Raw genomic sequence first — 57671 nt, forward strand, 5'->3', positions numbered from 1 at the left:
AATCTGGCTATTCATGCTCACGACGTTATCCGGAATCAGCTCCGGGTCAATCACTTCGCCACGCATCAGCTCTTCTTCGAGCAGTTCGGCTACGGCCAGCTCTTTGTCCGTCGCGTTATCGATCAAACGCTGCAGGCGTTCGGCATCGAGACGGTTAATAATGATCGGAGGACGCTGCTCCATTTTTACTCTCCTTAGAAAGCAATAAAATCAAACATATACTTTGATTAAATGATAAATAAACGGTTTTTGTACCTACCAATAAAAACAGCCCTCCCCAGAAGGGAGGACTGTTCGCCAAGGCCAGTGTAAGCGATCTGTCATTGGAAGGCGATTACATTACTCCTTGCTCGATCATGGCATCCGCCACTTTTCGGAAACCGGCAATATTAGCCCCCAATACCAAATTGGTCGGATCGCCAAACTCTTCAGCCGTGGTGGCGCACTGCTGGTAAATGTTGGCCATAATCTCCTTGAGCTTGTCATCCACCTTTTCAAGCGGCCACTGCTCCATGCTGCTGTTCTGAGCCATTTCCAGCTGGCTGGTTGCTACCCCGCCTGCGTTGGCGGCCTTGCCCGGGCCATAGGCAATCTGCGCTTCCAAGAAGAGATCAACCGCTTCTGTGGTGGAGGGCATGTTGGCGCCTTCACTTATACAGCGCACGCCATTAGCCAGTAACGTTTCAGCGTCAGATTTCGTGAGCTCATTTTGCGTTGCACAAGGGAAAGCCGCATCGGCTTTGATACGCCAAACCGCATGGCCATTTTCAGGATAATCCTGGGTAGAGATGTAGTGTGCGCCAGGGCGCTCGTTTATATACTCTTCAAGCGAGACACGCTTCACTTCCTTGAGTTGTTTAAGAAGCTCAAGGTCGATGCCGCTTGGGTCATGGATCGTGCCGCGAGAGTCGCTGCAGGTAACGGGAATAGCGCCTAGCTCATAAAGCTTTTCAATGGTGTAAATGGCTACGTTACCCGCCCCGGATACCAAGCACGTCTTACCTGTAAGGTCTTCGTTACGAGCAGCCAGCATGTTTTGAGCGAAGTAAACGGCGCCGTAGCCAGTGGCTTCTTTACGGCCGAGTGATCCGCCCCAATTTAAGCCTTTACCGGTCAGCACACCTTCATAGCGGCCGGTAAGACGCTTGTATTGGCCGAACAGGTAACCGATTTCACGGCCGCCAACGCCAATATCACCTGCCGGCACATCGCAAGTAGGGCCAATATGCCGATGCAACTCGGTCATGAATGCCTGGCAGAAGCGCATTATCTCGTTGTCTGATTTACCTTTGGGATCGAAGTCAGCACCGCCTTTGCCGCCGCCGATGGACAGGCCGGTAAGTGCGTTCTTGAAGATCTGCTCAAAGCCCAAAAACTTGATCGTGCCCGCCGTGACGCTGGGGTGAAAGCGCAGCCCGCCTTTGTAAGGGCCAAGCGCGGAATTAAATTGAACACGATAGCCCTTGTTGACATGTACGCGCCCGGCATCATCTATCCAGCTGACGCGAAAGAAAATCTGACGTTCAGGCTCAACAATGCGTTCGATGATGCTGTGGTCATGATAATGCGGGTAGCGCTCAAAGAGTGGGCGCAGGCATTCGAGCACTTCTTCAGCGGCTTGGTAGAATTCGGCTTGCGCCGGGCTGCTGCGCTGTAAGCGGGTCAGGGTATCGTGAACGTAGGGCATTGGGGTAACTACCGGTTAGATGACAGATTAAGTTCTTGGCTGGCCAGCCTTTGGCATTATTTAACTGCCGAAGCGTTTTCTTGCATACCCTATGCCGGTTTGTAATAGCGTAAAAAAACAATTGAACTAGACGAAAGTAGTAAACGTTTTTGTAAAAGCGAAAAAAATACGAAAATTCATTTAACGATATTTAAACGAAAACGTGGTGGGTAAGTCACCGCACCATTCACGTCTAGATCGAATATGGCGTGGTGCTACGTAGCGCGTGGTAAGCGCCAGCGCACCCGCGGGAGCAGCGCGGTTAGCGCTGCCGGAGTTGGGTGGTGGGATGCAATCATAGATAGGTGGCGCGGCCGGGGCGGCTTGGCAACCGCCTCCCGCGGGTGCCTCATGCGCTCGTGCCTCGCGATTCGTTACCACGCGCTACAGGTTCGAATCAGGTGCTATACCCGTAGCGCGTGGTAAGCGCCAGCGCACCCGCGGGAGCAGCGCGGCTAGCGCTGCTGGGGTTGGGTAGTGGGGCGCAAAAACACGGTTTCAGTGGCACGGCCGGGGCGGCTTGGCAGCCGCCTCCCGCAGGTGCCTCATGCGCTCGTGCCTCGCGATTCGTTACCACGCGCTACAGGTTCGAATCAGGTGCCATACCCGTAGCGCGTGGTAAGCGCCAGCGCACCCGCGGGAGCAGCGCGGCTAGCGCTGCTGGGGTTGGGTAGTGGGGCGCAAAAACACGGTTTCAGTGGCACGGCCGGGGCGGCTTGGCAGCCGCCTCCCGCAGGTGCCTCATGCGCTCGTGCCTCGCGATTCGTTACCACGCGCTACGTGTGTTCGAACCAAGTGCCATACCCGTAGCGCGTGGTAAGCGACAGCGCACCCGCGGATGCAGCGCGGCTAGCGCTGCCGGGGTTGGGTGGTGGGGCGCAAAAGCACGGTTTTGGTGGCACGGCCGGGCGGCTTGGCAACCGCCTCCCGCGGGTGCCTCATGCATTCGTGCCTCGCGATTCGTTACCACGCGCTACAGGGAATCAGGTGCCATACCCGTAGCGCGTGGTAAGCGACAGCGCACCCGCGGAAGCAGCGCGGTTAGCGCTGCCGGGGTTAAGTGGTGGGGCGCAAAAGCACGGTTTCGGTGGCACGGCCGGGCGGCTTGGCAGCCGCCTCCCCGGGTGCCTCATGCGCTCGTGCCTCGCGATTCGTTACCACGCGCTACGAAGGCACGTGGCAAGTAAATCAAACGGGGAGGACGGCTCCGTCGGCTCGAGGTTCGGTGCCTCCTTGGAGTACGCCGTTTTCGGGGTTACGCACAATAATCTGCCCACGGCCAAAGGTGAGCGAGTCGGTGGCCCGGATGATACGGTGACCACGCCGTTCAAGCGCTTGAGCAAGATGGTCGGGGAAGCCTGGTTCTATTTCAACCGTTCGGCCTTCTACCCATTTCCAGCGGGGTAGGTCCAGCGCGGCCTGGGGGTTGAGCTTGTCTTCCAGCATGCTGGCAACCACCTGAACGTGGCCTTGGGGTTGCATGTAGCCACCCATCACGCCGAAGGGGCCGACCGCCTGGCCATCCTTGGTGATAAAGCCGGGAATAATCGTGTGGTAGGTGCGTTTGCCGGGGCGCAATACGTTGGCATGCTCTTCATCCAGCGAGAACGACCAGCCACGGTTTTGCAGGCTGATGCCGGTGCCCGGCACGACGATGCCTGAACCGAAGCCTTCGAAGTTACTTTGGATGAACGACACCATATTGCCTTCATCGTCAGCGGTCGAGAGATACACCGTGCCGCCCATCAACGGATTTCCGTGAGTTGGGTCAATGGCTTCAAAGCCAATAAGCTCGCTGCGCTGCTTGAGATAAGCAGGCGAGAGCATCTGCTCGACGCTCGGCGTCATGTGTTCACGCTCGGTGATGTAGCGCAGTCCATCCACATAGCCCAGCTTGGTTGCTTCGATGCGTCGGTGCAGTGATTCAACAGCGTCGCGTGGCTCATCGCCCATTGCTTCCAGAATGCCCAGCGCTTGCAGCGCAATCAAACCGCTGCCGTTGGGCGGAATTTCCCAGATATCGTGGCCACGATAGCGAACGTTGATAGGATCGACCCATTCCGGAGTAAACGCTTCCAGGTCTTCCTTGCGCAGAAAGCCGCCGTACTTGCGTGAGAAGGCGTCCATGGCATCGGCAAGCTCGCCTTGGTAGAAGGCTTGTGCGCGGGACTCACCAATCGCACGCAGAGTCTTGGCCATTTCCGGCGAGCGCCATATATCACCCGCTTTGGGAGCATGACCTTCTGGCGCGAAATGCTCAAACCAGGGCGCGAACTCGGCGCGGTCGTATTGCTTATAACGGGTATAAGCTTTTTGCCAAAGCTGGCTCACCACAGGAGAAACTGCAAAGCCTTCTTCGGCAAGTGTAATCGCAGGAGCCAGCAGCGTAGAAAGGGGAAGTTTGCCGAAGCGCTCGGAGAGGGCGGCCCAGGCGCCGGGCGCGCCTGGTACAGTCACCGGAATCAGGCCGTGGGCAGGCATCTCATCATGGCCTTTTTCGCGCACGCCCGAGCAAGAAATCCCCATGGGCGCCCGCCCGCTAGCATTCAAACCGTGCAGTTTATCTTTCACCCAGACCAGCGCGAAGGCGTCGCTGCCGATGCCGTTAGAAGTGGGTTCAACAACGGTTAACGCGGCGGCGGTGGCGATGGCCGCATCAATGGCGTTGCCGCCGTCGCGAAGAATATTGGCGCCCACTTGAGCGGCCAGTGATTGGGAAGTGGCTACCATGCCGCGCTTACCAAACGTGACGGTACGGCGCGAGGCGGCGGGGTAGTAGTGAGGATCGAGGTTCATTAGAGAGCTTCCTTATGCCTGGGGCGCCAGGCAGGCTAATGTATAGCTCAACATTAACAGGATAAGCTTATGAACGTCTTTTGATACTTAGGCTAAGCGTCATGTAACCGAGGCCTGTTTACTGCTTGCGCAACTGCTCCAGAGGCAGGTTCAAGTGCTGTGGGCGCTGCAGTACGTTCAGTAGCACGATGGCGCGCTCTTCACCCTTGGTGCGCTCGAATATAGCTTCGAGGTCTTTAAAAGGCCCTTCGGTAATCATGACCTTTTCACCCGTGCAGAAATAGGTATGACTCCCTTCCTGACGATGGGGCTGGGCGCGAAGCGTCTCTACTAACGCATCGGGTACACTTATGGGGGTATTACCAAAGGTGAGAAGACGCAGAACACCTCGGGTTGAGCGAATGGGGCGCCAATCGCTTACGATCTGGTCCAAACGGATAAACAGGTAGTAAGGGAACAACGGTTCAGTCACTGTCGTAGGCTTGCCCTGGCGCCTGCGTTTAACATCCAGCACAGGGTGAAATACCTCATAACCTTGATTAGTGAGGTGTTCGGCGGCACGAAATGATTCATTGCCTTTACATTGAATAACGTACCAGCTGGGTAGGGCGCCTTCTTCGGTGTTACTTGGTTCTGCATTACTTGGCTTTGCGTTATGTGGTTCCATACCGTTAGCTCCGGGCTTGGGCGAGCAGAGTAGCAAGGGCATCTAGCGTTTGGTCGATATGGGCCTGGGTATGATCATAGGCGAGGAAAAAGCGCAGGCGGGCGCTTTTTTCAGGTACCGCTGGATGAAGAATAGGCTGAACATTGATGTGGTATTGCTCAAGCAGCGTATGGGAAAGGTGAGCCGCCAAGGGCGAGCTGCCCACAATAATCGGCACGACGGCCGCGCCAATGCTGTGCCCGGTATCCATGCCGTGCTTTTTGGCCTGCTGCAGGAAGTAGCGCGAAATGGCGTGGAGCTTTTCTACCCGCTCGGGCTCTTGCTGCATCAGTTCAAGCACTTTGATGGACGGGGCGGCGACCTGAGCGGGCATGCCCACGCTATACAAAAAGCCCGGTGCAAAGTAGCGCAGCGTTTCTACCAAGGCGCTGCTGCCAGCGATATACCCGCCACAACCTGATAGCGTTTTGCTCATGGTGCCCATCCAGATATCCACATCTCGCGGATCAATGGCAAAGTACTCATGAAGCCCGAGGCCGTTATCGCCCATCACACCAAAAGAGTGCGCCTCGTCTACCATCAACCAGACCTGATGGCGTTTTTTGAGCTCGATAAATCGCGGCAGGTCAGGGATGTCGCCATCCATGCTGTAAAGCCCTTCGATCACCACAATCACGCGCTCAAACTGGTGGCGATGACGGCTAAGTAGCGCGTCCAGGGCGTCCGGGTCGTTATGGGCGAACGACATGCGCTTGGCGCCGGAAAGCTGAGCACCGACAAGCGAGCTGTTATGGATATACTCGTCGTGGAGTACAAGATCCTTGGCGCCAAGCAGGTAGCCAAGTGTCGATACATTGGTTGCATGACCGCTGACAAATGCCACGGCGTCGTCTACCTGATACGCCTTGGCAATGGCCTGTTCCAGTTCACGATGAATCGGGCGCTCGCCGGAAACTACGCGGCTTGCAGAAACCGATGTGCCGTAACGGGCTACCGCTTCGCACGCGGCTTGGGTAACCCGGGGGTCGCCCGAGTAGCCCAGGTAGTTATAGCTTGCAAAGTTGATGCAGGGTTGTCCCTGAATCACGCTAGTAGCGCCGGCAATGCCTTCGTGGACCTTGAAAAAAGGGTCTTTCAAGCCCAGCTGTTCAGCGCCCTGACGCAGCATGGTTAACTGCTGGTAGCCCGGGTGGGCATCAAATCGCGTAAAACGCTCAGCCACCGGACCGGGTGTGCCATTACCCGGCAGGGTTGAGCCCGTTGGGGTAGAGATAGTGCTGTCATTAGGGCGAGCAGTGGCACGTGGCGTGGTGCGCTTACGTGCCTGCTCCAACAGCTGACGTTTTAGATCAGAGCGATTGGCGGTCATGGTATCTCAGTCGTTGATGCGGAGGGTGCTGACTCGGTAAATCCTTCAGCCCCGTGGCGAGCGGCCAGAGAGGCTAACGCATCCTGTGGGGCCTCTTCAACATCATCGTCATGCTGGTGGAGCTTCTGGATCAGCACGCCCGCGAGCTTATCAAGCGTTGAGGCCTCGCTCAGCACCATGACCGGCACCTGAACACCCAAGCGATTTTCAATCGCCGTCATCAGCTCGACGCCCATCAGGGAATCAAAGCCCATGTCGTAGACCGAGCGATTAACGTCAATCTTCTCCTCTTCAATCAGCAGGATGCTGGCAAGCTCCGCTCTCAGCAGCTCGGTCACTGTGCTATGCAGCTCTTCCGGTGACAGATCGGCCAGCAGAGCGCTGATATCATCATCACTCTCATGGCTGCTATCGTCGTCGCTGGCGCGGGCTATCTCATCGAAGCGCGGCGCATTGGCGGTAGGCAAGAAGCGCGCAAGCGCCCCCCACTCAAGTTCCAGCACGCCAAGGCTTGGGCCGGGAGTTACCAGCATCTGTTCCAGTACCTTGAGCGCATCATCCGAGCGCAGAGCAGAACCGCCCAAACGCTCTTGCAGGGCATCGCGGGTACGGGTGTTGCGGGCAAGGAAGCCGACGTCTTCAATCGCGCCCCAGCGTACGCAGGTAGCAGGTAACCCTGCCGCTCGACGGCTTGCCGCAAACGCTTCCAGCCAGTGGTTGGCGGCCACGTAGTTGGCCTGGCCGGGGTTGCCAAATAGCGTAGTGGCGGAGGAGTAGAGAACAAAGAAGTCCAGCTGCTCATTACGCGTTAGCGTATCCAGGTGGCGGGCGCCTTCAATCTTGGGTGCTAGCACCTTTTGAATGCGTTCGGCGTCCAGGTTACGAATCAGGCTGTCGTCAATCACCGTGGCGGCATGCACGATACCGCGCAGCGGGCCAAGCTCATCCCTGGTGCGCGCTAGCACGTTAGCCAGTGCATCACGGTCGGTAATATCGCAGGCAACCGCCATCACCTTGACGCCTTGGGCGTTAAATTCGGCGATAGCTGCCTGAGCCTCCTCACTGGACGGGCCGCTGCGGCTAAGCAGAATCAGTTGGCGGGCTCCTTTGCTCGTAAGCCACTGGGCGGTTTTAAGGCCGAACCCGCCTAGCCCGCCGGTGACCAGATAGCTGCCATCGCTTGAGAGACTTAGCGTTTTGAGACCCAGCGCTTCATTTTTAGGTGGCGCGATGGGCTGCTCATAGGTGACGACGACTTTACCGATCTGGCGCGCCTGCTGCATATAGCGGAACGCATCGATCACCTGGCTATGGCTGAATGCAGTAAACGGCAGCGGACTGAGCGTGCCGTCATTGAACAGCGCCATCATCTCGCCGAACAGGCGTTGGGTCAGAGAAGGCTGCACTTTCATCAGCTGGTCGGAGTCGATACCGAAGTAGCTCAGGTTGTTACGGAACGGACGTAGGCCGATATGCGTATTTTCATAGAAATCGCGCTTGCCGAGCTCCAGGAAGCGCCCGAAGGGCTTCAAGGCGCGCAGGTTCTGGTTAATGGCTTCCCCGGCAAGCGAGTTCAGTACGATGTCGACGCCTTCCCCTTGGGTATCTTCAAGAATTTCTTCAGCAAAGGTGAGCGAGCGGGAGTCGTAAAGACGCTCGATGCCCATCAGACGCAGGAAGTCACGCTTCTCTTCAGAACCCACCGTGGCGTAGATTTCAGCGCCCAGCCACTGGGCAATTTGCAGAGCGGCAATACCTACGCCGCCCGCCGCGCCATGAATCAGCACTTTCTCGCCCGGCTCCAAACGTGCCAAGTGTTTCAGCGCGTAGTACACCGTAAAGAAGGTCGTCGGAATGGTCGCGGCAGCGGCAAAGCTTACGCCTTCCGGTAGCGGCGCCACGGCATGCTGGCTGGCAATCAGCCGGTCACTGAAGCTTGCCGGGCCAAAGCCAACGACGGCTTGCCCTGGGGCTACGTGAGTGACGTTGTCACCTACGGCAACGACTTCGCCGGAGAACTCAAGACCCAGCGTTGGCCCGGCAAAGCCGTTCTCGATCGCTTCGTCAGAGAGCAGACCAAGGGTGTACATCACATCACGGAAGTTAAGCCCCGTGGCCTTGACCTTGATTTCAACCTCATCGGCCTTGAGCGCAGGCAGCTCACGCGGGCGCCACTGTAGCTGACGCAGCTGGCCGGGAAGTGCAAAACCTAGCGTCATCGCCTGGCGGGTCGGCGCATTGGTTACCTGTTGAGGCGCCGGGGCGGGCAGTGTGCGCAAGCGAGTAGCAAAGCGCTCACCGCGAGTATTAATCACCACTTCGTTTTCACGATCCGGCGCTATCAGCGAGGCAGCCCATGCGCTTAATGCAGCATCGTTAACGTTGTAAGGGATATCCAGTAGGCTGGCCGTATGGCCAACGGCTTCATTGGCAAGCGAACGCCCAAAGCCCCAGAACGCGGCATCATCGGGCAGGGAGGCGCTATCCTGTGAATGCCAAAGCAGGCTGACCCCTTGGGTCGTGAGCCACAGCGTTGCAGCCTCAAGCCCTTTTGCTTCAAGGGCAAGGCTCCACTGTTGGGCGCGATGGCAGCGTAGCGTTTGTACCTCAATACCGCTGCCTTGTAGCCCACGCAGGTCAATGACGTTAAGCGCTTGGGCAGCATCACCCAACTCGGCAAGCGCCTCATCTAAAAGAGCTTCAGGTAGGCTTTCGCTTTGCTTAACCATGACCTTGGCTTGGCGCGCAGTAAGCGCTTTAGACAGGCGCGCCGCCAGTGCTTCATTGGCCTGGTCGGTCACGATGAGCTGATAAGGCATCGCCAGTGAATGCTCTGTTTTCTCAGCGGTCGAGGAAACAGGTACTTGAGCGTGCAACAGGTAAGCGCCGTTCAGCCCTTCTTCAAGCTCTATGGGCGCTGAAACGCTAAAGCCCTGAGCGCTTAGCCACTCGCTAAGCGTTTCCTGCTCCAGTGCCGTTTGATCAATACCGGGCGTGGCCAACACATCGTCCAGCCAGCGGCTTGGGGCGATGGCAACCACCATGATATGCGCCCCGGGGGCGAGCTGAGCGGGTAGGGTTTCGATTAACTGGCGCGTACGGCCAGGCTGGGTGGCATCCGCACTGATAAATGCCAGTTGGGCTTTTTCAGCATTGGCCAGCGCTTGGGACGCGTCATCCAGCGACTGCACGTCGATAAGCGGGAAACGCTCCTGCAGCTGCTCGGCCTGATGGCGGGCAGTGTCGTGGGTCGTTATTGCCCGGTAGCGATAGTTAGCGGCCTGATGCGCGTTAGTCAACTGCTCAAGCAGGCGCTGGCCCAGCGCAGGCGCACAGGGCCCCGCTTCAAGCAGGGACAAACGCTCACCCGCGCCCAGCGAGCCGAGAGAGGCTTCCATCAGGCTGCCAAGCTCGCTGGAAAGCAGCTGCCAGCCGCTTTCGCCTACCAGAACGCGGTTAAGCCTTGCCAGGTGCTCTGTGGAAATATCCAGCGTTTCAAGCTGGGTAGCTCCGCTCTGCAACGCTTGACGGTGCAAGCCAAGGCGGCCCACCAGATGAATGGGGGCAAAGTAGTCGGGGTAGTCCTGTACCAGCAATTGCCAGATGGTTTCCGGTGACAACTGCTCGTCATTGCCTTCCACCGCCAGGCCTTGCTGGGCAAACGCCTCGCTCAGGCTATCTAGCAATGGAGCAACTTCCTGGGCGTAGCGTTGGCCGGTATGTTCAGCATAGCTCTCACTTAATCCAGCCAGACGGGTCAGGGCTTCTGCCGGCAGCGGCAAGGCGCTGGCCTCAAGCGGGGCGGGCGTAAGTTCGACATCCAGATAGCTAAACTGCTGATGATGAGCACGGTTCAGGCGAATCGCCTTGAAACGCGTTTGGCTAAGCACGGCCACGGCGCGGCCTGCGGCATCAAAAAGCTCAAAATCGGCGGTAAACGAGTGGGGTGCGCGCTTGCCCATGACCGCACGGGCGATAACGGGAGCCCCTGCTTCGGTATTGACCTGAATGCGGCCAACGCGCACCGGCACAAACGCAAGCTGGGCGGCAAATTCACTATGCTGGGCCAGCAGCGGAATAAACAGCTGGAAAGCGCTGTCCAGAATGCCGGGGTGCACGTGAAGCGTCGAAAGCTGCGCCTGAACATCGCTGTTAAGATCAATCGCGCCAATCACGGCGTCTTCTTCAATCCAGCCGTGGCTGATTGCCTGGAACGCAGGACCATAGTGCAGGCCGATTCGCTCAGCCATCTGCAGGTGGTCTTCTAGGATGTAGTCCGGCGCTCGCTCAGGCAGTACAGGCGCCTGGCGGTTGAGCAGGAAACCGCGGCTTTCGCGCATGTTGCGGGCGACCGCGTTCAGCTGCCATTCGTGGCCGTTGGCCGGCTCCCGGGATTGAATGGCAATGCGTCCATCGTCGGGGCCAAGTGTCAGGCGCATGGTTCGGCCATTGGGGCCGTCAAGCAGCAGCGGCGCGCGGATCTCCAGCTCTTCTATATCCAGAAGCGGGTTATCGTGTTGTTGAAGCGCTGCGGCCAGGGTCAACTCTACAAAACCCGCGCCGGGGAATACGGCGCCTTCGCCGACCACGTGATCGGCAAGCCAGGGCTGGCGCTTGGTGTCCAGTTGGCTTTCCCATGTATGGTCCTGCTGGGCAAGCGGGTAACCCAGCAGCGGGTGCTGGTAGTAGCGTGACAGCAACCCCTGGCTATCCTGCGTGCTGCTTACCCAGTGGCGAGTGTGCTGCCATGAGTAGCGCGGCAGCAGGACATGCTGGCCTTCCACGGGGAAGAAGTGGCGAACATCAAGCGCGAGCCCGCTTAACAACAGCTGGCTCGCGCTTTGTTGTAACATTTCAAGGCCGGGCTTATGGCGCTCAATCGTGCCGATCACAAGTCCCGCACGCTCCTGCTGGCGCAGTGACTCGTTTAAGTAGCGGCGCAGAATGGGGTGTGCGCCAATCTCTACAAATACGTTGTATCCCTGTTCGATCAGCGCTGTAGCAGCATGGTCAAACAGTACCGGCTCGCGGATATTTTTCCACCAGTAGGTGGCGCCAAGCTCCGTGCCCTGGCTGATTTCTCCGGTTACCGTCGAATAATAGGGAAGCTCTGTCTGGCGAGGCGTGATGCCGTCCAGCGCTTCAATTACACCGGCTTGGATACTGTCCATGGCCGGGCTGTGGAAGGCGTAGTCCAGCGGCAGGCGCTTGGCGAAAGTGCCCTGATCGCTCAGCTGCGCTTCAAGGGCTGCCAACTGCTCGCGCTCACCTGCCAAGGTAATGCCTTTGGGGCTGTTAACGCCTGCCAGGCATACCTGATCAAATTCGGGGCGGGCGAGCCAGGGCGCGATATCCTCAGCGCTCATGGCCACGGCCGTCATTTCACCCAGGCCACGGGTTTTACCCTGATAGAAGCTGCGGTAGTAAATCACCTTGACCGCATCTTCAAGGCTCAAGCTGCCCGCCGCCCAGGCGGCAGCCACTTCACCCACGCTATGTCCAAATACGGCAGAGGGAACAATCCCTTGAGCTTTCAACCACTCGGTCAATGCGACCTGCAGAGCAAACAGGGCAGGCTGAGCGATTTCGGTAAGCTCAAAGCGGTTCTCACCATTTTGACCGGCCAGCTCATCACGCAGCGAGAAATTCCCATACTGCTGGAACAGGCTATCCACACGGTCAATGGCATCAGCAAATACGGGCGCTGTGTCCAGAAGATCGCGGCCCATGGTTTCCCATTGGCAGCCGTTGCCGTCATACACGAACACCGGCCCACGCGCGTTGGTCAACCGTTCCAGCGTGGTGACACTGGGGGTGTTTTCACCTTGGGCGAACTGATCAAGCGCTGCTGCGGCCTCTTCAGGCGTTTGAGCAAAGCAGAGCGCGCCAAAAGCGTGCGGCTCGCGGCGGTTGTAAAGCGTATGGGCAATATCGTAAAACGCGCTGTTGGTATCTTTCAGATAAGCCGCCAAGGTGCGGGCGCTGACAGCCAGGGCATCCTGGCTTTTTGCACTAAGCCGGATAGGTAGCGCATGTGCAGGCGCCACGGCAGGCGTTGAGGTTTTTTCAGGCGCGCTTTCCAGTATGACGTGGGCGTTGGCGCCGCCAAAACCAAACGAGTTGATGCCGATCACCAGACGGCCCTGTTTTTTCAGGGGCTGCGCCTTGGTGACTACCTGCAGGTTCCACTCATCAAACTTGATGCGGGGATTCAATTTGCGAATTCCGATGGTGGCGGGCACTTCACGGTGCTGCAGGCTATACAGCGCCTTGGCAAGCCCGGCCACACCCGAGGCGGTTTCAAGGTGGCCAATGTTACTTTTGACCGAGCCAATGAGTAACGGTGTTTTGCGGTATTTGCCTAGCGCCTCGCCAATGGCGCGGGTTTCAATCGGGTCGCCCACGGCGGTACCCGTACCATGAGCCTCAAGGTAGTCGATCTCATCAGGGGTGATGCCGGCCTGTTCGTAGGCGCGGCGCATCAGATCAACCTGGGCACTGGGATTGGGCACCGTAATACCGGATTTATGCCCGTCGGTATTCACGGCAGACCCGGCTACCACCGCCAGGATATTGTCGCCATCGGCGATGGCCTGGTCGTAATCCTTGAGCAGGAAAAGCCCGGCGCCTTCAGAGCGCACGTAGCCGTCGCCCGATTCATCGAACACCTGACAGCGGCCAGTGGGCGAGAGCATGCTGGCCTTCGAGAAAATAATAAACCCGTAAGGATGCAGGTGCAGACTGATACCGCCCGCCAGCGCCATGCTGGTTTCACCGCTGCGAATGGATTGACAGGCCTGATGGAACGCCACCATGGCTGACGAGCAGGCGGTATCCAGCGACATGCTGGGGCCATGCAGATCGAACACGTAGGAAAGGCGGTTTGAAGCAATGCTTGAGGTATTACCTGTGGCGGTGGAGGCATCAATGGCCGCCATGTCATCCGCCATACGGTATGAGTAATCAAGGCTGGCAACGCCCAGGAACACGCCACAATGGCTACCACGCAGGCTGCTGGGCACGATGCCCGCGCTCTCGATGGTTTCCCAGGCGAGTTCCAGCAGCATACGCTGCTGGGGATCCATGTTGGTCGCTTCACGCGGCGAAATGCCAAAAAACTCGGCATCAAAGCCGCCGATATCGCCAAGGCTGCCCGCAGCGAAAGTGACGCTGGTGCCCGGATGACGTTTATCCGGGTGCAGGAAGGCGTCATGACTCCAGCGGTCGGGGGCTACTTGGGTGACTAAATCTTTTTCGGCTTGCAGGTCCTGCCAGAACGTTTCAGGGGTTGTGCCTGGGAAACGATGGGCGGCGCCGATAATGGCAACGCGTTTAGTCATTCTTGCTCCTGAGGTTCTGGTTCTGCCTTGATCACATTGCTACTTATATCGTGTCCAAACGCTTGTTTAAATAGCTGGACGCCAAGTTCACTGGCTGACAATGCACGCTGGTTTGGCGATACGTCGTCTGGTGGCATGTGCGCCTGTAACGGGTGTTGCGCTTGAGATGACGCCTGAGCATCAGTTGACCATATCATGTACGGTGTAGTGCCAGCCGGGGGCGAAAAATACCGATACGCTGCGGGTAAAATGGGTACGTGATCACCGTACCAGCCCAGCAGTCCCGGCCGTTTAGCCTCGCTTAACGCAGTCTTGACACTTGCCAGCATTTTGTCGGCCTCGCCCAGATGACGCAAATACACCGCTAGATCGCGTAAGTGCGTGGGTAGCGGCCAGGGGGCCGTTGGCAGCGCCGCTGCCAAGCTTTCCTGAAGCGGCGCTTCCAGGTGCAGTGGGCCATGGTTTTCCATGGTAATCACGAACACAAAGACTGGCCTATTATCGCTATCTTCAAGCAGTCGTCCAACCTTTCGTGCAACGGCCGCGTCGCCAATGTACTGTCCTTGCTTATCGCTGCTTTCAAAACTGCTGATATCGATAAACTGATCAAACCCCAGTTGGGGGATCACTTTATGGCGCATATAGAAGCTGGCGGGGTAGGGGTGAATACATACCGTGCGATAGCCGGCCGCCTTGAACGTGCCGGCCAAGCTTGGCAACGGGTGGCGCGACAGGGTGCGGTAGGGGTTGAACTGGCGCGGCCCCCAAACGCTTGGCGCAAGCCCGGTAAGTACGGCGCATTCTGTGCGAACGGTATTGGCGCCCCAGGCGGGTACGGTTAGCTCGCCGTGTTGCAAGGCTTCTGCGCGTGTGGCATCAAAATGCGTCAGCAGGTTGTCGGCAATATCGGGATACCAGGGGCGGGGGTCAAAAAAAGACTCGCTCTGAATCAGCACTACATTCTTCGCAAGCGCGCTGGAGGTGCCGGGCGCGGAGTTTGCGGTATTCAGCGAGCTGGATAATGAATAAAACGGCGACTGCTTAGGCGTTGGGGGCGAGGAGCGCATAAGCGCTACGCCGTAAGCCCATAGACTGGCAAATAACCCTAGCCGGTCCATATCTTCAACCGGGTTCAGCGTGATAGGGGCAAGCGCCCGCCAACCCAGTACGACCAAGGCCGCGCCTGACAAAATAAGCAGGCCTGCATAGGCTATAAAGGGTAGCCCGCCCCATTGGGTGATAAGCGATGGCTCCCAGTAAAGAAATCCACCAATAGCGGCCGCCCCGGCACTGCTGGCCGCAATGGCCAGGCCGGTGCCGAAAAAGGGTACATAGAGGCGCGGGTGGAGAATGGCATCCCAGAAGTATTCAAAATCGTGGCAGATAAACGGCTCACACAACGTGCTTGATTTGGTGTTGCTGGACTGTACCACTACCAGTTGCAGCGCCAGAATAAAAATCACCGCAAACCAAGGGCGTTGGAGCACTAGAACAAAGACCCCGAACAGCAGCAGCCAACTGCCCAGATGAACGCTGTTGGCCGCCATGCCGCGCCGCCAGAACGGTTGTGGGCGTGGGTTAAGCAGTGCTTCAAATACTACTGTGCCCAAGAGCCCTGTCAGTAGCGGCCATAAAAGCGGCAAAGCCAAGGAAGTAAGCATTTCAAGCGCCTTCCTGGTGGTCGGTATGATCAAAGCCCAGGCGTTTGATTATCCATTGGGAAACGGCGGCGGGGAGTACTGCTAGCCACCAGGTGCCAAAGTTAAGCGGGAAAGGAAAACTGATACGCGCTCGATTCGCATCAATGCCTCGTTTGATTACCTTGGCGGCCCGTTCAGGCGGCCATTCGAATGGCTTGGGACCCGGCATGGCATTGCACATGGGGGATGTCACATAGCCGGGCATCACCACGGTTACCCCAATGCCGTAAGGCGCCAACAAGCCCCGCAGCCCTTCTCCGTAGGCTTTGATACCTGCTTTGCTGGCGCTGTACGTGGGGGTGGTGGGCAGGCCATGCCACCCGGCCAGCGAGCTGATGAAGACCAGCTGGCCGCAGCCGCGAGCCTTCATGGCAGGCGCCAGGTGCTGGGCCATAGCGATGGGGGTTTTCAGGTTGATATCCAGAAGTGCTTGAACATCGTCCCACGGCTCCAGCTGTCCTGGCGCCTGGGGATGGGTATTTTTACCGGCGTTGGCAATCACGATGTCGGGCGTGTGCTCGGCACATAACGTTTGAAGCCACTGCGAGAGCGCTGCCTCATCGGTTAGGTTAACGGAGGACGTGGTTACCTCGGCGCCCAGTTCGCGGCAAGCTTCTGCCAGAATCGCTAATGCCGCTTGCTGTCTGCCGTGCACTATCAGATGGGTATTCTGATTGGCGTAGGCGCGGGCAAGTGCGCCGCCGATCGCGCCGGTTGCGCCGGTAATTAGTACGCAGCGTCTTAGTAAAGCATTAACAGAAGCGCTCAAAGCAGTTTCTCCAGCGGCGATGGGCAGGCTTCCAGTATATGGGCGGCGTTATTTACCGCGAGGTCAATACTGGGCTGGCAGTAAAAACCGCCGTTGACCTGTACGGTATGCATCACCGTGTTACGGAAGTAGTTAAACAGCTGTTGACTTGGCGGTGGCGGCTGGTTCCAGAATTCATCCAGGCTCTCTGGATAGGTGAGACCGGCAAGGTTATAGATCGGGTCGCTTAGTGCAAAGGTGGGGCACTGTTTTTCAAGCGACACAAACCCGACAGTACTATTCACCGTGACAACACCCACGGCGTGCTTGATCAGGGCGTCCAGGTTGCCGGATTCCAGATAGACAATACGCCCTTCCAAGCTGTAAAACTGGGATAGCTGCTCGATGATACTGGGATAGTTGACCAGGCCCATATCCAACGGATGATTCTTGATGCACAGCAATGCATCACCCGGGGCATGTTCAGCAAAGGAGCCCATGACATGATCCATCACTTCCTGCATGTTGGCATAGGGCGAGTGATCGCGGATCTGGGCGTCGGTATTCAGCTGCAGTGGCAGTATGAAGTAAGGCTTGGCGCTTTCGATAAGCGTCTTGATGCGCTGGGCATCTCTGGGCTTCCACTTTTTCAGCAGTGTAAAGCGCTTGATATAGCCCGTGTATTCGACCGGGGCGGTGATCGGAGCATGATTACGATAGCGCGGCGCCACCACCGGGTTGGCAAGCCCTGCCAAGTGATAGGCCACATCGTGCAGCGCACGAATTTTAAACGATGATCGAAAACGTACCGGCGCGGGCAGCTCGGGCAGTGCCTTGCCGGTTTCATAAAACCAGTTGGGGTCGCGGGGCAGAAGCGAGTGGCCGTTCACGCCATCGCGTTCCAGTGTGATCCAGAAGGGGCGGAAGTAGCCTTCTTCAAACACATGGGTGCGAACACCAGCTCTAGAGGCATTTTCAACGGCGGGACGATGAATTGGGCGCCTGTCACCAAACATCACCTGATCGGTAATTCCATAGCGTTGCCATAGCGCTTCAATATAGGCAGGCAGCTCGCTTAGCGGCTCACGGAACAGATGGCTTTCACTGTGGGTGCGCTGCCAGTAGGCCATGTCGCCAGCGTTGAAGTTAACCTTTACCACGCGGTGCCCATCATCGGTAAGCCGACGCGCTAAACGTTGGTAGAAGGGCGAGCAGACCCCCTGTAAAAATAAGAATGCGCGCTTTTGCTTCAACTCAATGTCTTCCAATCAATAAATTACGGTATAGCCGATAAAGACGCTGCTTCCATGTCAGCGACGATTGCTGTGTTCTTGCCTGTTCCAACAGACTAACGACAGTTTCCGCATTGCAGAGCTGGCGGCTTTGCGGATCTACGTAGCTTGGGTAAAGAATCAACGTGCCCGCGACCAGCGCATCAAGCGATAAGCGGCGAGATCGGCGTTCGCAGTGCATGGCGTCCTGCGTTAACCCCCAGGCGGCGTAAAATGGCATGCCGTAGGTAACTACCTGTCGGTGACGCAAAAGCGCCTCAAAACCCGTTAGTGAACTCATGGTGTGAACCGCATCGACTCGCTCCAATAAGGAGGCGATATCCATGTGGCTGGCATCCAGATCATACAGGCGTTTGGCGTCGGGTTCGAGTGCCCCTATACGAGCGCCGGTGATAACATCCGGGTGAGCCTTATAGATGATGAACGCGTCGGGGTTAGCTTGACGCACCGCACGCAGCAGGGCGCTGTTGGTGCGTATCTCGGGTGAGCCGGTAGCAATGGAGGCGTCACTTTCCACTTGGCCAGGTACCAGAATGGTTAATCTATTTGCTGGCAGCTCAATACTGTCTTGGCCGCGGACGTTGTACTTGGAAAGCTTGAGAGCCACCAGACGCTCGCGCAGGTGGGCTGCGCGCTCAAGCAGGTCATCGCTGAATACCGTTTGCTGAAGCAGCGTTTCAAGATCGCTTGGCCGGCTGGGATCGTAGTAGATCCCTTGCGAATCAATCACCAAAGATAGCGGCTGGGTAAGATCAACGCCCAAACCGACTGAGCGGATAAAGCCATCCTCTATGCGCCACAGATGCGGCATAAGCTCGGCGTGCTGCTGCTCGAACACCTGATCAATGCGGCTTGACCATACTAAAAGCTTTTGTTCGGGCGGCGCGGCTGGCAGCGCCTCCTGATAAGCCACACGGGCAGCGCTGCCGGTGAAGTGATGAATAAAGCGCCGCTTCCAGGATGAAAAGCCGCAGGCTAGCCATTCACCCCGTAGCCGTTCCTGCTGGCGTTTCTGATCGGCAATCAGTGCGATGGTATCTTCCAGCGTAGTGGACTGGAGCGTATAGGGGTTAGCGTAGCGCGCATAACGTAAATAAGCTGCGGCAAATACTTCGTTAAGGGTGCGCTGGGCACGGCGGCGTGTGCAGGGCTGACGGTCCTGGGTGAGCCCCCAGCCGGTATAAAAGGGCAGGCCAAAGCAGTGCACGCGCTTACCGGCCAGCAGTGCTTCAAACCCTAATTGGCTGGTGACCACATAAACCGTATCCACCTGATCAAACAGGGTCCATGGATTGATGTCTTCACTTACCACGTGACAGCGCGGATGCGTTTGTGCCTTAAGGAGATGACCCTGTTTTTTTCCGGCAATAACGTCAGGGTGAATCTTGACCAGGATCTCCGCGTCGGGATGATTTTCAAGCGCGGCGTTGAGCATTTCATCAAAGCTGTCTGCACTTGCCCCGCCATACTCAATAGACGCATCGCCTGCGGTTTGATCCACTACCAGTACACTTGCCTTGGAGGAGAGGTTGGTAGTACGGTCCGGGGCGTGGTTATATTTTGAAAGCCGGTAACGGACGATTTGCTGAATGCACCGCTCGGCCTGATTAAGCTCATCTTCTGTAAACGTGGCAGTATTAAGCCAGTTTTCCAGATCTGAAGGTCGGGAAGCGTCGTAATAGATGCCTGTGTAATCGACCACCAGGCTGTGCCTCTGGTATCCTGCAACGCCTAGGCCAAGCGAGCGTAAAAAGCCATCTTCCAGGGCAATATAAGGCAGGTTGTGGCGTTTAGCATAACGCCTTGCTCGAATGCTTGAGGGTTTCAATCCCCAACCAACCACAGCATCAGGCTTTTTTTGCAGTGGCTGCAAGCGCGAGAAATGACTAAATTCAGGCAGTAATGCGGCAAGCGCGTCAATCTTGCCAATACCAGCTGAGGTGTAGCCTACCGTGAATTTCGCCATGAGGTATTCGTCGCTAGTCTAGGGACAGTGAGGTCAGCGAGCGAACATACGTGAAATAGCCGCGCTTATCAATTAAGCGCAGTAAGCACTTACTTACCCCAAGTTAGTTTGAACAAGTTATCTAAAAGATTAAAAAACTACTTTAATTTTTTTAATTGACGCGCACAATAATCATGTTTTGGGGATTTGGCCTTAACATAGGCGATTTTTGCAACGTAGGCACAGGGATGTATTCAAAAAGAAGGACAATTGGTGCCTCTGTCTTTTCCGTTAAAAAAATTGCGTTCTTTTAGAACGCTGAAAGGCCGGCTTTTGCTGGGGCTTTTAGCTACCTTGTTGATACTAGTAGCACTCTTGCTGGGGCTGGCATGGCAGGTGGGTAAAACCATGGTGCTTGAAACCAATATGACGCATCTGCGTTATGAGGCGCGCCTGCTGGCCGATGAGATCACGCAGCAAGTAGAGCTGCGTATTCAAGCGCTACAACGCTTAGATGAAATTGCTGGTTATAGCGACGATCCTGAATGGCTAAGCTACGAGTTGCGCCACAGTGATACGTTAATGGTCTGGTTTGATGGCATCGTCGTAGCTGGCCGCGATGGGCACATTATTGCCGACTGGCCAAGTATTGTGGGCCGCGTAGGGCTTGATATATCTAATACCGAATTTTTCAAAATGGTGCGGGGCACTCGACAGCCGCATATGAGTGAGCCGTTTATAGGTCGGGCCAGTAAATCGCCCATGGTAGTCGTCAGCGTACCCCGCATCAACGATGACGGGGAGTTTGCCGGTATGATCGGAGGCGTGCTTAGCCTGGATACAGGTGGGCTTTTTAACCGTCTGGCAAAAGTGCGCCTGGGCGAGCGGGGCTTTGCTGGAGTGGCGACTGCCTCAGGTACTATCTTGTATCATCCCAACTCTTCGCTCATTAATACTCATGTAGTTAATGCAGCCGCTAATCCTTTGCTGGATCAGGCGCTTGATGGTTGGCAGGGGGATGGAGTAGGTAATCTGCTCAGTGACCAAATAGGCCTGCAATCCTATGCACAGGTCTGGCCTGCCAATTGGGTCATTGGGCTTTATTTACCCAGAGAGCAGGCACAACTCCCGCTGGCTGGGTTTATTCGCAAGCTTGGCTGGATGTGGCTGCTGCTGGCTATTTTGATCATGCCCTTTCTAGGGTGGATATTGGCACGCATTCTTACCCCGCTTAATCATCTGGAAACGCAAATTGGTGAAGTAGGCAGAGGCGAGCGCCAGCGAGTAACCCTGGCGACTGCCATGCAAGAGTTACGACAGGTAGCCTCCACCTTTAACCATGTAGAAGGTGAGCGCCAAACCCTTGTTGCTAATTTGCAAGAGCGCCAAGCCTTTCTTGACTCAGTGTTAAGTGCGGCACCCCAGGGCATGTTTGTCGCCAATTTCGACGGTGCCATTACCTATATGAACCCAGCATTGCTTGGAATGCTGAATATCCCTTCCGATTGGACGATGGAAGCCTTGCTAAACCAGATTCATTCCGACGACCGCGATGGCGCTAGAGACATGTGGCGCTATAGCCTGAAAAATGGCAGCGATTTTGTACGCCAATTGCGGTTTACTCGACTTGATGGAGAAGCACTGTGGCTGGATATTCACGCGCGGGTCGTAATGCTTACTCAAGAAGGGCTTTCACTAGGTTTTGTCGGCGTTGTTAAAGATATAACTGAGCGTCGTGAGCAGGAGGCGCTGCAGCGTTGGGAGGCCGAACATGATCCACTGACTGGGCTATTAAATCGACGTGGATTTGAGCGCCGCCTGGAAGAAGCCTTTGCCGATTTTCAAAAAACCAGCACGCCCTCCGCGTTGGTGATGTTCGATCTGGATCACTTCAAACCCATTAACGATGAAGGGGGGCACGCGCTTGGCGATGAAATGCTGCGTCGGATTGCCCAGGTAGTTGCCTGGGGAGTACGCCGAAGCGACCATGTAGCGCGTCAGGGCGGGGATGAGTTTGGTGTGTTGTTACCCAGTTGTACCTTGGCTCAGGCACAGCTGATTGCAGAGTCATTGCGCCAGGCCGTCAGTGAAGTCTCTGTCAGTCATTTAAATAAAGAGTACCGCGTAACGTTAAGTATTGGTGTTACCAGTTTTAATGATAGCGATACCCGTATCGAAGAGGTACTTTCTCGAGCGGATGCGGCCAGCTATGAAGCCAAGGGACAAGGCCGCGACGGTGTAGTGACTAAAGCATTATCAGAGCAGAGTGTTCCTACGTTGTTCAAATAGTATTGAACTCAAGCTTGGGTTTACGACTGGGCCTTCTCCGGTTTCAATCAAGCGTTATGGATAACTCCGGAATACAAGAGCATGTTGAATTGGTTGAGAAAAAGTGAATCTACTTGAACTGTTTACTCAAACGCTGGATACCACCTTACCCGTGTTTGCTATGGTCTTTCTGGGTATTGGCCTAAAACGCCTTGGCTGGATTGATCGAGCATTTGTGTCTACGGCCTCAGCGCTGGTTTTTAAGGCCACGCTACCTACGCTAATTTTTCTTAGTTTGATAAAAGCGGATATTAGCGTGGCGCTGGATATCTCGCTGATGCTGTTTTTCGCCGCCGCGACACTTGGTCAATTCATGCTGAGCTGGCTATGGGCGCATTACCGCATTCCCTACGCCGAGCGGGGTATTTACGTTCAGGGGGCCTTTCGTGGTAACTGTGGTGTGGTGGGGTTGGCGCTGGCGGCCGGGATGTATGGCAACTACGGGCTCTCTGCAGGCAGCCTGCTGGTAGGCGTAGTCATTGTGATGTACAACGCGCTATCGGTTGTAGTATTAGCGACCTATCAGCCGGAGCAGGCGACCGATTGGCGAAGTATCCTCAAGCATATTGCCACCAATCCTCTGATTATCTCGGTATTTGTGGCTTTACCATTTACGTCACTTTCCATTTCATTGCCTAGTTGGGTGATGACGTCGGGTGAATACTTTGCCTCGCTTACACTGCCTCTGGCGCTGATTTGCATTGGTGCCACGCTTTCGGTTTCAAGTATTCGGGACAAAAGCGAAGTGGCTCTCGGCTCTAGCATCATGAAAATGGCGGTTCTTCCCGTACTTTCGACCGTTGCCGCCTGGTTGATGGGCTTTGAAGGCGAACAGCTCGGCTTGCTGTTTCTCTTCTTTGCCAGCCCCACCGCCGCCGCGAGCTTCGTTATGGTGAAAGCCATGGGCGGCAACGCAGCCTTGGCCGCGAACATCATCGCGATCACCACCCTGATGGCCAGCGTCTCTATTACGCTGGGCATTTTTGCCCTGCGCTTGCTGGGTTGGGTATAAGAAAAGCACAGGCGGGTTGGAGTGCTTTGCCGAACACGCTATACTATGCGCCCCTTCTGTAAGCAAAGTCCCTGTAGCTCAGTAGGATAGAGCAGCCGCCTCCTAAGCGGCAGGTCGCAGGTTCGACTCCTGCCAGGGACGCCAAAGAAATCAAATGCTTAACGATAATTCATCATTGTATTATTCACTTATTTTTCGTTTCGTCTCCCCGTAGGCGCCCCCACAAAAAGCGCTTGCTTCAACCTTGCAGCGTCATCCATGCAGACAATGACCTTTTCCCCAAGCGAACAAAAGCCCCGAGCCTAGCGGCGGGGCTTTTTAGTTGGTGCTTGCGTTTCGTTAGGCCACTGGCGCACTGAATTCAAGCTAGCACCACCATCCCCTTCAAGTTACTCTGGCAAAATAATTCTACGCTGGGGAACGGGATGATGAAGAAAGAGTTAATAATGGGTTTGTGTCTCGTTTTATTACCCTCTATGGCTTTCTGCCAAACAAATAGCGAATGCAGTGATCGTCAGAAGCTTACAGAAATAGCAACTGAGGCTAGAGATAGAGTTAGCCAAGGCGAATCAGAGGACAGTCTAGCTATGTGGGCTGGCAATATTGGAGAGCCTGGATTACAGGCAGCTGCGTATAAGGCCATTGAAGCCTTTATCTTTAGGCCTCCCGCCAAAAGCGTTCCCCAGCTCGTAACGGTTATGGGTTTTCTTTGCAGTAAAGCGTACAGCCCATGAGGCGGTAAAAAGAAAACCCCGCCGAAACGGGATTAATGCTAAGCCTGAATCTCGTGTTCGATGGCGGTTGCCACACACTGCTTTTGGCTCTGACCTCTGGCGGTAGCAGCATCAACTGCATGTTCATTAATCACGGCACGGATGTGGTGTATATGCTTGAGGGTTTGGGAATCGAGTCAGACATTGATTTAAACGCGCTGGCAGCGCCTTGATGGTGGCAGGGGTATAGCGTATTCAACCTGACTTTCGACATATTAGGAGCAGATAATTCTTTCTGGCTCTCATGCCAAGAAAGCCCGAACGTTGACTATAGTGAACAGAGTGCCGGCGGTTCTGCGCCGCTAATAATCACTGTTCAACGTAACAACGCAAAGGGAGAAGCGCATGGCTCGTTATGGCCTGTTGGTTTTGATAGGGATGGCACTGGCTGGATGTTCGACCCAGAGCACTACCGATGGCGCTAACCAGGCGCAGCAGGTTGCCGTCAATTACTGTGAGCAGGAAGGCGGCGAAGTGCGATCGCGCCAGGAAGCGGGCGAGACGCGCCAGTATTGCCACCTGGTGGAAGGGCGGGTGGTAGAGGTCAATCTGCTTTATCAAACGGAAGGTTTGCGCGTTCACTAAGCGAGGTGCGGCGTATGCGTTGTCGTACCAGCGCTTGCCTGGTGTTTGAACTAATTTACTCCATGCCGTGCGCAGTGTTCATGCCAAAGCGCACGGTATTTTAAAGGGCTCGTTAAGAATTAAGTGAGCGCAGCAGAGTGAATGAGCTCTGGGGCTATTTGCGCAGGCTGGCGAGTATGAGGTTTTCCTGCGACTTTCGACCAACGCCAGCGATATGCTTCAAGCTCCCGCAAGTGCTTCGCTTTATTCACTTCCAGGCCAGCGTACTTACTGCGCCAGTTGTAAAAGGTTCTGCTTGAAATATCCAACTTGCGGCAAAGGTAGCCTACCGTGACATCTGCCTCATGTTCCTTGATAGCGCCAGTGATCTACTCTTCGCTATAGCGTGTCTTTTTCATGTGAGATCTCCATCAACAAAGGTTAGCTGGAGCTCTCATCGAGTTCATGGCGTTAGCTTCGGAAGAAGATTGCCCATAGACCGCACCGAGAAACTAAAGAAAAAAAGATATCTGCCGATCTAAAACAGATGGATCAGCTTTCGACCCATAGCTGCCATTGATGACCGGTAGAGACCTCCGCCAAATGCGGACGCCCGAAGTGGCTACTCATCGGAAACCGCTGGTCAGGCCTATGCGGTACTTGAATCTTGCCGATACAAGCGCTGCGAACTGCAACCTAGCCCACTCTTTCCAGCCTGGCGAGTCAACAATGACACACGACCCTGCTCCGATCCCCTCTAATGACGCGGCGCCATACACCGCCATGGCACGCCTGGCATTATGCAGTTTTGTCTATGTCATCTGCGCCTTGTTTCTTATGGCGGGGCTGACGCTGATCTATCTAAGCCTTTCGCTGGATGCACGTGAGGTTCTGCATAGCGAAGCCGACGCAGCCAGGGCGCTGGAGAGCAGGCAGGATAAAATCGGTAAGGTGTTGGCTGATAACGCGTTCTGGATTGATGCCTTTAGCTATACGTACGGCTCCATCAATATGCCGTGGGCCTTTGAGCGTGACAACATCGGCCCATCTCTCTTTTCAACCTATGGCCTGGACGGCGTATTTATCATCGATCCGAATGCGGTGACCCGCTACAGCATCATCGACGGTGAGCTTAGTGACATTGACGCAAGCGAGTGGATAACCGGTGACCTGGCCATCCTGCTTGCCAAAGCACGTAGAGAATCCGCTGAAAATGAAATCGCGTATGCGTATTTTTCCGTAAGAGGAACACCGGCCGTCGTATCTGCCGCGGTGATACGTCCAGACAGTTCCTATGACCAATTCGATCAGCTTTCGTATTTGGTTTATGTCGATGTGCTTACCGATACCAAGCTTATGGTGATCCAAGAGGCCTTTGATCTGCATGGCCTTAAAGCGAACCTGGGAAACATACCTGACGCCCGAAGACCTCAGCTCAGGTTGCAAGAGGATGTTGGCGAGGCTGTAACCTTACAATGGGAAAGTGAGGCGTTGGGTCGGTCGATTCTGAACAAGTTCCTGCCGATGCTGTTCTTGCTTGGCGTGCTGGTTGCCATGTTAGTTAAGAGCCTTCGCAGGCGCATCATTCATGCGAGCGAGATGATCGAGGCGGCTCAGCGTGCCTTACAGATCAGCGAGCAGCGTTTCAAGAATGTATCGGAAGCAGCATCTGACTGGATCTGGGAGACTGATCCGGATCAGAACCTGACCTACCTTTCCGAGCGCTTTACTCAACTAACGGGCTTACCTTGCAACGATTGGGTCGGACGGCCACTGTCAGAACTCTTAACCTACAATACAACAAAGCTGGTGTCCGCGGCAAAGCACTGCAATGCAACCAGACGCAAGCCAATGCTTTGTGAAATGCGTGACACCAACGATAGGCTTCACTATTGCCAATTGTTTGTCCGTGAAGCATGGGTAGGTGATCAGCTTCAGGGGTATCAGGGAACAGTCTGTGATATTACCCAGGAAGTCGAAGCCAAGGCGCACATCGAGTACCTCAGTCACCATGACACGCTGACAGGGCTGGCGAACCGTCGTCACCTTGACCATTACCTTAATGATCGCTTGAACCAAGGGCTGACCGGCGACCGTCCGCTGTTTCTTTTGGCGCTGGACCTTGACCGCTTCAAACCTATCAACGATACCTTCGGCCACACCACTGGCGACCTGGTGCTTCAGGAGGTTGCCAATGCCATCAGCCGCTGCACCCGCGATACGGATCTGGTTGCAAGGCTGGGTGGAGACGAATTTATCGTGGTTGCTACCGATTGCCGTACCTATGAGGATGCAGAGCGCTTGTGCCAACGACTGATTGAGGAAATCAACCAACCGATTCGGATTGACGGGAACGATGTCAGCGTCGGTACGAGTATCGGCATCGCCGCTGCGCCCTATCACGGATTAACTGCTGAAGACCTGTTGCGCTACGGGGACATAGCGCTTTACGAAGCCAAGTCCAACGGGCGCAATCTGTTCCGGTTCTACGAGCCGGTGATGAATGAAAGAATCATGGAGCGCCGTCAGCTGGAGATGGATATGCGCCAGGCCCTGCGCCGGCGAGAGTTCCGTCTCGTTTTCCAGCCACGTTACAATGCAACAACTCAAAAGATTGTAGGGGCTGAGGCGCTGGTGCGCTGGCAGCATCCGACCCGAGATTTACTCAGCCCAGCTTGCTTCATTCCGCTGGCCGAAGAGACAGGCCTGATCTTTGAACTCAGCGACTGGGTGCTGCATGAGGCCTGTCTCAACGCTCTAAGCTGGAACGACAATGTGCTTGTATCGGTGAACCTGTCGCCCTTGGAGTTTCAGCGCAATGATCTGGTGGATCGCATTGCGGCCGTAATTGAACGTACCGGTATCGCGCCACAGCGCCTGGAGCTAGAAATCACCGAAAGCGTTATGCTTGAAGACGCTACCTCTGCGCTGACAATGATGAACAAGCTCAAAGCGCTAGGGGTACGCTTGTCGATGGATGATTTTGGTACCGGCTATTCGTCGCTGGGCTATTTGCGTAGCTATCCGTTCGACGGAATCAAGATTGATCGCAGTTTCATCATGGGCTTGGATCAGTCACAGAGTGGTGAGGCACTAGTAAACGCTATCATCAGTATGGGCCACGCTCTCGCTTTAACCGTTACTGCCGAAGGCATTGAGACCGCAGAGCAACTTGGTAAAGTGGTCGAGCTTGCTTGCGATCAAGCCCAAGGATTTTACCTGGGCCGTCCTGTGTCGCCCATGCTGTTTAGACAAGTTGTCGAGGAAGTGGAGTTAAGCTGAGCATGTCCGGAGACGTTGCTCCAAAAGTGCACAGGGGGTCGCACACGTTTATAATTGTTAAATGATTGATATATAAAAATTTTAAAACATGAATGCCTTATGTTGATTAAATAACGTGTATTTCTGCCGCTAATTCTCGCCTCCAAAGCAACTCAGCTAAGTGATAATAAGCTGGTCCATTAAAAATCATTACAGTGGGGTGGAACTATACGTGCCATCTTACTGCCTATGCCGGCCTAACAGGCCGTTTGATGCCGGTTTCAACAGGTTCGGGTAAAATCCTTGCTTACCATTATTTTGCGGTCTTTTTCGCCGAGGCGTTTAGTGATTAGCCTGGGCACCCTCGGCGTCCTCGCTCTCGGAGGGCTGCTTATACTCGATAATTGCTACGAGTATGAGTCCCGGCTCGCTAACCTTCATGAATCCCTGAACGCCCAGACAACGCTGCTAGCCGAACATGCCCAGCTTTCCTTGGCCGCGGCAGAGACGGTCCTCATCCAGGTTCAAGAAGATATGCTGGACAGGGGGCTGGATACGCTTGCCGCTGATCCTGCGTACTTGCAATCGCTACGTAAGCTGCTCGCACGCACCCCTCAACTGACTTCGCTCATTATCGTGGATTCTCTGGGCCAGGTGCGCCTTTCATCTGTAGAATCGTCTGCGTTGATCGATGTAGGAGTTAGTGACCGAGATTACTTTCAGGCCCATGCCAGCGGGATGTATCAGTATGTCGGCGAGCCGATTATCGGCCGTAGTTCGGGGCGCCCGTTGCTGCCGGTGAGCATCAGAATGGGAGGGCGCCATGGCGAGTTTCAGGGCGTCATCATGGCCTCCTTGAACATCGATTACTTCGAGGCGTTTTACTCAAATGTTCGCAAAGACTCGTATCTACGCCTGGGCATGTTCCGTAACGACGGGACACTACTCACGCTGGTGCCTCCGTTCGTTCACTACCAGACCGAGGCATCGAAAGCGGCCCTGGCCGCCGAACTCGGTGATTACAAAGTACGGACTTGGCTGAATGCCTCGCCGCTGGATGGTGTGACGAAGTACACCAGTTTCCGCCGGTTGAACGGATACCCCGTCGTAGTGACGGCCTCCTACGATTATGGCTCGTTTATGCAGGGGCTTTATCCGACGTTTATGCGCAACGCTCTGGTTTTCATTCTGCTGACGTCGGGCACTGTGGTCATGGTTCGCTTTATCAATCGCGCTATGCATACGGCCGACAAGGCGCGTAAGGGCGAGCTGCGAATTGCCCGCCTGAGTCAGGCTATTGCTCATCACCTGCCCAACGGTCATGTCGTCGTGTTCGATCAGGAACTGCGTATCGTTTTCGCCGAGGGTCAATTCAGCCGCCTGCATCCGGTGTTCAGCGAGGAGGATGCCCAGGGGAGGCAATTGTGTGAATTCTTTCCTCAAGTGATCTGCACCCAGCTTGAACTCATGGCCCAGCAGGCACTGGCCGGTGATGAATCCGAGGCGGAGGTTACCTGGGGGCTCTACGAGCTGCGGGTTTTCAGCGTGCCCCTCCGGGACGATAACGATGAAATCAGTAGCGGATTGTTTCTGACCCAGGACATTACCGAGCTCAAGGAGACGCAGCGCTCCCTGGAAAGACTCTCAGCCACTGATGGCCTGCTGGGCATCGCCAACCGGCGTGAGTTCGAACGTGTTCTCGGCGAGGAGTGGCGACGCGCCTTGCGTAGACAACAGCCCATCAGCTTGTTAATGGTCGATGTAGATTACTTCAAGCGCTACAACGATACCTACGGTCACCCGGAAGGTGACCACTGCCTACAGCAGGTGGCAGACTTGCTTCGCAATATTGTCCAACGCCCCGGCGATCTGGTCGCCCGCTACGGTGGGGAGGAAATGGCAATTCTGCTGCCGGATACCCCCCGAGCCGGGGCTCTTTACGTCGCGCAGCAGCTTCATGCTCGGCTGGCCGAGCGCAATCTTCCCTTCGCCAACTCGCCGGGAGCCTCGCATGTGACGGTTAGCATCGGCGTTGCCACGCATGTGCCGGCGTCGCAGGAAGAACGCTCTACCTTGGTTAGCATGGCAGATGAGGCACTGTATCGAGCCAAACAGCAGGGGCGAAACCGGACAGCTACACCGCCTAGGGAATTATGGGCCGTTGCCGCCGACTGAAGCGGTAACCTGTGGTTGTATGGCTCAAAGTTATCCCCTTTTAACTTAGCTTTATTAGCGCGACGTCCGGGGGGGCAGATCGTCCTCGCTTACGAATTAGACCTAAAGAACGTACCTTCAACACCCATACATATCCGTGTCATAGAGCTCGACACTAGGTCAAACCGTGAAGCTGATTAGACGGATACCCATTTTTTTCAACGTAAGTAACCAGCATGGACAGCGGTAATGGCTCTGCAATGAAGTAACCTTGTGCCTCGTCGCATTGGGTTTGGCAGAGCAGGTCGAGAGTAGCCTTGTCTTCGACTCCTTCGGCAACGACATGCAATCCTAGCGCATGAGTCATGTCCGATAACGCTTTCATGAAACCGTGCCCGTGCGGTTCCGAGGCGTTGGGTGTAATGAATGTACGATCCAGCTTCACGACGTCGATTGGAAACTGCTGTAGATAGGAAATTCCGGCGTGACCAGCTCCGAAATCGTCAACCGCCAAGCGCACGCCAAGCGCCTTCAATTGCTGCATAGCCAGGGTCGAGGCTTGCATGTCATGGATGAAAGCGCCCTCGGTCAGTTCAAGTTCCAGGCATGTTGGCTGCATACCCGCCTGATCAAGGGCATGCTGGACCTGCGCGACCAAATTTGGCGAGAGCAACTGTTTAGGTGAAAGGTTCACCGATACGCACAGTTGATAGCCAAGGCGAGTGCTCAACCCTTGTATATCTAAACAGGCCTGCCTTAGTACCCAGATGCCTAATTCATCGATCAGCCCAGTTTCTTCAGCGATCGAGATGAAGTCAGATGGTAGCACCAGACCGCACTCGGGATTGTTCCATCTTACTAATGCCTCAACACCCATCAGCTTTTCAGAAGGCAGTTCAATCCTTGGTTGGTAATGAAGCACGAACTCGCCTCGGTCAAGCGCGCCGCGCAGAGCTATTTCGAGCGCCATGCGCTTTTTCATCTCGATGCTCATTTCTTCCGAGAAAAAGCCGTAGCGGTTTCCCCCCTCGGCCTTGGCCCTGTACATGGCGATGTCTGCATTCTGAATGAGAATATCTTTACTTTGACCATCCTCTGGATACATGCAAATCCCGATGGAGGCGCTGGGAAACAGCTGATAATCGCTTACATCTACCGGCAGGGCTAACGTCTCTACCAGCTTCTTTGCGATTGATTCTACAGAGAGTTTTCCTCGCTGAGCGTGCGCAATGACTACAAACTCATCCCCTCCAAGGCGAGCAACGAGATCGCCGATGGGCAACGCGGCTTGCAGGCGCTTGGCAATCTGACACAGCATTTCATCGCCTGAACCGTGTCCCAGCGAGTCGTTGATATGTTTAAATCGATCAAGGTCAATTAACATCACAGCGATCGGGGTATCAGAGGGGGTGAAGCTCAAAAGAGCCTCCAGATGCTCGTTCAAATACGCTCGGTTGGGAAGACCCGTTAGTCCATCATGTGTCGCCATGTGATGCAGGCGTTGTTGGGACTCTATACGCTCCGTGATATCCGTGTAGCTACCTGCCCACTCCTTCACAGCGCCTGATGCATCCACGATGGGTACGGCGTGAAACATCATGTGACGAAACTCACCATCTGCACGCCTCAAGCGTACTTCATCTTGCAGAGAAACCGCTTCTTGGCGCATGCGAGCAATTAGAGTCAACATGAATGCGCGGTCATCCGGATGAATTGCATCAAGCCACCCCATGCCTTCGGCCTGTTCGCGGGTAAAGCCCGTGAAACTCGTCCATTCAGGTACGGGAGTGAATACTTCGACTTCACTTGAAGTTGTCCAGATAATCGCATTCGTCGCGTTCACGAGGGATCGGAAACGCAACTCGGCTCTGTTTCTTTCCTCAGTTTCCCGATAGCGTTCGATGATCAACGAAGCTGTATTGGCTACCAGCTGGATGGACGCAGTTTCTTCTTCGGTTGGCCCGCGCTTTTCTCGACAATAAAGCGGCATGACGCCCTGAAGGCAGCCTTTGGTTGAAAGCAAAGGCACTAGCCAGCAAGCTTGCCGCCCAAGGGGCATCATGAGGCGAAAGAATTGCTTGCCTAGTTCATCCTGGGTGGTATCGGTGATGATCGACGAAGCAAGGAACGTTAAGTTGTCACAGAAAGCGGTACTAGTTCCGGCGGCTAAGCCATCAATTGATCGGTGGTACTCAGGCGGTATTGACGGGGCCACGCACATGGTTAGGCGAAACTGATCAGCATCGAGCAGCATCACGGAAGCCAGTAGGCCGGAGCCGGATGGTTCTTCAACGAGATGACAGAGAAGGCCTAATATTTCTTTGAGCGGTGCACCACTCATAGCCAGTTCAAGAGCCTGTCGTTGCCCATGTGCAGCAACTTCAGCGTACTTTCTTGACGTGGCGTCCTGGGTAAAGCCATACACGTTCTCGATCTGGCCATCTTCACCTTGCGAGAAACCATTTACGGAAATCCAGCGCACATCGCCAGGGGTTCTCACCAGCCGGCACTCGTAGCGGTAGCAATCTGCCTTCAATAGCATGCTTTCGGTGATGCGCTCAGCTGCTTGTCTGTCATCAGGGTGAAGCGCCTCAAAAAATTCTTGTAGGGTACGAATGCCTTCAAAAATCTCAGAATCTGATCCAAAGGTTAAAGCGCCTGTATCAGTGTCTAGTTCCCACTCATAGACGTCGGCTTTTCCCAAGGTAAAACGGAAACGCTCCGGAAGGTCGGTAAGTAAGCGGGTACGAGCTGCAGAAAAGGGCATGACTCAACTCCATCTGCAGACGCATCGAGACAAGACCAAGCAAATGTTCAGGATAAACATCGTACGATGTCACTATGACGGCGTCGCAGTATTGACGAAAAAGTTGGGAGAAATTTGTAGCAGTTTATCTTCACTGCTTTCAGACGTTACCGCATTCCTCTCCTCAGGGGATCGGACCTTATCAATCTTTCATGGCAAACGCCATAGGAATGGCTCCTAGGATGGCAGTTGTTCTTCTGGCTCATGACGTGCTTCTGTAGGCTGTTGGTTTTGTCTGTGTCCGTATAGCCGAGCACCATAGTTACTACAGTTTTTGTCATGACGCGATGAGGTCGACGCCGTGTAGACCGTGTTTTGCGCAGTAACCTCTTTATTGGTGATGCATCGTAAGGATGCCGGTATGATGTCGCCCGGAAGTGATCGTGGGGCGGATCTTGGCGTGCCGACGCTGGAACATAATCCAGAAAATATGAGGTAGAAGCGCGTCCACTGTTCCAATAATACTTGTATAAAAGGAAGCCTTTTCAAATGGCGAACGCTATAACGCTAAAGCAGCAAGCTGAGCAAGAACACTTTATGAGCCGAAAGGTCCTTCCCTGTTTAAGTGTGTTTGCGGTTATCTATTTAGTATCCATAGCGTTCGGTTACCATATTAATGCGATAGTGTTGGCTATCGTGCTGATGGTGATGCTGTGCTTGTTGAAAATACCGGTTGCTATCGCCCTGATTTCATCGGCACTGCTGGGAGCCTTGCATAGCGGGTTATCCATGAGCGAGGCCGTTGATACCTTCAATGACAACCTGTTAATGGGGGCGCAGGTCGGCGTTACCTACATTATGATTGGTGCCTTTGCGGTTGCCATTGCGCGAAGTGGGTTGGTGGATCTGCTTGCTTATAAGATCGCCTCACAGCTTGACCTTAACGTGGGTGCCACAAATAAAGGCGTAAAGTGGATGTTGCTTTTAGCGTTGGTAGCCGCTTCCATCATGTCCCAGAATCTAGTGCCTGTGCATATTGCGTTTATCCCTATCCTTATCCCGCCTTTGCTTGGTGTGATGAACAAGCTGCGTATGGATCGCCGTGGCATCGCGTGTATTCTTGCCTGCTCGATGAGCGCTAGCTATTTGTTATTACCCACTGGGTTTGGGGCCATCTATTTAAATGAAATACTGCTGGCCAACGTTAATAGTGTTGGTCAGGCCTACGGAATGTCGGCTACGGCGGGCATGGTGCTGGAAGCTATGGTACTACCGGTAATGGGCATTCTGTTAGGCATGCTCGTAGCCGTTTTTTATACTTATCGTAAGCCGCGCAGTTATCAAGACGCTTTATCTACTACGCTTCAAACCGAAAAACCATTAAAACCGCTTAACTTTAAACAGATTATCTTCACGGTAGCAGCACTGGTTGTGGCACTGATTTGCCAACTGCAATTTGACTCATTGTTAATAGGCGCAATGATCGGTTTTATGATTTTGAGTGCCGCAGGCATCTTTCGCTGGAGTGACCAGGATGATGTTTTCACGGAAGGCTTACGCATGATGGCGCAAATTGCCGTTATTATTACGTTTGCTTCCGGCTTCTCCGGGATTTTAAACGCAACGAATGAAATTGCTCCCTTGGTTTCGGCTACGGCTGATTTTATTGGCGACAATATGGTGCTTGGCGCTGCATTAATGCTTGTCGTTGGCTTATTTATCACCATAGGATTTGGCGACTCTTTCGCTAGCGTGCCTATCCTTGCGCCTATCTATGTGCCTTTAGCGATCACGCTAGGCTTCTCGCCGGTAGCGACGATTGCCCTGTTAGGAGCTGCCGCGGCACTGGGTGATGCTGGTTCCCCAGCGTCTACTATTACGCTAGGTGCTACCGCTGGCCTAAACGCCGATGGGCAACACGATCATATTAGCGATAGTGTGATTCCTACGTTTATTCATGCCAACTTTGGCATGCTGATATTTGCTTGGGTCGCGGCATTGATGCTGTGACGTGTGAAAGTCCACTCGCCATCTGCTCATCCATCAGCCAACTTTGTAAAGGGAGCTAACCATGCTTTTCCCCAAACGTATTGCCATCAAGCTGCTTACTCTTACGTTGGCGCTATTTCCCTCTGTACTGCTTGCCCAGGATGCGCATATTGGCAGCGTGCGTACTGAATTTCGCATGCTGGGGCCGAACAATACCATTGAAGTGGAGCGCTTCGACGACCCCAAGGTGCAGGGTATCTCCTGTTATATTTCCTACTCTCAGGTTGGCGGAATCTCTGGCGCGGTGGGGCTTGCCGAGGAAGCCAGTGAGGCAAGCGTTGCCTGTCGGCAAACGGGGGAGATTATCTTTAATCCAGCTGAGGTAGAAGGGCAGGAGGTGGTGTTTACCCAGCGTCGCTCGGTACTTTTCAAGAACATGCGCGTGGTACGCATGCACGACGCTGAAACCGAGACCTTTGTGTACCTGACCTATAGCACCAAGCTGGTGGATGGCTCGCCTAAGAATGCGGTGACGGCGGTGCACTATGGCGACCTAACGCCAGCCCAATAGCCGGGTGGGCACTTGAGCAACTAGGGTTAACGGGGTTGGCCCAAGGCCTGGGTCCAGTAAGTGGTGTAGCGAGAATCGGGATTATCGGCTTTGGCCATGCCCATCTGGGTAAAGGCGCCGTTCATGATATTACTGCAGTGGCCGGGGCTTTGCAGCCAGCCGTCGACTGCGGCAGTAGCTGACATATGGCCCGCAGCAATATTTTCCCCCACGGCGCGCCATACATAGCCTTGCTCCTCCACACGCTGCTCAATACCCACGCCTTCGGGGCTTGTGTGGCTGAAGTACTCGTTCTCGGCCATATCCTCAGAGTGCTCTTTGGCCGCATCGTGCAGTTTGCAACTCCAGGTGAGCGGTTCTACTGAATCAAAGGATTGCTCGCCGCACTGGCGGGCTTCGCTTCGCGCCTCGTTGACCAGGTCAAGCACCTCCAGCTGTTGTTCGGTGGGCTCGCATTCGGCGGATGAGTTGCCTTGTTGCGCATCATCAGACGCCCACGCCGTGCCTGTGCCGATCAACACCAAGGTCATGAAACGAAAAAGCGCCCTGTGAGCGGGGCGCTTTGCAGATGAATTAACCGCCGAATTTTTCATTTTCACCAAGATTCGGTTTGGCATCTTTTTTCAGGTTCGCCTTGGCAATCTCGTAGAGCTGGTAGGTTTTGCTCTCTTTGGATTTCCAGTGTTCGCCCATCTCTACCTTGATTTCCAGCAGCGTAACGTCCGGATCATCCTTGCCTTCCGGGAACCAGGCGGCCACGAAGGGGTTCCAGTACTTGTGGATCAGCTCGCGGTTATCGTTCAGGTTGGCCTTGCCGGAAAGCGAGACATACACGCCGTCTTCCTGGTCTGAGAAGCTCAGGCAAACATCGTGATCACTTTCGGTTTCAAAAACCTTTTCGGCGCTGCGGCGGGTATAGAACCACAGCGTGCCGTCATACTCTTCTTGCACCAGATGCATGGGACGCGCACGGGGGGTGTCGTGGTCCAAGGTCACCAGCATGCCGACTTTAATATCCTTGATCATCTTCCAGATCTTCTGCTTATGTTCCGGGCTGGACATAGCGCCACTCTCCTTATGAATAAGTACTTTGATTAGTCAATCCTTCAGCATGACTAAAAACAGCCTAGCCAGCATTGGTGATATCGGCAAACGCTCGCGGTAACAAAGCGGCAGGGCTAAAGTGAAAATGCGTAAGTGGCTACCGAAGGAGATTGCCATGTTCGTAAAGGTGGGATCACAAGGAACAAGATTAAACTTCCCAAGCGGGGGAGGAGCCGGTTATGCCGCTACTCTGGTCGCCATATTGCTGCTTGCTGGTTGTGCAACAGGGGAGCGCGCCGATTCGCAAACCAGTATGCGAGGCGCGGCCGCTGAGTATTGTGAAAGCATTGGCGGGCAAACCGAGGTGCAAGAAACACGCTTAGGTAGCGGCCGGTATTGTCGTTTACCGGGCGGGCAGCTTGAAAACGAGTGGATGCTTTACCGCTCCGAGCGGCTTGATAACGATTAGAAATACTTTAATCACTACGCTTCGCGCTATAAAGAGCGTTTTATTGACGCAGCTCATGCATTGGCCTTACAGAAGCTGATATTTTAAAGATGCATTTTAAATGAACCTTTAAAGCTACTGAAAAGAGGCCGCTATGCTCACACCGGCACAAGAACAGATCATTGCCGCCACTGCCCCCGTGGTAGCGGAGCATCTCAATACGATTACCGCTCGTTTTTATCCCTTGATGTTCGAGCGCTACCCACAGGTCAAGGCACTGTTCAATCAGACACACCAGAAGGATGGTGGCCAGCCGCGTGCGCTGGCGGCTTCTATTCTTGCCTATGTGGGCGTGCGCCAGAACCCAAAAACGGCGCGGCAGATCATGGAAACCGTGGTGAACAAGCATGTGTCGCTGGATATTCAGCCCGAGCACTATCCTATCGTTGGTGAGTGCCTGATGGTCGCCATCGGTGAGGTGCTTGGCGACGCCGTAACCACAGAGGTTGCCGATGCCTGGGGTGCGCTATATCAGGAGCTGGCCGATCTGCTTATCGATCTTGAAGCGCAGCGCTACCAGGAATTTGAACAAAAGCCCGGCGGCTGGCGGGGCACACGGCGTTTTCGTATTGCCGATATGCATCAGGAAAGCCGCGTTATCCGCTCGTTTATTCTTGAGCCTGAAGATGGCGGGCCGGTGGCTGACTATACGCCAGGACAGTACATCGGGGTGAAGCTGAACATTGATGGCGTGCAAGCCTTTCGCCACTACAGCCTTTCCGATGTGCCTAATGGTCGCTCCTACCGATTATCCATCAAGCGGGAGCCGTACGGGGTGGCAAGCCGCTTTTTTCATGACCAGCTAGCGGTAGGCGATGTCATCGAGCTATTACCCCCTGCTGGTGAGTTAACGCTCAAAGCCGGCGACGAGCCGCTATTATTAATCAGCGGTGGTATCGGCCAGACTCCGTTATTGCCGATTGCCAAGCAGGCGTTAAGCCAGGGTCGCCGGGTTACGTACCTACATGCGGCTATCGATATGGACAGCCGTGCGTTTGCTGAGGCTATCGATGAGCTGGCCGCCTCCTACCCGAGTCAGTTAACCGTGGTTACCGTGTTTGAACAGGGCAGCCAGGGGGATCATCAGGGGCGGATAAACCAGGACCTGCTGGCCAAGTATCTGGTGCCGAACACCCGCTGCTACTTTGTTGGCCCCCATGGCTTTATGGAAGCGATCAATCAAAGCCTGGCGCTTTTGGGAGTAGCGGAGACACACCGCCATTTCGAGCATTTCGGCCCGGCGAAAGCGCTAAATGCCGCCTAGCCCAACCGCCCCCTTCGCATGAGGATTGGTGCGTAAGGGGGCTGCCTTGAAGTTATAGCACGTTTTTCTCTTCGGCCAACTGCCAGATATCTTCCCACTCCCAGCCATCCTTCTGGATATAAGCGAGCAATACTTTTTGGGATTGCTCGCTTAACCCCTCCTGCATCTGTTTTTGTGATGTATCGAACCCCGGTAAGGTTTTGTAGGCCTCAAGAGCTGGAAAAGGCGGCAAATGCGTTGCAGCGTGGATAAACGCACTATCCAACGTATCAAGAAATTGATCGATAACGCGCAACGTTATAGTGAACTGGGTGTGGGTTGAGGCATTAAGATCAGGATTGGCGATGGTCGCCAGTATAAGCGCCTGATAAAGCCGGGCTAACGCCAACGGTAGTGACTTCTGGCTACTACCTGCGTGGTAATAGTGAAGGATAGGGTAGGCGAGGTGCTGTTGACCAAGTATGCTGATGGTTTGCTGGATAGGCGATAACTGCTGGCTTAGGCTGGTAAATTTTCCGTTGTCATGCGTAGTGTTAAGAACTTCTAACGGGCTTTCTCCTAGCGCACTGATGGACAGCGCCAGATGACGTTTTTGGGTAACGTTAGAAACGATATTAAGCATGTAGGTAATCGACAGCGTAAACAGAAAAAAGCCGTTTGCCGCTGCCAAAGTAGGCACCAGGCGCCAGCGATCATTGCCCGGTACAAAATCGCCATAGCCCAGTGTGGTAAGGGTGTAGCCGGTAAAGTAGATACGTTCGACCAAACTAGCCGATGCCTGGGTGTTGGCATTCACAACAGCATCTGACCCGCCGCAGAAAACCAATAGCCAGCCCAGCCATAACGTCATTACCCAGACTAAAATAAGCCCGACCGTGATCCAGGGACCTGTAGCGGCGAGTAGCCAATGGCAGCGTCGGGTTCGATGGATAGATAACAGTATCGACCAAACGATACTAATCAGACGATTAGTGATAGGGCCCGAGTGAGAAGCGGAAAGGGTAGTACGAATAGCATCGTAATTGGCCAGAGAAACAAGAAGAACCCCTATTACGCCAGCCAGTGTGTTTCCTGTCATATAAAGCGTCCTTTCTATCTGTTATGGCGATGTTGGCTGGCTACATCTGTTGATTTATGGCGGATTGGCGTTAGCAGGAGAAAGACTGTGTTCTTCATTGGGCCAGGCAGTAACGACTACTTCATAAATACGCCAGTCGTAATTATTAAGGTGTCGGGAGGCATCTTTAAGATGACGTGCCAGGTCATCATTGCTATGCGGCGTCACAAAGGCTTCACCGCTGAAGATTGGGCCCTCTTCGCGCAGGCGTACCGAGGCAGCGGCTACCCAGGGCATAGCACAAAGCTCGGCTTCAAGCGCTTCTTCCATGTACTCCGGTTCTTCTTGAGACGTAAAATGAGGACGACGATCGAGCAAGTCTCCTATGGCCTCCTTTAAGTTGATAATTCCGTCTCTTGTAACATCAAGGGCGATAATGGCCGCCGCAACAGCATCAGCCCACCAAAAACCGGCTCCCACACCCAGCACACCCACAATGGCAGCCAGTCCCGTCATCCAGTCGGCTTTGCTCATTTTTCCGTCAGCAAACACGGTCTTTTCATGCACTTTTGCGGCGGCTTTAATCTGTAAACGGCCGATGATGACAGGCGGAATAACACTGTAGATAAGCACGCCAACCATCAGCCAGCCCATCCATATCGTCTCACCAAACAGAGTAATGGCGCCGATACTCGGGTGCTCTTGTTGGGCAAGCTTTAATAACGAATCCCCCAGTAGAAACAGGCCCATCGCGCTTAGTGCAGTCGCTGTGCATAAAAAGGCGATAATAGTGGCGCGTTGATACCCATATGGGTATGTCTCGTTAGGTGGGCGTTTGCGAAATCGGACGGCCAACAAGAAGGCGATAGGCGGAATGAGTGAAAGCATGTCTTCCAACCACGCGACTTTCATTGCTTGGCTGTTCCCCAATACCGTACCCAGTATCGCGACGATGGAAATACGAAACGCTAAATTCCACCATTCAAGGCGGATGAGATAGTTGAGATCCTGCTGTTTATCCGGTGGCAGGCGATAAAGCTGACGTATTTTCATTGGCCTGCCTCCAGCCGTTGGAGGCGTTGTTCAATATCAGGGTAGCTATTTAGATGCCGCTGCACGGCCAGCATCCAGGCATTTTCCCCTTTGGGTAGCGCCATTACATGATGGTCGGTCGCGATTTCCCAATCGCCTACCTGATAGCCATACGCCTTAAGCCACCATGAGGGGTTAGCGACCGCTTCATTGTGTTTACCAAGGTCAGAGGTAGGGTGAGGGATCGCGCCCTCTTTTTTAAGCGCTTGAGCAATATGGTTGACGACGGGAACGGCAACCTCCACATCCTCCAGGTTGCTGGGTAAGGAAGTGCCTTCGGGCACACCGACTCTATATTGGCTCTGATAGTAAGCCCTGGTCGGCGTGGCGAGAGCGCTTACATTTGAATCCTGGGTAAGCCCACCGATCACCAAGTCCAGCTGGTAATGGGATAGCGCAGCTAGCAGATTACCCTCGCTATCCCAGTGCCAGTTAATGGTGGCATCCATATTTTCTGCAAGCGCACGGATGATTTCGACTTCCAATCCAGCCGGGCCCTGATCGGTATTGATGACCCAAGGTGGGTTTTCGGAAAGACCGATGTTCAGCTCACTGCCCTGCATATCCGTCATGGGGCGTTCAATATTGACTGGGTAGCGGCAACCTGCCAAAGCTAACACTGCGAAAACGATCAGTATGCTGGGCTGAAAAACGAATTGTGTAAAGCTATCCCTGCTTTGCATCATATAGCCGCTTCCGTTAGGAGGGGATCCATATAACAAACTAGTAATATGGCCTATAAAAAAGTGAGCATGGGGTCGCTCAAGCCCTGCTCACTTTATAAGTTAGACGTAATGAGTTGTTTTTCAAATTAATTGCAAAGCACAACGGTATGCTGGGTTTAGCTGCGATTGCATTTTAGGCAACCATGGATGCGCATAGACTAGCGCAGCGATGACACGCTTGAGCGCACTCCTGGCAATGCTCGGCTTCATGCTGGCCGCATTCATCACCGCACTTTTGACAGATATCAGCACAGAGCTGACAGATATCTTGGGCATATTCGCTGCCTTGGGCCATAAAGGCGACGGCTAGACGACAGATTTGCGCACATTGTATATCTAGCCGAACACATTCAGCCATGTTTTCAAGATTGGATTCCTGAAGACAAGAAGCAGCGCAGTTATCGCAATAGACTGCACATATATTGCAGGCTTCGATGCACTCTTTAAAATTCTGTATGTTCATAGCAAATTCTCCCCTGTTAAATATACGCCTTTAAGTTGAGGGCAGCTTATAAAATAATGAATGGATAATTTTTATTTTATAAGTTACTTGATAATAGAGTCTGAATTAAGTTTTTGCGTAAGATGAAATAATGTTTAACTTGTTTTAAAGTCAATAATTTAGGAGGGTATGGTCTAGAAGGATTGTTAAATATAAACTTGCTGTGCAAGAAAATACTTTATTCGTAGCGAGACTGTTATTTTTTTGATATGCGAGTAATTTAATTTTAAACGCAAGAGCAATTTTCTTTGACGCTCTTGCAATCTTTAATAGGTAAATAACTTAAAGCTTTTGCTTGATCAGGCACGCTGAGATTAAATCCTTGAGATTAGTGAAGCCCAACAGACTCAGAGTCCTGTCTACCTCTCCTCGCAGCAAGTTCAGCGCATGCTGCGTACCCGCCTGGCCTCCAGCCGCCAACCCGTAAAGCGTAACTCTACCCAGCCAGACGGCATCGCCCCAGCGCCTTGATGGTATCGGTGCCGCGCTGAAAGCCGCGATCAACGAACAGGTGGCAGTGCTCACTTGAGGCGAGTTTTAAATCCCCATCACGCGTCAGTATGCCGTTAAATCCTGTTGGGCCAATCGCCATTGGCATTTGATAAGAACGGCCAAATAATGTCGTGCTTAAATCCCGCTATCCACGTTTGTCATGGTTCTGGGTTCAAACAGATGTTGATCGAACACAGTGCGATTATTACGCAGCGTATGTTCATCATCGCTTCCGCCATAAACATACTCGAATACGAAGTTCGACAGTCTTTTTCTGGCGCTGCGTTACAAGCCTTCAATATTAAAAGATTTTTTGTAGTTTTAACCCGTATAAAGCTGGCGTTTCATTCAGAGTTACCTTCAACCAAAGTATAGAGTGGCGGGGCTTTTGTTTATCTCGCCATACTACCATACTAGTTGTATCAGTTAGGGCCTAGGCCCCTTCATCCAGGCTGCTGCAAATGAGCAACATCAATACTAAGTTACAAGCACTATGGCAGGAGACGTCGGAGACCGAGTCGGTGCGCCAACGTCTTTACCATGTATTGCGCCAGTCAATCATTCAGATGCTGCTGCCGCCTGGCAAAGCGCTTTCTGAAAAAGAAGTAGCGGATGCCTTTTCGGTCAGCCGCCAGCCGGTACGCGAAGCCTTTATTCGCCTTTCTGAAGCGGGGCTTGTCGAAGTCAGGCCTCAGCGTGGTACCTATGTGGTCAAGATCTCCCAGGCCGCGGTGCTGGAAGCGCGCTTTGTACGTGAAGCGGTAGAAGTGGCCGTGGTGCGTCAGGCAACAGCCAAGGGGCTGCCACCCGAGGTACTGACAGAACTGCACGATTTGCTTGAGCGCCAGCGTCGCTGCATCGAACCTCATGACACCATTCGCTTCTACCAGCTAGATGAACGCTTTCACAAGACGTTGTCGCTGGGTGTTGGGCAGCAGTCCGCCTGGAAGGTCATCGAAGAGGTGAGGGCACAGCTGGACCGCGTACGCTATCTGAGCGTCCCCGATACCACGCCGATTGCCCGGCTGATTGACCAGCACGTCGATATTGTGGCCGCGATTGAAGACCGCGATATAGCACTTGCCGAGCAAGCCATGCGACGCCATCTGCGTGAGATTTTTGTTTCTCTTCCCGATCTAGTTCAGCGGTTTCCCGAGATGTTCGATGCTCAGGAAACAATATCCCTCATTGAGGAGGCAATCCCATGAAAATCGAACATGCTTATACCATTGTTACCTCACCGGGGCGCAATTTCGTCACCTTGAAGATCGTCACGGACGAAGGCACCTACGGTATCGGGGATGCTACGCTCAATGGCCGGGAAATGGCCGTGGTGGCCTACCTAGATGAGCACGTCATACCTGCCTTGATTGGCCGTGACCCGCAGCGCATCGAGGATATCTGGCACTACCTGTATCGTGGCGCCTACTGGCGTCGTGGTCCGGTCACCATGAGCGCGATTGCCGCGGTAGATATGGCGCTTTGGGACATCAAGTCAAAGCTTGCCGGCATGCCGCTTTACCAGCTGCTCGGTGGCAAGAGCCGTGAGCGCGTGATGGTATATGGCCATGCCACGGGGCGCGATATCGAGTCATGTCTTGACGAGGTCGCCCGCCATGTAGATGAAGGCTACAAAGCCGTGCGCGTACAGGCAGGCGTACCGGGAATCGCCAGTATTTATGGTGTTGCCAAGAAAGATGGCGAGCCCTACGAGCCTGCAGATGCCGATTTGCCCGCCGAGCACGTGTGGAGCACCAGCAAGTATTTGAACCATGTGCCCAAACTTTTTGCTGCCGTACGTGAGCGCTTCGGTGACGATTTGCATATCCTGCACGATGTACACCACCGTTTGACGCCCATTGAAGCTGCCCGCTTAGGCAAGGAAGTTGAGCCTTATCACCTGTTTTGGCTTGAAGACTGCGTACCGGCTGAAAACCAGGAAGCGTTTGGCCTTATACGCCAGCACACCACCACGCCGCTGGCCGTGGGCGAAGTGTTCAATAGTCTGTATGACGCTAAATCGCTGATTGAAAACCAGTGGATTGACTATATTCGCGCCACGCTTACTCACGCAGGCGGTATCACTCATGTACGCCGAATTGCTGATTTAGCGGGCCTTTATCACGTGCGGACTGGTTTCCACGGGCCGACCGATCTTTCCCCGGTTTGCTTGGGATCGGCTATCCATTTTGATACCTGGGTGCCCAACTTTGGTATTCAGGAGTACATGCCTCATACCAATGCGACTAACGAGGTGTTCCCTCACGATTACCGGTTTGAGGATGGCCACTTTATCGTCGGTGAAACGCCGGGGCACGGCGTCGATATCGACGAGGAGCTTGCCAAACAGTATCCCTACAAGCGCGCCAGCCTGCCGGTCAACCGGTTGGAAGACGGCACCCTCTGGCATTGGTGATCTAAAGAACGGGTAAGGAGTTTCGCATCCATGAAAGCATTTCAGGTCAATGCACCTCACGACTTCAAGGTCGCCGAGGTTGAAGTTCCCACTCCGGCGGCGGGCGAGGTGCTGGTACGCGTGGCGTTCGCTGGCATCTGCGGATCGGACATGCATATCATCCACGGCGACAACGCCTTCGTGCGCTTTCCACGCATTACCGGGCATGAGTTTTCCGGCGTTGTGGAGGCACTGGGTGAGGGCGTACCGGATGTGAGCGTCGGCGATCGTGTCTGCGTCGATCCCGTCATCAGCTGCGGCACCTGCTATCCGTGTCGCATCAACCGCCCCAACGTGTGCAGCGCCCTGGAAGTGATCGGCGTGCACCGCAACGGCGGTTTTGAGGAGTTCGTCTCCGTGCCGGCGGCCAACGTGCACCAGGTGCCTGAGCATATTTCGCTGGACGCCGCCGCACTCGTCGAGCCTTACACCATCGCCGCCAACGTGCTGGACCGCATGCAGCCGCACCGCGGCGACCGGCTTCTGATTCTGGGCGCCGGCATGATCGGCATGACCATCCTGCAGATGGCCCGCGCCATGGGCATCGACGAGATCATCGTCACCGACGTGATTGACGAGCGGCTGGCTGCGGCCAAAGAGTTGGGGGCTACTCACGTGCTCAACAGCCGCACCCAGGATGTAGAAAAAGAGATTCTGGCGCTGACCGAAGGCGAGGGCGTGCCGCTGATTGCCGATGCCGCCTGCGTGCCGGCGCTACTGCCACAGATGCTGCGCCTGGCGTCGCCCGCTGGGCGAATCGGCCTGCTCGGCTTCAGCGTGCAGCCAAGCGATCTGATACAGCTGGAAGTGATCAAGAAAGAGCTGACCCTGGTCGGCTCGCGGCTCAATAACCGAAAGTTTCCGGAGGTGCTTGCGCTCATGGCAAGTGGCAAGCTGGACCCGCTGGCGCTCGTTAGCCACCGGTTACCGTTAAGCGAGATGCCCGACGCCATCGATATGCTCGACCACCGCCCTGAAGAAGCCCGCAAGGTACTGATTCAGATCAGCGCCTGAGAGGCACGCCAACTCACCACGCTATCTCACTAATCTGTTTCAAAAACAGTCAAGCGCGACTAACAACCTATAACGCGAAAGTGCAGGAGTGATAAAAATGATCAAGAAGCTATTAACCAGTGCCGTACTTGCAACGATGGTATTCAGCGCGCAATCGGCGCTGGCTGCTGATTACACATTACGCTTTGGGCATCTGGCCAACGAACAGAATATCTGGCACCAGGCGGCCGAGAAGTTCAAGGAGGAGGTAGAAGCCAACTCTGACGGGCGTATCGAGGTGCGGCTCTATCCCAGCGAGCAGCTGGGCAGCGAAATGGACGTGATCAACAGCATCCAGCTGGGCACCGCGGACATGACCATTACCGGCGAGAGCCTACAGAACTGGGCGCCTAAGGCCGCCATGATGGCCGTGCCCTACGCTTTCCGCGACTCCGAACACCTTCACAACGCGGTGAACGGCGAGATTGGTGCTGAAATCGAAGAGCAAATCATCGAGCGTACCAACCTGGTGCCGCTGGCCTGGTTCGAGCGCGGCGCCCGCGAGCTGACCTCCAACCGGCCCATCCGCACGCCAGAAGAGCTGGATGGCCTGCGCTTGCGCGTGCCTAACGTGCCGCTGTTCGTGGACACCTGGCAGGCCATGGGCGCACGCCCTACGCCCATGGCGTTCAGCGAAGTATTTACCGCTCTTCAGCAGAACACCCTTGAAGGCCAGGAAAACCCCCTGAGCCTGATCGAGAGTGCCAGCTTCAACGAGGTGCAGGACTACGTCAACATGACCGGCCATGTACGCAGCTGGATCTACGTAGTGATCGGCCGCAACCAGCTGGAAAAGATGCCTGATGAGCTGCAGCAGGTAGTGCGTGATGCGGCCGAGACCATGCAGGCCTTTGAATCCGAGCTGTTCGTTGAAGACCAGGAACGTCTGGAGCAGGCACTTCAGGAGCGTGGCATGGAATTCATCGAGGTGGATGTAGATGCCTTCGCTGAAGCGGCCCGTCCGGCGGTACTGGAAGCACTGACGCCCGAACAGCGTGAGCTTTTCGACGCCATTCAAGACCTGTAAGACCGTTGGTAACGAGGATGGGCTGGCCGCGTGCCGGCCCATCTTCAGTTTGCAATTTCTGTCTGCAAGAGCTGTTTGTCCCACGAGGATACGTTTATGAGCTCGGATCAAAAAGCGCTTGAGCAAGAAGCGTTGGAGAGTCTGGATGCGATGTCGACGGTGCCCAAGCTGCAAGGCCCCGTCGGGCGCCTGATCGGCTGGGTGGATACCTGTTTTCTGACGCTGGCGGTGCTTGCGCTGATCGCCATTGCGGGTACGGTGCTGCTTCAGGTGTGCTCGCGGCTGTTCCTGCCGATCTCCATTTCCTGGACCGAAGAGCTTTCGCGCTATCTGTTCATCTACATGGTGGCGCTGTCAGTGGGCGTGGTCATGCGTCAAAACCGCAATATCAGCGTCGAGCTTTTCCATCATATGCTGGGTCCACGCATGAAAGCGGCGTTTCAAGCGCTGATCTGTTTGATGATCGGCGTGTTTGCTTTTCTGGTGCTGCCCTACGCCTGGCAGTATGCCCAGAACGGCACCTGGCAGACTTCGCCGACGCTGCGCGTTCCCATGCTGTATATCTTTTTCTCGACGGTCGTGACCTATGCGCTGCTCCTGCTCTACAGCGCGCTGGGGTGTCTTGAGGGAATCCTCGCGATGTGTCGCTCCTCTGCCCCCCGTGAACAGGAGTCCTGAGCATGGAAGTCATCATTTTATTCAGCGTTTTTCTAATACTGCTGGTCGTGGGCATGCCCATTGCCTTCGCCCTCGGCATCGCATCAACTGCCTATCTGCTGATGGAAGGCATTTCGCTGACCATTGTGCCTCAGCGCATGTACGCGGGCATCGATACCTTCGTTCTGCTATGTATTCCGGGCTTTGTGCTGGCCGGTAATCTGATGAACGTGGGTAATATCACCGAACACATCGTGCGCTTTTCCAATGCCTTGCTTGGGCATATCCGTGGCGGACTAGGGCTTGCTAACGTGGGCGGCTCAATGATTTTTGGCGGCATTTCCGGCACTGCCGTAGCAGATTCTGCCAGTATCGGCTCGGTGATGATCCCCGGCATGGCGAAGGCTGGTTACGATAAGCCGTTTGCGGCGGCCGTTACGGCTGCATCTTCGACCGTGGGGCCGATTATTCCACCTAGCGTACCCATGATTATCGCGGGTTCATTAAGCGGTATTTCGGTTGGCCGAATGTTTCTGGCGGGTGCGGTTCCAGGCCTTCTGATGGGGCTTGCCATGATGGTGACGGTATACATTCTGGCCGTTCGCCGGGGCTATCCCAAAGAGAAGCGGGTACCGGTCATGCAGCTTCTGCGCGAAGCCAAAACGGCTTTCTGGGCGCTACTAATGACCGTAATTATTCTCTACGGCATTATTGGCGGCTTCTTTACCCCCACTGAAGCCTCGATTGTGGCCTGCCTTTATGCGCTGGTGGTGGGCATGTATGTCTATAAAGGGCTTACCTGGAGAAAGCTGCCCGCGATTCTGGTCGATACCGTTCTGACTTCGTCGGCGCTGCTGCTGATGGTAGGCCTGGCCAACCTGTTCGGCTGGATCCTGACCAGCGAGCAGATCCCGCAGATGATCGCCACACTGATTCTCTCCATCAGCGAAAACCCGCTGATCGTACTGCTGATTCTGAACCTGATCCTGCTGTTCGTTGGCGCCTTTATGGAAACTATCGCCGCGCTGATCATTCTGTTCCCCGCATTAGTGGGCGTTGCCACTGGCGTTGGCGTGGACCCGGTGCACTTTGCCGTAATTGCGGTACTTAACCTGATGATCGGTCTGACCACACCGCCGGTTGGCGTATGTCTGTTTGTGGTGGCGGGTATCGGCAAGCTGCCCATGCTGACGGTTGCCCGTGCGATTGTACCTTTCCTGCTGTGCAACCTGACGGTGCTGATGCTGGTGACCTACGTGCCGGCCATTTCGCTGTGGCTGCCCAATCTGTTGATGGGGAGTAACTAGGCATGTCTATGCAACGTATTAATGCAACGCCCCGAACCGGCCAAATCGGTATCGTTCATCTTGGCCTGGGGGCGTTTCATCGCGCCCATCAGGCGGTTTATCTTGAACGCTACCGTCAGCGCAGTGGCGACGGTGAGTGGGGCGTGTGTAGCGCGAATCTCCGCTCAAGCGTTGATCTGGTAGATAGCCTGCAAAAGGCTGGCTACCGCTATCAGGTAGCGGAATATGCTGACAGTCAGACACTTACACTACGTGAAATCGGCGTAATCGAGGAGACGCTTTTTTCAGGCCGAGACGCCTCGGGCAATTGGGGGCGGGATAGAGAAGCGCTACTGGATCGAATGGCAGCCCCAAGTACCCGTATTGTCACGCTGACCGTAACTGAAAAGGGCTACTTTCTTAATCCGGCCACCGGCGAGTTAAGGGTTGATGACCCTATGGTGGCAGGTGACATCGCCTCCCCCCAGCAGCCGCGTACGGCGCCTGGGTTATTGGTAGAAGCACTAGCAAGACGTCACGCGGCAGGTATCGAGCCGTTTGCGGTTCTTTCTTGTGACAACATGCCCCATAACGGCCAGCGCACCCGAATGGCAGTTGTGCGCCTTGCCGAACAGCGCAGCGCCGCGCTGGCTGAGTGGATCGCAGAGCAGGTGGCGTTTCCAAGCTCAATGGTCGACCGCATTGTGCCCGCGATGACCGATGCTGACTTTGAACGCCTTGCCGAGCTTGGCGTCAACGACCCTAATGCCGTGGTGGGCGAGGCGTTTTCACAATGGGTGGTTGAAGATCACTTTCCGCTGGGAAGGCCAGACTGGGAAGAGGAAGGCGTGGAGATGGTAAGTGATGTGGCGCCGTTTGAAACCATGAAGCTGCGCATGCTTAACGGTAGCCATTCACTGCTCGCCTATCTTGGCGCGTTAGAGGGTATTGAAACGGTCTTCGACGGCGTCAGCCATACACCGCTGCGTGCGCTGCTACGCCGCTATATGCTTGAAGAGGCCGCTCCCACGCTTGAAATGCCCGAAGGTACAGACTTGACTGCCTACGCGGATTCACTGCTGGCGCGATTTGCCAATGACAGCTTGCGCCACCGGCTTCAGCAGATTGCCATGGACGGTAGCCAGAAACTACCCCAGCGCTGGTTAAGCGGAGCGCTTGAGCGGGCCAGTACCGGGCAGGCGTCTCCCTGCGTGGCGCTGGGCATGGCCGCATGGATTCGTTATACCGATGGCCAAGAGCTAAATGGCAAGCCCTATACCGTTGATGATCCTATGGCAAAACAGTTTGCTGAGCTGCACCAGACTCACGGTGGCCATCCGGTCGCGCTGGTAAACGCCTTTTTAGCCATTGATGAGATTGTGCCGCCTGCGTTGGCGGCGAATCAGCCATTTGTTGACGATGTGCTAGCGGCTTACCGCACCTTAATTCAAGACGGGTTAAGCGCTGCACTTGCAGCGCTAGGCATCGAAGAATAGGGAGTTATCTATGGAACATACCTGGCGCTGGTTTGGCCCTAACGATGTCATACGTCTTGAAGAAATTCGTCAGACCGGCGCGACTGGTATTGTGACGGCACTGCATGAGATACCCAACGATCAGGTGTGGCCGGTCGAGGCGATTCAAGCGCGCAAAGCCATGATTGAGGCCGCTGGGCTAAGCTGGTCGGTGGTTGAAAGCGTGCCGGTTCATGAAGCGATAAAGCAAGGCATTGCAGCGCGTGATGCGTTGATTAAGACGTACTGCCAAACGCTGCGCAATTTGGCGGCCTGTGGCATCGACACGGTGTGCTACAACTTTATGCCGGTGCTCGACTGGACGCGCACGGATCTTGTCCATGTAATGCCGGATAGTGCGCTGGCGCTGCGCTTTGATCACACCGCGTTTGCCGCTTTTGATCTTTATATTCTTAAGCGGCCAGGGGCCGAGGCTGAATATAGCGAAGCGGATAAGCGTATGGCGCAACGCTACCTGGAGACGCTTGACCAGACCGCCCGCGACAAGCTGGTGACCACACTGATTGCCGGGCTGCCTGGGGCTGAAGAGCACTATACGCTGGATCAGTTTCGGGATGTGCTGGCGGAGTATGCTGATATTGATGCTGAAAAGCTGCGCGAAAATCTTGGCTACTTTTTACAGGCAATTATTCCTGTGGCCGAAGAAGTCGGCATTCGTATGGCGATCCACCCGGATGATCCACCCCGGCCGCTTCTGGGCTTGCCGCGTGTAGTGTCAACTCATGAGGATGCACAGTGGGTGTTGGATCACGTGCCCAGCCCGGCCAATGGTCTAACGTTTTGCACTGGCTCTTATGGTGTTCGTGAAGACAACGACCTAGTTGCCATGGCTCGCCACTTTGCCCCGCATATTCACTTTATCCATCTGCGTGCCACAAAGCGCGAGGCGGATCCCCGTTCGTTCCACGAAGCACCGCACCTGGAAGGTAACGTTGATATGGTCGGCGTTATCCAGGCACTGGTCGAAGAGGAGCGTCGCCGTGAAAAAGAGGGCGGGGCGCGTTTGCCGTTACGCCCTGACCATGGCCACCATATTCTCGACGATCAACAGCGCAAAACCGCACCTGGCTATCCGCTTTATGGCCGCATGCGCGGGCTTGCCGAGCTGCGCGGCGTGGAGTTCGCGATTCGTCGCTTATCTCCGTAGAGTTGGCTATGGCTTGGCGAAACTGATTTCTCTAATAAAGTGTGCGGCTAGCCAAGATAGCGTTTGGTTACTATTCAATGGAGTCATCAAAATGAAAATAAAAAAAGATCTGCAACAACAAAAACAAAGCTCGAGTATCCCAGAGCACAACTCCAGCCTCTCTAGGCGCTCGTTCTTGCAAGCCATCGGTGTCGGCGCAGCCTGGGTAGCAACGGCACATGGCGCCTTCGCACAGAACTCGGACTCGACGGACTCGACGGATTCGCCCGCCAATGAGCAGTATTTATATGTCGGCACTTATTCGTCACCAAATACGGCGCCCGGTGGCGTTATTCCAAGTCAGGCCGAAGGCATCTATGTCTACAAGATGAATCTTGAAACCGGCAATCTGAGCCCCGTCCAAACGGTAAAGGCCGACAATCCGTCTTACTTGGCAATGGCGCCATCAAAACGATATATCTACTGTGTCAACGAGCGTGGCGAGGACGACGAAGGGGCACCGCTAGGACGTATCAGCGCTTATGAAATTGATGAGCGGAGTGGACGGCTATCGCTGATCAATACACGCTCGACTCAAGGTACTTGGCCTTGCTACTGTGCCGTTCACCCCTCCGGACGTTATCTATTTGCGGCTAATTACGGCACGGGTACTTTTTCTGTATTCCCGCTTAGCGATGATGGTGAAATTGAACCCATGAGCGATCAGTTTCAGGCGTCAGGCAATGGAAGCGGGCCTGACCCTGTTCGTCAGGAAGGCCCACACGCTCACATGATGCTGTCCAACCCCGGCGCTCAGCATGTTTTCGGTATAGACTTGGGAGGAGATTCGATTCTTGCTTGGGAGCTCGAACTAGCTACTGGCAAACTAGTGCCGGGGCCTGTTCCCCATGCCCACGTGCCGTCCGGCAGTGGCTGTCGCCACTTGGTATTTCATCCTGACGATAATCGAGCCTACGTAATCAACGAGCTTTCTTCCACCATTGATGTATTCGATTTCGAGCCACTGCGGGGGGCATTTATATGGCTCCAATCGATATCGACTTTACCGCAAGATACCACTTTCACCCGCCCTTCATTCAACCCCAATAATCCAGGTGAAGTACCGACGGGAACGAATACGACGGCGGCAATTAGGATTCACCCGAGCGGGCGTTGGGTCTACGCTACCAATCGCGGGATGGATAGCATCGCCATGTTCAAGGTTGATCCCGAATCCGGGAAGTTGACCTCAGCAGGGTGGGTCCAGAGCCAAGGGCAGATTCCGCGAGGCATGAACATCGAGCCTTCGGGCACTTTCCTTTACGTAGGCAATCAGAACTCGGACACCATCGTGGTGTTTCGTATCAAGTCGGATGACGGTCAACTCGAAGGCCCCATCCATATTATCGATAGTCCAGTTCCTGTCGACTTCGCGTTCGGCTCCTTTGCACGAAGTTGAGATTGCTCAATACGGAACGCCCGGGAGGGAAGTGATTTAATTACCCGTTTTATGGGTGTATGCGCGGCCTGACCGAATTGCTCGGTGTAGAGCTGGCGGTGGGGGGAGTTAACTGCTAGATAACCCATTACTCTTACATGTATTACTCGTCACAATAGAAGAGCCCCGCTGATTAGTTAAATCAGCGGGGCTTTTTGCACACTAATGGCTAGCGATTAGCGAAGTGTAGTGGGTGCTTCAGTGTTCGCAAGAGTCGGTTCGGGCACTTGTTCCATACGCTGGCGCTCTTGATCAAGAATCGCTAGCGCTTGAGCAGAGGTGACGCGGGAAGCGGGTGTCATTAGGCTAACAACCACTCCCGCTACTAACGCTATTAGCACAGCGGGGATGCTCGGGTTGCCCCAAAAGGCTGTCCAATCGCTATTCGCGATAATCATTAAAGACGTTACTGACGCGCAAATCAGCGTGGCGATGGCGCCTTGCCAATTATAGCGTGGCCAGAAACGACCCAACATGGCGCTTACGAATAGTCCCGACAGGATAGTTGAGATCATGCGAGTGATGTAAGTAATCACATTGTCCGAGGCAAGTGCGAAAAGCAGCGCCAAACCAATGGTTACCACTAAGGCAATACGTGAGAAGCGCACTACATTACGGGCCGAGGGTGTACGCCCCGTCGCCAGCACATACAAATCACGAATGAGCGTAGAGACACCGGCGATCGCATCGGAGCTGGCGCTCGACATAGTGGCGGAAAGGCCCGCTACCAATAGTAGTAGCCCCAACCCTAGCGGCATGATTTCAGTGGCCAGGAAAGGAAAGGCGTAGTTGCTATTTTCGAGCCCAGGATTAAAAGCATGCGTTGCCATTCCGATGATTGCGGGAATGATTGAGAAACCCATATAAAGAACGCCGGTGATCAAAAACGAACGGCGCACCGACCCAACTGATTCGCCTGAGTAAATACGCTGACGGAAAGAAGGCGTTGCAAGCACACCAATCGCAATCACGGCGGCAAGCGAAAGCGCAGGCAGTGCACCGATTTGGTCAATGCCTAGAAAGCTCGTAGCACCTGTCTCCATGCCTGTTGTTAGCCCAGAGAAGCCGCCAACTTCCACTAGCGCCAGCACGGCCATCAAGATAAACCCTGCGAAAAGCACGACCGCTTGAATGGTGTCGGTCCAGATAACCGCAAAGTAACCGCCGATGACGCAGTAAATGCCAAAGCCTAAAGCAACCAGAATACGTGCCGTCGTCAAGTCAATGCCTGCCATCCAGGAGAGGTATAGGCCACCACCGAGAATATGGGCGCCCAACCAACCGATGCAGGCAATATAGATAAGTAACGCGACGATATTGCGAACCAGCCGATTAGCGCCAACGTAATAGGCCAGTTCCTCACTCATGGTCATAAAGCGAAACTTGCGTATCGGCGCAAAGCAGACGGCAAGCAGAAGAACCCCAATAGCGCCACCAATACCGTATAGCGCGCCTGCCCAGCCATTGGCATAGCCAAAACCCACGGCACCCATACTGGAGCCGGTACCCACCATCGTGGCGACAGTGGTTCCAACCGTTAAGAAGAGCGGAACACTACGGCCGCCCAATAGAAAATCATCGCCATTGCCCCGTTTATGACGGGATATATACCAACCAAACAAGATCATAACGGCGATATAGATGATAAAGGCTGAAAGGAATATATGACTGTTCATGCTAACCTCTTATCGTTGTTTATTCAGCCGTTGCCGCGGCTGTAGTTAAGCAATGCAGGCGATTACCGCTGGGCTTTTTTCTTGATCAGGCGGTAATCTGGCGCCGTACCCTTGCCGGGGTACGGCGCTTTTTTTTGTGATGCTAAACGCGATCAGCGCGGAAGCACTTCACGTCAACCTCGACCTTGCAATCCACCACCAAGTCTTGAACGCTGCAGATACGTGCCGGTGGGTTGTCGCCAAATATCTCCTTAAATACCTTGTTGAAAGAGGTGAAATAACGCGCGTCCGTTAGCACAGTCGTTACGTGGACAACATCTTCAACGCCGTAGCCAGCCTCGTGCATGATGGCTAAACAGTTGTCGAACGCCAGGCGGGTTTGCTCGACGATGCCGCCTTCAACAACCTCACCGTCAGTCATCGGTGTCTGACCAGAGACATACAGCCAGCCACCTGCCTCTACGGCGCGAGCAAAAGGTAGTTTCTGACCACCGGTGCCTACGCCGCCTTCTGTGCCATATCGAGTAATACTCATGATGTTTTCTCCTGCTTGGGTTGAGAGAGAGGGGAGTTTTGAGCAATACGCTCAGTGCGGCGTAACATTCGCCCTGAACGCTGGTCGGTAATAGCGCCCTGGTAATAGGCAAGCTTGCCATTCACTATGACCATATCGATGCCTTTAGCTGCCGCGATAGGGGCCTCGTAACTAGCTGTATCTTCCAGCACCTTGAGATCAAAAAGGGTGAGATCTGCATAGGCGCCGACACGTATGACGCCGCGATCCGTCAAACCAAAATTGGCTGCTGAAAGGCTGGTCATTTTGCGCACCGCTTCTGTAAGGGGCATTAGGTTTAAATCACGGCTGTAGTGGGCCAGAACCCGTGGAAAGGCGCCCCACAGCCGCGGGTGTGGATGCGGATCATTGGGCAAGCCGTCTGAGCCCACCATGGAGAGCGGATGTGCCAACACTTGCTGCATATCCGCTTCGCTCATGTTGTGGTAAACCGCCCCGGCAGGCTGTAGCTGCTTGGCAGCGTCTAGAAGCGACATATGCCAGTCGGCTGCGATGTCTTTTAGTGGGCGACGCGCCTGTTCTGGATGAGGCTCTGACCAGGTAATCGTGATCTCGATCTCATCCGTTACCTGGCCAAGGTCTAGGGTCGAGGATCCTGCCGTATAGGGGTAGCAGTCGCAGTGGGCATGTTGATGTTGGGCGGCCACCTCAAGTTTACTCAGTGCCTGACCTGCGCCTCCCCAGTTGCCTGCGCCTGCGCATTTCAGATGCGAAATTACTAAAGGAACCTGGCCATCCCGAGCGGTTGTGAATGCTTCATCCATGGCCTCCAGTAGTCCTGCAAACTCATTGCGCAGGTGAGTGGTATATACGCCCCCCGATTTTCCAACCGCCGCCACCAATGGCGCCATTTCAGTGGTTGGCGCATGTATCGCGTTGCGATACGCAAGCCCCGAGCTAAGCCCCAGAGCGCCTTCATCCAGTGCCTGGCGTAGCAGGACCTCCATGGCGGAGATTTCATCTACGCTGGCCGGGCGGGCAAAGCTGTCCATTACCTGGCTGCGTAAGCTGGTGTGCCCAACTAAGGCCGCGACATTAATGCTCGGCTTGGCGGCGTCTACCGCATTGGCATAATCCGCGAAGCTTGAGTAACGAAAATCTTCGATGTTACCCAGTAAGTTCATTGGATCCGGGACGTTGTCGGCAAGTGTTACAGGGCTTGCACTGATACCACAGTTACCCACCACTACCGTGGTGACGCCCTGGGTTAGCTTTGGCAGCATTTCGGGCGTACGAATGACATTGGTATCATCGTGGGTATGAACATCAATAAAGCCTGGAGCCAAATAACGCTCTTGAGCATCGATAACGGTGGTGGCCGTTGCATAAGGCATCGTGCCAATAGCGCAAATGCGCTCACCTTGAATAGCGACATCCGCACGAAAATGCGGCATGCCAGAGCCATCCAGCACGTTGGCATTACGAATTAATACGTCGTAAACCATCTTAGTCTCCTAATGGCTGGCGGTTATCACCACCGCGATGGTCATCCAGGCTCAGTTTGAGTCGGCGCAATTTAGTGCGTGAGCGCTCGCGATGTCGCATGGCAAGCTCAAGTGCCAGCACATCGATAACCGCGAGCATGGCGTAGCGTGAAGCCGAAGGGTGGTAAATGAAGTCGGTTTCGCGCGAGGTAATTGGCAGCACAATGTCGGAGGTGGTGGCGAGCGGCGAATTCATGGCGGTGATAGCGATGACCTTAGCGCCGTACTGCTTGGCAATCTGCGCCGACTCCACCATTTCAGGGGTGTAGCCGGTTACTGATAACACGACCACCACGTCATCTGGCTCAAGCGTTGACGCCACCATGCGGGGCAAGAGCGCCTGGGGGTAGGCGCAGACCGCATAGCCAAGACGCACTAGGCGAAACTGAAATTCCTGGGAAAGAATGCTTGAGCCGCCACCCGCGCCAAACACAAGTATTTGGCGCGCATTATCAAGCTGCTCAACGGCACCAGCCACATCCGCCTGGGCGAGTAAGTCGCGGTTGAGCGCCAACGTCTGGGTCGCAATGTCGTAAACCACGCTGGAGCCATCTTCGGGCGTGGCTTCCTGAATAAACCGGCGTCCCGCTCCTAGGGCTTTCGTCAGGCGGGTTTTTAAATCGCGTACGTTTGTACAGCCGATAGCGCGTGCAAAGCGAGTCACGCTGGCATCACTTACCCCGGCGCGCTGAGCGATATCACTGATACTGGATTCGGTGACAAAATCAATGTCAGCAAAAATAAGCTCCGCAACTTTTCGTTCAGCGTCGCGAAGCGTATTAAAGTCAGTGGTTATTCGAGACAAAATGTCTATTTCTTGGCTCACCGTGAGCTCCTGATGGTTGCCTTGTTTAAAAAATATGTTAGTTTCTATCTTAAAGTCAATATTTGTGAAAATAACTAACATTGATGTGGTTAAATGCGCTTAAAACTCCAGGAGATGGGTACATGCAATCAATGGCGTTAGCAGTAGATAAAGGCAGCGTGGAACTAGGCCCCAGCCTGCTGGGGGGCGTCAGTCTGCCTGCAGCCGTGGTGCATGAAGGTCCGCTTGAACATAACTTGGTGTGGATGCAGCGTTTTGCAGAAGCCCACGGCGCCCGCTTGGCGCCTCATGGTAAAACCACTATGACGCCAGCGCTTTTTCATCGTCAGATTCAGGCGGGTGCATGGGGGATTACCTTGGCGACGGCACCTCAGTGCCGCGCAGCCTTTGCTCATGGTATTACTCGGTTATTGATGGCTAACCAGTTGGTGGGACAGGCGAATATGGCCATTATCGCTAGCCTGATAGAACAGGGGGCGACGTTTTACTGTGTTGTGGACAGTCAGGAAAACGTACGCCAGCTTGGGCGCTTTTTTGCCAAGCGAGGCCTGATCTTACCGGTTTTGATTGAGGTAGGTGTTCCGGGTGGAAGGTGCGGCTGCCGTACCCAGCAACAGATACTCTCTCTGGCCGGGACTATTGCTGAAGAACCCGCGCTGTCATTGGCGGGGTTGGAAGGCTATGAAGGCGTCGTGCACGGCGCTGATCCAGAAGCTGGTATTCGTGCTTACGCTAAATATCTAGTGGATGTGGCGGTAGAGCTTGAGGCAGCAAAGCGCTTTTCAGAACCTGAGCCCATAGTCACAGCA

Annotated in this window: 44 protein-coding genes, 1 tRNA gene and 1 pseudogene (2 of these 46 cut by a window edge); 21 read left to right on the top strand and 25 right to left on the bottom strand. The window is 54.6% G+C overall.

Features of this window, described 5'->3' with window-relative positions; genetic code table 11:
* From rnk to ELY25_RS00525, 10 genes are all read right to left on the bottom strand, one after another.
* On the bottom strand, nt 1-183 hold the 5' portion of the coding sequence (gene rnk / locus ELY25_RS00480) for a nucleoside diphosphate kinase regulator (RefSeq protein WP_126949350.1). 231 nt of this gene lie to the left of the window's left edge; 183 of the gene's 414 nt are visible here — the first part of the coding sequence; it begins with the start codon at nt 181-183; its stop codon lies beyond the left edge, outside the window.
* 151 nt (nt 184-334) lie between these two features.
* Nucleotides 335-1687: an NADP-specific glutamate dehydrogenase gene (gene gdhA / locus ELY25_RS00485; RefSeq protein ID WP_126949351.1), complete on the bottom strand. Its 1353-nt coding sequence runs from the start codon at nt 1685-1687 to the stop codon at nt 335-337.
* Between the two features lie 1227 nt (nt 1688-2914).
* On the bottom strand, nt 2915-4522 hold the full coding sequence (locus ELY25_RS00490) for a gamma-glutamyltransferase family protein (protein ID WP_126949352.1): 1608 nt from the start codon (nt 4520-4522) through the stop codon (nt 2915-2917).
* A 118-nt stretch (nt 4523-4640) separates the two neighbouring features.
* Nucleotides 4641-5189 carry a transcription/translation regulatory transformer protein RfaH gene (rfaH, locus tag ELY25_RS00495; protein WP_126949353.1) on the bottom strand — a complete coding sequence of 183 codons (549 nt, stop codon included), beginning with the start codon at nt 5187-5189 and terminating at the stop codon, nt 4641-4643.
* 4 nt (nt 5190-5193) lie between these two features.
* The gene (locus ELY25_RS00500) at nt 5194-6558 is read right to left on the bottom strand and encodes an aminotransferase class I/II-fold pyridoxal phosphate-dependent enzyme (RefSeq protein WP_126949354.1); all 1365 of its coding nucleotides are present in this window, start codon (nt 6556-6558) and stop codon (nt 5194-5196) included.
* Nucleotides 6555-13898 (bottom strand): type I polyketide synthase, encoded by a 7344-nt coding sequence (locus ELY25_RS00505; RefSeq protein WP_126949355.1) that lies wholly within the window; start codon nt 13896-13898, stop codon nt 6555-6557. Before ELY25_RS00505 ends, ELY25_RS00500 begins: the two co-directional genes overlap by 4 nt.
* Nucleotides 13895-15559, bottom strand: coding sequence for an LTA synthase family protein (locus ELY25_RS00510; RefSeq protein ID WP_126949356.1), 1665 nt, complete (start codon nt 15557-15559; stop codon nt 13895-13897). Before ELY25_RS00510 ends, ELY25_RS00505 begins: the two co-directional genes overlap by 4 nt.
* A 1-nt stretch (nt 15560) precedes the next feature.
* Nucleotides 15561-16367, bottom strand: a complete 807-nt coding sequence (locus ELY25_RS00515; protein WP_126949357.1) for an SDR family NAD(P)-dependent oxidoreductase — start codon at nt 16365-16367, stop codon at nt 15561-15563.
* Nucleotides 16364-17599, bottom strand: coding sequence for a capsule biosynthesis protein (locus ELY25_RS00520; RefSeq protein ID WP_126949358.1), 1236 nt, complete (start codon nt 17597-17599; stop codon nt 16364-16366). Before ELY25_RS00520 ends, ELY25_RS00515 begins: the two co-directional genes overlap by 4 nt.
* 1 nt (nt 17600) lies before the next feature.
* Entirely contained in the window at nt 17601-19604 is a 2004-nt protein-coding gene (locus tag ELY25_RS00525; protein WP_126949359.1) for a capsular polysaccharide biosynthesis protein, read from the bottom strand.
* Between the two features lie 252 nt (nt 19605-19856).
* Between ELY25_RS00525 and ELY25_RS00530 the strand changes: the two genes are divergently transcribed.
* The 5 genes from ELY25_RS00530 to ELY25_RS00545 all read left to right on the top strand — a co-directional run bounded on the left by ELY25_RS00530 (nt 19857) and on the right by ELY25_RS00545 (nt 24281).
* Entirely contained in the window at nt 19857-21872 is a 2016-nt protein-coding gene (locus ELY25_RS00530; protein WP_126949360.1) for a sensor domain-containing diguanylate cyclase, read from the top strand.
* Nucleotides 21873-21975: 103 nt separating this feature from the next.
* Entirely contained in the window at nt 21976-22923 is a 948-nt protein-coding gene (locus ELY25_RS00535) for an AEC family transporter (RefSeq protein WP_126949361.1), read from the top strand.
* A 67-nt stretch (nt 22924-22990) separates the two neighbouring features.
* A tRNA-Arg gene (locus ELY25_RS00540) sits at nt 22991-23067 on the top strand.
* Between the two features lie 625 nt (nt 23068-23692).
* Nucleotides 23693-23869, top strand: a complete 177-nt coding sequence (locus ELY25_RS17750) for a hypothetical protein (protein WP_185856193.1) — start codon at nt 23693-23695, stop codon at nt 23867-23869.
* 172 nt (nt 23870-24041) lie between these two features.
* On the top strand, nt 24042-24281 hold the full coding sequence (locus tag ELY25_RS00545) for a DUF333 domain-containing protein (RefSeq protein WP_126949362.1): 240 nt from the start codon (nt 24042-24044) through the stop codon (nt 24279-24281).
* A gap of 191 nt (nt 24282-24472) precedes the next feature.
* On the opposite strand, the pseudogene ELY25_RS17930 reads toward ELY25_RS00545, so the two are convergent.
* A pseudogene (locus ELY25_RS17930) lies at nt 24473-24649 on the bottom strand (transposase); the annotation flags it as partial.
* Between the two features lie 340 nt (nt 24650-24989).
* Here ELY25_RS17930 and ELY25_RS00555 point away from each other — a divergent pair.
* Nucleotides 24990-27542 (top strand): bifunctional diguanylate cyclase/phosphodiesterase, encoded by a 2553-nt coding sequence (locus tag ELY25_RS00555; RefSeq protein ID WP_126949363.1) that lies wholly within the window; start codon nt 24990-24992, stop codon nt 27540-27542.
* 324 nt (nt 27543-27866) lie between these two features.
* Nucleotides 27867-29696: a diguanylate cyclase gene (locus ELY25_RS00560; RefSeq protein WP_185856191.1), complete on the top strand. Its 1830-nt coding sequence runs from the start codon at nt 27867-27869 to the stop codon at nt 29694-29696.
* A 154-nt stretch (nt 29697-29850) separates the two neighbouring features.
* On the opposite strand, the gene ELY25_RS00565 is transcribed toward ELY25_RS00560, so the two are convergent.
* Nucleotides 29851-32442 carry a bifunctional diguanylate cyclase/phosphodiesterase gene (locus ELY25_RS00565; RefSeq protein WP_126949365.1) on the bottom strand — a complete coding sequence of 864 codons (2592 nt, stop codon included), beginning with the start codon at nt 32440-32442 and terminating at the stop codon, nt 29851-29853.
* A gap of 651 nt (nt 32443-33093) precedes the next feature.
* On the opposite strand from ELY25_RS00565, the gene ELY25_RS00570 reads away from it, so the two are divergent.
* A complete protein-coding gene (locus ELY25_RS00570; protein WP_126949565.1) occupies nt 33094-34431 on the top strand; it encodes a Na+/H+ antiporter family protein in 1338 nt (445 codons plus the stop codon).
* 61 nt (nt 34432-34492) lie between these two features.
* Nucleotides 34493-34981 (top strand): CreA family protein, encoded by a 489-nt coding sequence (locus ELY25_RS00575; protein WP_126949366.1) that lies wholly within the window; start codon nt 34493-34495, stop codon nt 34979-34981.
* A 26-nt stretch (nt 34982-35007) separates the two neighbouring features.
* Here ELY25_RS00575 and ELY25_RS00580 read toward each other — a convergent pair whose 3' ends face one another.
* Both ELY25_RS00580 and ELY25_RS00585 read right to left on the bottom strand, forming a co-directional pair.
* Nucleotides 35008-35511: a CAP domain-containing protein gene (locus ELY25_RS00580; protein WP_236995605.1), complete on the bottom strand. Its 504-nt coding sequence runs from the start codon at nt 35509-35511 to the stop codon at nt 35008-35010.
* 43 nt (nt 35512-35554) lie between these two features.
* Nucleotides 35555-36043, bottom strand: a complete 489-nt coding sequence (locus tag ELY25_RS00585; protein WP_126949367.1) for a pyridoxamine 5'-phosphate oxidase family protein — start codon at nt 36041-36043, stop codon at nt 35555-35557.
* A gap of 157 nt (nt 36044-36200) precedes the next feature.
* Between ELY25_RS00585 and ELY25_RS00590 the strand changes: the two genes are divergently transcribed.
* Nucleotides 36201-36494, top strand: a complete 294-nt coding sequence (locus tag ELY25_RS00590) for a putative hemolysin (protein WP_126949368.1) — start codon at nt 36201-36203, stop codon at nt 36492-36494.
* 133 nt (nt 36495-36627) lie between these two features.
* Nucleotides 36628-37797, top strand: coding sequence for an NO-inducible flavohemoprotein (gene hmpA / locus ELY25_RS00595; protein WP_126949369.1), 1170 nt, complete (start codon nt 36628-36630; stop codon nt 37795-37797).
* A 52-nt stretch (nt 37798-37849) separates the two neighbouring features.
* Here hmpA and ELY25_RS00600 read toward each other — a convergent pair whose 3' ends face one another.
* The 7 genes from ELY25_RS00600 to ELY25_RS18085 form a co-directional block, all read right to left on the bottom strand.
* The gene (locus ELY25_RS00600; RefSeq protein ID WP_126949370.1) at nt 37850-38875 is read right to left on the bottom strand and encodes a potassium channel family protein; all 1026 of its coding nucleotides are present in this window, start codon (nt 38873-38875) and stop codon (nt 37850-37852) included.
* A gap of 54 nt (nt 38876-38929) precedes the next feature.
* A complete protein-coding gene (locus ELY25_RS00605) occupies nt 38930-39907 on the bottom strand; it encodes a cation diffusion facilitator family transporter (RefSeq protein ID WP_126949371.1) in 978 nt (325 codons plus the stop codon).
* On the bottom strand, nt 39904-40518 hold the full coding sequence (locus ELY25_RS00610) for a transporter substrate-binding domain-containing protein (protein ID WP_236995606.1): 615 nt from the start codon (nt 40516-40518) through the stop codon (nt 39904-39906). The genes ELY25_RS00605 and ELY25_RS00610 overlap by 4 nt, the downstream gene beginning before the upstream one ends.
* 286 nt (nt 40519-40804) lie before the next feature.
* A complete protein-coding gene (locus ELY25_RS18155; protein WP_126949372.1) occupies nt 40805-41134 on the bottom strand; it encodes a four-helix bundle copper-binding protein in 330 nt (109 codons plus the stop codon).
* Nucleotides 41135-41455: 321 nt separating this feature from the next.
* Nucleotides 41456-41677, bottom strand: a complete 222-nt coding sequence (locus ELY25_RS17935) for an alpha-hydroxy-acid oxidizing protein (protein ID WP_272482554.1) — start codon at nt 41675-41677, stop codon at nt 41456-41458.
* Nucleotides 41610-41765, bottom strand: a complete 156-nt coding sequence (locus ELY25_RS18080) for a hypothetical protein (RefSeq protein WP_260578818.1) — start codon at nt 41763-41765, stop codon at nt 41610-41612. Before ELY25_RS18080 ends, ELY25_RS17935 begins: the two co-directional genes overlap by 68 nt.
* Nucleotides 41766-41800: 35 nt before the next feature.
* Nucleotides 41801-41932, bottom strand: a complete 132-nt coding sequence (locus ELY25_RS18085; RefSeq protein ID WP_260578829.1) for an alpha-hydroxy-acid oxidizing protein — start codon at nt 41930-41932, stop codon at nt 41801-41803.
* Between the two features lie 194 nt (nt 41933-42126).
* Between ELY25_RS18085 and ELY25_RS00625 the strand changes: the two genes are divergently transcribed.
* From ELY25_RS00625 to ELY25_RS00665, 9 genes are all read left to right on the top strand, one after another.
* Complete coding sequence (locus tag ELY25_RS00625) at nt 42127-42873, top strand: GntR family transcriptional regulator (RefSeq protein ID WP_126949373.1); 747 nt, start codon at nt 42127-42129, stop codon at nt 42871-42873.
* Nucleotides 42870-44081: a D-mannonate dehydratase ManD gene (gene manD, locus ELY25_RS00630; RefSeq protein ID WP_126949374.1), complete on the top strand. Its 1212-nt coding sequence runs from the start codon at nt 42870-42872 to the stop codon at nt 44079-44081. Before ELY25_RS00625 ends, manD begins: the two co-directional genes overlap by 4 nt.
* 30 nt (nt 44082-44111) lie before the next feature.
* Entirely contained in the window at nt 44112-45134 is a 1023-nt protein-coding gene (locus tag ELY25_RS00635) for a Zn-dependent oxidoreductase (protein ID WP_126949375.1), read from the top strand.
* 97 nt (nt 45135-45231) lie between these two features.
* Nucleotides 45232-46200, top strand: coding sequence for a TRAP transporter substrate-binding protein (locus ELY25_RS00640; RefSeq protein ID WP_126949376.1), 969 nt, complete (start codon nt 45232-45234; stop codon nt 46198-46200).
* A gap of 96 nt (nt 46201-46296) precedes the next feature.
* Nucleotides 46297-46878, top strand: coding sequence for a TRAP transporter small permease (locus tag ELY25_RS00645; protein ID WP_126949377.1), 582 nt, complete (start codon nt 46297-46299; stop codon nt 46876-46878).
* Nucleotides 46879-46880: 2 nt separating this feature from the next.
* Entirely contained in the window at nt 46881-48164 is a 1284-nt protein-coding gene (locus ELY25_RS00650; protein WP_126949378.1) for a TRAP transporter large permease, read from the top strand.
* A gap of 2 nt (nt 48165-48166) precedes the next feature.
* Complete coding sequence (locus tag ELY25_RS00655; RefSeq protein WP_126949379.1) at nt 48167-49639, top strand: mannitol dehydrogenase family protein; 1473 nt, start codon at nt 48167-48169, stop codon at nt 49637-49639.
* A gap of 10 nt (nt 49640-49649) precedes the next feature.
* On the top strand, nt 49650-50825 hold the full coding sequence (uxuA, locus tag ELY25_RS00660; protein WP_126949380.1) for a mannonate dehydratase: 1176 nt from the start codon (nt 49650-49652) through the stop codon (nt 50823-50825).
* Between the two features lie 91 nt (nt 50826-50916).
* Nucleotides 50917-52263: a lactonase family protein gene (locus ELY25_RS00665; RefSeq protein ID WP_185859146.1), complete on the top strand. Its 1347-nt coding sequence runs from the start codon at nt 50917-50919 to the stop codon at nt 52261-52263.
* 215 nt (nt 52264-52478) lie between these two features.
* On the opposite strand, the gene ELY25_RS00670 is transcribed toward ELY25_RS00665, so the two are convergent.
* The 4 genes from ELY25_RS00670 to ELY25_RS00685 all read right to left on the bottom strand — a co-directional run bounded on the left by ELY25_RS00670 (nt 52479) and on the right by ELY25_RS00685 (nt 56862).
* Complete coding sequence (locus ELY25_RS00670) at nt 52479-53978, bottom strand: sodium:solute symporter family protein (protein ID WP_126949382.1); 1500 nt, start codon at nt 53976-53978, stop codon at nt 52479-52481.
* Nucleotides 53979-54120: 142 nt separating this feature from the next.
* Nucleotides 54121-54513: a RidA family protein gene (locus tag ELY25_RS00675; protein ID WP_126949383.1), complete on the bottom strand. Its 393-nt coding sequence runs from the start codon at nt 54511-54513 to the stop codon at nt 54121-54123.
* Nucleotides 54510-55997 (bottom strand): N-acyl-D-amino-acid deacylase family protein, encoded by a 1488-nt coding sequence (locus ELY25_RS00680; protein WP_126949384.1) that lies wholly within the window; start codon nt 55995-55997, stop codon nt 54510-54512. Before ELY25_RS00680 ends, ELY25_RS00675 begins: the two co-directional genes overlap by 4 nt.
* Nucleotide 55998: 1 nt before the next feature.
* Nucleotides 55999-56862: a MurR/RpiR family transcriptional regulator gene (locus ELY25_RS00685; protein WP_126949385.1), complete on the bottom strand. Its 864-nt coding sequence runs from the start codon at nt 56860-56862 to the stop codon at nt 55999-56001.
* Between the two features lie 122 nt (nt 56863-56984).
* Between ELY25_RS00685 and ELY25_RS00690 the strand changes: the two genes are divergently transcribed.
* Nucleotides 56985-57671 carry the 5' portion of an amino acid deaminase gene (locus ELY25_RS00690; protein WP_126949386.1) on the top strand. Its footprint extends 522 nt past the window's final position, so 687 of the gene's 1209 nt are visible here — the first part of the coding sequence; its start codon is at nt 56985-56987; the stop codon falls past the right edge of the window.

The sequence above is a fragment of the Vreelandella populi genome (genome assembly GCF_003989825.1).
GTDB classification, from domain to species: Bacteria; Pseudomonadota; Gammaproteobacteria; order Pseudomonadales; family Halomonadaceae; genus Vreelandella; species Vreelandella populi.

Excerpts from the sequence above, each read along its gene's own strand:
- gdhA (WP_126949351.1), bottom strand. The coding sequence starts at position 1,687 with ATGCCCTACGTTCACGATACCCTGACCCGCTTACAGCGCAGCAGCCCG.
- ELY25_RS00490 (WP_126949352.1), bottom strand. The coding sequence starts at position 4,522 with ATGAACCTCGATCCTCACTACTACCCCGCCGCCTCGCGCCGTACCGTC.
- rfaH (WP_126949353.1), bottom strand. The coding sequence starts at position 5,189 with ATGGAACCACATAACGCAAAGCCAAGTAATGCAGAACCAAGTAACACC.
- ELY25_RS00500 (WP_126949354.1), bottom strand. The coding sequence starts at position 6,558 with ATGACCGCCAATCGCTCTGATCTAAAACGTCAGCTGTTGGAGCAGGCA.
- ELY25_RS00505 (WP_126949355.1), bottom strand. The coding sequence starts at position 13,898 with ATGACTAAACGCGTTGCCATTATCGGCGCCGCCCATCGTTTCCCAGGC.
- ELY25_RS00510 (WP_126949356.1), bottom strand. The coding sequence starts at position 15,559 with ATGCTTACTTCCTTGGCTTTGCCGCTTTTATGGCCGCTACTGACAGGG.
- ELY25_RS00525 (WP_126949359.1), bottom strand. The coding sequence starts at position 19,604 with ATGGCGAAATTCACGGTAGGCTACACCTCAGCTGGTATTGGCAAGATT.
- ELY25_RS17750 (WP_185856193.1), top strand. The coding sequence starts at position 23,693 with ATGCTAAGCCTGAATCTCGTGTTCGATGGCGGTTGCCACACACTGCTT.
- ELY25_RS00545 (WP_126949362.1), top strand. The coding sequence starts at position 24,042 with ATGGCTCGTTATGGCCTGTTGGTTTTGATAGGGATGGCACTGGCTGGA.
- ELY25_RS00555 (WP_126949363.1), top strand. The coding sequence starts at position 24,990 with ATGACACACGACCCTGCTCCGATCCCCTCTAATGACGCGGCGCCATAC.
- ELY25_RS00565 (WP_126949365.1), bottom strand. The coding sequence starts at position 32,442 with ATGCCCTTTTCTGCAGCTCGTACCCGCTTACTTACCGACCTTCCGGAG.
- ELY25_RS00575 (WP_126949366.1), top strand. The coding sequence starts at position 34,493 with ATGCTTTTCCCCAAACGTATTGCCATCAAGCTGCTTACTCTTACGTTG.
- ELY25_RS00580 (WP_236995605.1), bottom strand. The coding sequence starts at position 35,511 with ATGACCTTGGTGTTGATCGGCACAGGCACGGCGTGGGCGTCTGATGAT.
- ELY25_RS00585 (WP_126949367.1), bottom strand. The coding sequence starts at position 36,043 with ATGTCCAGCCCGGAACATAAGCAGAAGATCTGGAAGATGATCAAGGAT.
- ELY25_RS00590 (WP_126949368.1), top strand. The coding sequence starts at position 36,201 with ATGTTCGTAAAGGTGGGATCACAAGGAACAAGATTAAACTTCCCAAGC.
- hmpA (WP_126949369.1), top strand. The coding sequence starts at position 36,628 with ATGCTCACACCGGCACAAGAACAGATCATTGCCGCCACTGCCCCCGTG.
- ELY25_RS00600 (WP_126949370.1), bottom strand. The coding sequence starts at position 38,875 with ATGACAGGAAACACACTGGCTGGCGTAATAGGGGTTCTTCTTGTTTCT.
- ELY25_RS00605 (WP_126949371.1), bottom strand. The coding sequence starts at position 39,907 with ATGAAAATACGTCAGCTTTATCGCCTGCCACCGGATAAACAGCAGGAT.
- ELY25_RS00610 (WP_236995606.1), bottom strand. The coding sequence starts at position 40,518 with ATGACGGATATGCAGGGCAGTGAGCTGAACATCGGTCTTTCCGAAAAC.
- ELY25_RS18155 (WP_126949372.1), bottom strand. The coding sequence starts at position 41,134 with ATGAACATACAGAATTTTAAAGAGTGCATCGAAGCCTGCAATATATGT.
- ELY25_RS18080 (WP_260578818.1), bottom strand. The coding sequence starts at position 41,765 with ATGGCGATTGGCCCAACAGGATTTAACGGCATACTGACGCGTGATGGG.
- ELY25_RS00625 (WP_126949373.1), top strand. The coding sequence starts at position 42,127 with ATGAGCAACATCAATACTAAGTTACAAGCACTATGGCAGGAGACGTCG.
- manD (WP_126949374.1), top strand. The coding sequence starts at position 42,870 with ATGAAAATCGAACATGCTTATACCATTGTTACCTCACCGGGGCGCAAT.
- ELY25_RS00635 (WP_126949375.1), top strand. The coding sequence starts at position 44,112 with ATGAAAGCATTTCAGGTCAATGCACCTCACGACTTCAAGGTCGCCGAG.
- ELY25_RS00640 (WP_126949376.1), top strand. The coding sequence starts at position 45,232 with ATGATCAAGAAGCTATTAACCAGTGCCGTACTTGCAACGATGGTATTC.
- ELY25_RS00645 (WP_126949377.1), top strand. The coding sequence starts at position 46,297 with ATGAGCTCGGATCAAAAAGCGCTTGAGCAAGAAGCGTTGGAGAGTCTG.
- ELY25_RS00650 (WP_126949378.1), top strand. The coding sequence starts at position 46,881 with ATGGAAGTCATCATTTTATTCAGCGTTTTTCTAATACTGCTGGTCGTG.
- ELY25_RS00655 (WP_126949379.1), top strand. The coding sequence starts at position 48,167 with ATGTCTATGCAACGTATTAATGCAACGCCCCGAACCGGCCAAATCGGT.
- uxuA (WP_126949380.1), top strand. The coding sequence starts at position 49,650 with ATGGAACATACCTGGCGCTGGTTTGGCCCTAACGATGTCATACGTCTT.
- ELY25_RS00665 (WP_185859146.1), top strand. The coding sequence starts at position 50,917 with ATGAAAATAAAAAAAGATCTGCAACAACAAAAACAAAGCTCGAGTATC.
- ELY25_RS00670 (WP_126949382.1), bottom strand. The coding sequence starts at position 53,978 with ATGAACAGTCATATATTCCTTTCAGCCTTTATCATCTATATCGCCGTT.
- ELY25_RS00675 (WP_126949383.1), bottom strand. The coding sequence starts at position 54,513 with ATGAGTATTACTCGATATGGCACAGAAGGCGGCGTAGGCACCGGTGGT.
- ELY25_RS00680 (WP_126949384.1), bottom strand. The coding sequence starts at position 55,997 with ATGGTTTACGACGTATTAATTCGTAATGCCAACGTGCTGGATGGCTCT.